This window comes from Autumnicola psychrophila (genome assembly GCF_031846645.1).
GTDB classification, from domain to species: domain Bacteria; phylum Bacteroidota; class Bacteroidia; order Flavobacteriales; family Flavobacteriaceae; genus Autumnicola; species Autumnicola psychrophila.
This window is the reverse complement of the sequence record NZ_JAVRHN010000013.1, coordinates 57,672-113,298: the sequence shown is the minus strand read 5'-3', so window position 1 is coordinate 113,298 and position 55,627 is coordinate 57,672. Positions and strand designations below refer to the sequence as shown.

44 protein-coding genes, 2 tRNA genes and 1 pseudogene are annotated in these 55,627 nt (G+C 39.0%); 24 read left to right on the top strand and 23 right to left on the bottom strand.

The window, feature by feature from the left end:
- Nucleotides 1-69: 69 nt before the first annotated feature.
- From RM541_RS15335 to RM541_RS15325, 4 genes and pseudogenes are all read right to left on the bottom strand, one after another.
- Nucleotides 70-154 (bottom strand) — tRNA-Ser (locus tag RM541_RS15335).
- Nucleotides 155-413: 259 nt separating this feature from the next.
- Nucleotides 414-696, bottom strand: a pseudogene (locus RM541_RS17530) (transposase); the annotation flags it as partial.
- Between the two features lie 294 nt (nt 697-990).
- A complete protein-coding gene (locus tag RM541_RS15330) occupies nt 991-3,150 on the bottom strand; it encodes a hypothetical protein (protein ID WP_311501013.1) in 2,160 nt (719 codons plus the stop codon).
- 404 nt (nt 3,151-3,554) lie between these two features.
- The gene (locus RM541_RS15325) at nt 3,555-4,172 is read right to left on the bottom strand and encodes a class I SAM-dependent methyltransferase (protein WP_311501012.1); all 618 of its coding nucleotides are present in this window, start codon (nt 4,170-4,172) and stop codon (nt 3,555-3,557) included.
- Nucleotides 4,173-4,844: 672 nt separating this feature from the next.
- On the opposite strand from RM541_RS15325, the gene RM541_RS15320 reads away from it, so the two are divergent.
- The 4 genes from RM541_RS15320 (at nt 4,845) to RM541_RS15305 (ending at nt 8,746) form a co-directional block, all read left to right on the top strand.
- Nucleotides 4,845-5,201, top strand: coding sequence for a hypothetical protein (locus RM541_RS15320; protein ID WP_311501011.1), 357 nt, complete (start codon nt 4,845-4,847; stop codon nt 5,199-5,201).
- An 842-nt stretch (nt 5,202-6,043) separates the two neighbouring features.
- The gene (locus RM541_RS15315; RefSeq protein WP_311501010.1) at nt 6,044-6,631 is read left to right on the top strand and encodes a HupE/UreJ family protein; all 588 of its coding nucleotides are present in this window, start codon (nt 6,044-6,046) and stop codon (nt 6,629-6,631) included.
- A 91-nt stretch (nt 6,632-6,722) separates the two neighbouring features.
- Complete coding sequence (locus RM541_RS15310; protein WP_311495243.1) at nt 6,723-7,154, top strand: deoxycytidylate deaminase; 432 nt, start codon at nt 6,723-6,725, stop codon at nt 7,152-7,154.
- A complete protein-coding gene (locus tag RM541_RS15305) occupies nt 7,151-8,746 on the top strand; it encodes a S41 family peptidase (protein ID WP_311501009.1) in 1,596 nt (531 codons plus the stop codon). The genes RM541_RS15310 and RM541_RS15305 overlap by 4 nt, the downstream gene beginning before the upstream one ends.
- A 303-nt stretch (nt 8,747-9,049) precedes the next feature.
- Here the strand turns inward: RM541_RS15305 and RM541_RS15300 are convergent, their stop codons facing one another.
- The 3 genes from RM541_RS15300 to RM541_RS15290 are packed head-to-tail and all read right to left on the bottom strand — an operon-like array spanning nt 9,050 to nt 10,456.
- Entirely contained in the window at nt 9,050-9,658 is a 609-nt protein-coding gene (locus RM541_RS15300; protein ID WP_311501008.1) for an FAD-dependent oxidoreductase, read from the bottom strand.
- 4 nt (nt 9,659-9,662) lie between these two features.
- Nucleotides 9,663-9,857 carry a hypothetical protein gene (locus tag RM541_RS15295; protein WP_311501007.1) on the bottom strand — a complete coding sequence of 65 codons (195 nt, stop codon included), beginning with the start codon at nt 9,855-9,857 and terminating at the stop codon, nt 9,663-9,665.
- Nucleotides 9,854-10,456, bottom strand: a complete 603-nt coding sequence (locus tag RM541_RS15290) for a MarC family protein (protein ID WP_311501006.1) — start codon at nt 10,454-10,456, stop codon at nt 9,854-9,856. Before RM541_RS15290 ends, RM541_RS15295 begins: the two co-directional genes overlap by 4 nt.
- Before the next feature lie 124 nt (nt 10,457-10,580).
- Between RM541_RS15290 and RM541_RS15285 the strand changes: the two genes are divergently transcribed.
- From RM541_RS15285 to dgt, 5 genes are all read left to right on the top strand, one after another.
- Entirely contained in the window at nt 10,581-11,147 is a 567-nt protein-coding gene (locus RM541_RS15285; RefSeq protein WP_311501005.1) for a DUF3109 family protein, read from the top strand.
- Nucleotides 11,148-11,541: 394 nt separating this feature from the next.
- Entirely contained in the window at nt 11,542-12,363 is an 822-nt protein-coding gene (locus tag RM541_RS15280) for a DUF4412 domain-containing protein (protein WP_311501004.1), read from the top strand.
- 488 nt (nt 12,364-12,851) lie between these two features.
- Nucleotides 12,852-13,829: a ribonucleotide-diphosphate reductase subunit beta gene (locus RM541_RS15275; protein WP_311501003.1), complete on the top strand. Its 978-nt coding sequence runs from the start codon at nt 12,852-12,854 to the stop codon at nt 13,827-13,829.
- A gap of 122 nt (nt 13,830-13,951) precedes the next feature.
- Nucleotides 13,952-16,411 (top strand): ribonucleoside-diphosphate reductase subunit alpha, encoded by a 2,460-nt coding sequence (locus tag RM541_RS15270; protein WP_311501002.1) that lies wholly within the window; start codon nt 13,952-13,954, stop codon nt 16,409-16,411.
- A 211-nt stretch (nt 16,412-16,622) separates the two neighbouring features.
- Nucleotides 16,623-17,966 (top strand): dGTP triphosphohydrolase, encoded by a 1,344-nt coding sequence (gene dgt / locus RM541_RS15265; RefSeq protein WP_311501001.1) that lies wholly within the window; start codon nt 16,623-16,625, stop codon nt 17,964-17,966.
- Between the two features lie 31 nt (nt 17,967-17,997).
- On the opposite strand, the gene RM541_RS15260 is transcribed toward dgt, so the two are convergent.
- Together RM541_RS15260 and RM541_RS15255 are read right to left on the bottom strand one after the other, a co-directional pair.
- Nucleotides 17,998-19,002 carry a DUF3078 domain-containing protein gene (locus RM541_RS15260; RefSeq protein ID WP_311501000.1) on the bottom strand — a complete coding sequence of 335 codons (1,005 nt, stop codon included), beginning with the start codon at nt 19,000-19,002 and terminating at the stop codon, nt 17,998-18,000.
- 36 nt (nt 19,003-19,038) lie between these two features.
- On the bottom strand, nt 19,039-20,817 hold the full coding sequence (locus RM541_RS15255; RefSeq protein ID WP_311500999.1) for a 1-deoxy-D-xylulose-5-phosphate synthase: 1,779 nt from the start codon (nt 20,815-20,817) through the stop codon (nt 19,039-19,041).
- A 282-nt stretch (nt 20,818-21,099) separates the two neighbouring features.
- Here RM541_RS15255 and RM541_RS15250 point away from each other — a divergent pair, with 282 nt between their 5' ends.
- From RM541_RS15250 to RM541_RS15230, 5 genes are all read left to right on the top strand, one after another.
- The gene (locus RM541_RS15250; protein WP_311500998.1) at nt 21,100-21,549 is read left to right on the top strand and encodes a nucleoside deaminase; all 450 of its coding nucleotides are present in this window, start codon (nt 21,100-21,102) and stop codon (nt 21,547-21,549) included.
- Nucleotides 21,550-21,647: 98 nt separating this feature from the next.
- Complete coding sequence (locus RM541_RS15245) at nt 21,648-23,804, top strand: thioredoxin domain-containing protein (RefSeq protein ID WP_311500997.1); 2,157 nt, start codon at nt 21,648-21,650, stop codon at nt 23,802-23,804.
- A gap of 58 nt (nt 23,805-23,862) precedes the next feature.
- Nucleotides 23,863-24,738 (top strand): TIM barrel protein, encoded by an 876-nt coding sequence (locus tag RM541_RS15240; protein ID WP_311500996.1) that lies wholly within the window; start codon nt 23,863-23,865, stop codon nt 24,736-24,738.
- A 398-nt stretch (nt 24,739-25,136) separates the two neighbouring features.
- A complete protein-coding gene (locus RM541_RS15235; RefSeq protein ID WP_311500995.1) occupies nt 25,137-28,745 on the top strand; it encodes a metallophosphatase in 3,609 nt (1,202 codons plus the stop codon).
- A gap of 44 nt (nt 28,746-28,789) precedes the next feature.
- Nucleotides 28,790-30,157 (top strand): mercuric reductase, encoded by a 1,368-nt coding sequence (locus RM541_RS15230; protein WP_311500994.1) that lies wholly within the window; start codon nt 28,790-28,792, stop codon nt 30,155-30,157.
- Nucleotides 30,158-30,170: 13 nt separating this feature from the next.
- Here RM541_RS15230 and RM541_RS15225 read toward each other — a convergent pair whose 3' ends face one another.
- The 5 genes from RM541_RS15225 to RM541_RS15205 all read right to left on the bottom strand — a co-directional run bounded on the left by RM541_RS15225 (nt 30,171) and on the right by RM541_RS15205 (nt 34,700).
- Nucleotides 30,171-30,839, bottom strand: coding sequence for a haloacid dehalogenase type II (locus RM541_RS15225; protein ID WP_311500993.1), 669 nt, complete (start codon nt 30,837-30,839; stop codon nt 30,171-30,173).
- 69 nt (nt 30,840-30,908) lie between these two features.
- Nucleotides 30,909-31,451: a lipid-binding SYLF domain-containing protein gene (locus RM541_RS15220; RefSeq protein ID WP_311500992.1), complete on the bottom strand. Its 543-nt coding sequence runs from the start codon at nt 31,449-31,451 to the stop codon at nt 30,909-30,911.
- 241 nt (nt 31,452-31,692) lie between these two features.
- Nucleotides 31,693-31,851 carry a hypothetical protein gene (locus tag RM541_RS15215; protein ID WP_311500991.1) on the bottom strand — a complete coding sequence of 53 codons (159 nt, stop codon included), beginning with the start codon at nt 31,849-31,851 and terminating at the stop codon, nt 31,693-31,695.
- Nucleotides 31,852-33,849: a tetratricopeptide repeat protein gene (locus RM541_RS15210; protein WP_311500990.1), complete on the bottom strand. Its 1,998-nt coding sequence runs from the start codon at nt 33,847-33,849 to the stop codon at nt 31,852-31,854.
- A gap of 86 nt (nt 33,850-33,935) precedes the next feature.
- The gene (locus tag RM541_RS15205) at nt 33,936-34,700 is read right to left on the bottom strand and encodes a LytR/AlgR family response regulator transcription factor (RefSeq protein ID WP_311500989.1); all 765 of its coding nucleotides are present in this window, start codon (nt 34,698-34,700) and stop codon (nt 33,936-33,938) included.
- Nucleotides 34,701-35,025: 325 nt separating this feature from the next.
- Between RM541_RS15205 and RM541_RS15200 the strand changes: the two genes are divergently transcribed.
- From RM541_RS15200 to RM541_RS15190, 3 genes are all read left to right on the top strand, one after another.
- The gene (locus RM541_RS15200; protein ID WP_311500988.1) at nt 35,026-35,535 is read left to right on the top strand and encodes an outer membrane protein; all 510 of its coding nucleotides are present in this window, start codon (nt 35,026-35,028) and stop codon (nt 35,533-35,535) included.
- 162 nt (nt 35,536-35,697) lie between these two features.
- Entirely contained in the window at nt 35,698-36,051 is a 354-nt protein-coding gene (locus RM541_RS15195) for a DUF4870 domain-containing protein (RefSeq protein ID WP_311500987.1), read from the top strand.
- Nucleotides 36,052-36,120: 69 nt separating this feature from the next.
- The gene (locus tag RM541_RS15190; protein WP_311500986.1) at nt 36,121-36,441 is read left to right on the top strand and encodes a hypothetical protein; all 321 of its coding nucleotides are present in this window, start codon (nt 36,121-36,123) and stop codon (nt 36,439-36,441) included.
- A 119-nt stretch (nt 36,442-36,560) separates the two neighbouring features.
- On the opposite strand, the gene RM541_RS15185 is transcribed toward RM541_RS15190, so the two are convergent.
- Complete coding sequence (locus RM541_RS15185; protein ID WP_311500985.1) at nt 36,561-37,583, bottom strand: hypothetical protein; 1,023 nt, start codon at nt 37,581-37,583, stop codon at nt 36,561-36,563.
- 209 nt (nt 37,584-37,792) lie between these two features.
- On the opposite strand from RM541_RS15185, the gene RM541_RS15180 reads away from it, so the two are divergent.
- Together RM541_RS15180 and RM541_RS15175 are read left to right on the top strand one after the other, a co-directional pair.
- Entirely contained in the window at nt 37,793-39,091 is a 1,299-nt protein-coding gene (locus tag RM541_RS15180; protein ID WP_311500984.1) for a paraquat-inducible protein A, read from the top strand.
- Nucleotides 39,092-39,336: 245 nt separating this feature from the next.
- The gene (locus tag RM541_RS15175) at nt 39,337-40,380 is read left to right on the top strand and encodes a chemotaxis protein CheB (protein ID WP_311500983.1); all 1,044 of its coding nucleotides are present in this window, start codon (nt 39,337-39,339) and stop codon (nt 40,378-40,380) included.
- A 287-nt stretch (nt 40,381-40,667) separates the two neighbouring features.
- On the opposite strand, the gene RM541_RS15170 is transcribed toward RM541_RS15175, so the two are convergent.
- Together RM541_RS15170 and RM541_RS15165 are read right to left on the bottom strand one after the other, a co-directional pair.
- Nucleotides 40,668-44,714, bottom strand: coding sequence for a CheR family methyltransferase (locus RM541_RS15170; protein ID WP_311500982.1), 4,047 nt, complete (start codon nt 44,712-44,714; stop codon nt 40,668-40,670).
- 474 nt (nt 44,715-45,188) lie between these two features.
- A tRNA-Arg gene (locus RM541_RS15165) sits at nt 45,189-45,260 on the bottom strand.
- A 107-nt stretch (nt 45,261-45,367) separates the two neighbouring features.
- Between RM541_RS15165 and RM541_RS15160 the strand changes: the two genes are divergently transcribed.
- The 5 genes from RM541_RS15160 to RM541_RS15140 all read left to right on the top strand — a co-directional run bounded on the left by RM541_RS15160 (nt 45,368) and on the right by RM541_RS15140 (nt 49,251).
- Complete coding sequence (locus RM541_RS15160; protein ID WP_311500981.1) at nt 45,368-45,679, top strand: hypothetical protein; 312 nt, start codon at nt 45,368-45,370, stop codon at nt 45,677-45,679.
- A gap of 45 nt (nt 45,680-45,724) precedes the next feature.
- Nucleotides 45,725-46,423: a DUF2490 domain-containing protein gene (locus RM541_RS15155; protein WP_311500980.1), complete on the top strand. Its 699-nt coding sequence runs from the start codon at nt 45,725-45,727 to the stop codon at nt 46,421-46,423.
- A 45-nt stretch (nt 46,424-46,468) separates the two neighbouring features.
- Nucleotides 46,469-47,461, top strand: a complete 993-nt coding sequence (locus RM541_RS15150; protein ID WP_311500979.1) for a DUF1028 domain-containing protein — start codon at nt 46,469-46,471, stop codon at nt 47,459-47,461.
- Between the two features lie 18 nt (nt 47,462-47,479).
- Nucleotides 47,480-47,851: a hypothetical protein gene (locus RM541_RS15145; protein WP_311500978.1), complete on the top strand. Its 372-nt coding sequence runs from the start codon at nt 47,480-47,482 to the stop codon at nt 47,849-47,851.
- A gap of 170 nt (nt 47,852-48,021) precedes the next feature.
- A complete protein-coding gene (locus RM541_RS15140) occupies nt 48,022-49,251 on the top strand; it encodes a cysteine desulfurase-like protein (RefSeq protein ID WP_311500977.1) in 1,230 nt (409 codons plus the stop codon).
- A gap of 263 nt (nt 49,252-49,514) precedes the next feature.
- Here RM541_RS15140 and cysQ read toward each other — a convergent pair whose 3' ends face one another.
- From cysQ to RM541_RS15110, 6 genes are all read right to left on the bottom strand, one after another.
- Nucleotides 49,515-50,312 carry a 3'(2'),5'-bisphosphate nucleotidase CysQ gene (gene cysQ / locus RM541_RS15135; RefSeq protein ID WP_311500976.1) on the bottom strand — a complete coding sequence of 266 codons (798 nt, stop codon included), beginning with the start codon at nt 50,310-50,312 and terminating at the stop codon, nt 49,515-49,517.
- A 20-nt stretch (nt 50,313-50,332) separates the two neighbouring features.
- Entirely contained in the window at nt 50,333-51,361 is a 1,029-nt protein-coding gene (cysC, locus tag RM541_RS15130; RefSeq protein WP_311500975.1) for an adenylyl-sulfate kinase, read from the bottom strand.
- Between the two features lie 343 nt (nt 51,362-51,704).
- Nucleotides 51,705-52,178: a UpxY family transcription antiterminator gene (locus RM541_RS15125; protein WP_311500974.1), complete on the bottom strand. Its 474-nt coding sequence runs from the start codon at nt 52,176-52,178 to the stop codon at nt 51,705-51,707.
- Nucleotides 52,179-52,410: 232 nt separating this feature from the next.
- Nucleotides 52,411-53,010 carry a nucleotidyltransferase family protein gene (locus tag RM541_RS15120; protein WP_311500973.1) on the bottom strand — a complete coding sequence of 200 codons (600 nt, stop codon included), beginning with the start codon at nt 53,008-53,010 and terminating at the stop codon, nt 52,411-52,413.
- A 5-nt stretch (nt 53,011-53,015) separates the two neighbouring features.
- Nucleotides 53,016-54,170, bottom strand: a complete 1,155-nt coding sequence (locus RM541_RS15115; protein WP_311500972.1) for an XdhC family protein — start codon at nt 54,168-54,170, stop codon at nt 53,016-53,018.
- Entirely contained in the window at nt 54,167-55,321 is a 1,155-nt protein-coding gene (locus RM541_RS15110; protein WP_311500971.1) for a cysteine desulfurase family protein, read from the bottom strand. The genes RM541_RS15115 and RM541_RS15110 overlap by 4 nt, the downstream gene beginning before the upstream one ends.
- Nucleotides 55,322-55,627 lie beyond the last annotated feature (306 nt).

Below are 55,627 nucleotides of genomic sequence, written 5' to 3'. Positions count from 1 at the left end.
AACATATGCCCCTAATTCTGCCTCTAAAAATGAAAAGCCCCGTAAACGTAATGTTTACGGAGCTTTCAGCGGAGAAAGAGGGATTCGAACCCCCGGAGGTGTGACCCTCAACAGTTTTCAAGACTGCCGCATTCGACCACTCTGCCATTTCTCCTTAGCGGATGCAAATATAGAAAGCTTTTTTCATTTGAAAAAGGTTTTATTGCTGTTTTTTACAATCCTTTATTTTTCAAATTCGATTAAGAAGCTCTTGGACTCTATTCCATTTCTGCTTTAAGAATTGTCTGTAACAACATGTATTCATTACTATATAAAGAGAATGAAAAACAAAATCTCTAGATGTTTTAACTTCATTTCGATGTAAGGATTAGTAGAAAAGAGCCATTTAATGGGCTGTTTAAATTTCAAATTTAATGTTTAGCCTGGTTGATATATTTGGGCTGATCGTTTATAGTTTCTATGACAGATCCCTTTAGCAATAGTATTTTATCGCGCATGGTCATCAGCAAATTTTTTTCATTATTTCATGTTCCGGTCACTAAATGTAGGCTTTGATCGAATAGTAGTGCAGTCAATTCTTTAGAAAGGTATCCTTTATCTGCATACAGACTGCCGGAAACTTTCTTTAGAAAATTATTTGTTTGAAGAATGTTTATCATCCACATTGGCCTGGGTGATTAGGAAATACAGCAGCTTTTATCGTTTACATACTTAAGTATAACTATATTTCTGTTTTTTTCACGCCAAAAAAGTACTTTTCTTCAATCGAACATAGTTTATGAGATCCGTCCAACTGTCATTATTGATATCATTTACTGCAAGATCTGGGGAATAGCCTTTATTAGCAATCCCTGATGCCTGAGAATATCAGTAAACGGATTTATCACCATTAGTCCTATAAATATCCTGCAATCTAATTAATGCCAAAAATTGGCAATTATCGGCCTCTAGTCTTCAATTGACTCAAAATTCCTTTAGAGAAGATCAATGTTAGTTATTTCCATTAACCGTTGCATTTTTTGCAATTTCAATATCCTGTGCAACTTCAGGTCGTATAAGTTCCCAGTGGAAAAGATTATCTTCATTCCTGTCGTGGCTGCTTCCGTTATAGTGGGTTAACGGCATGTCCTTATAAATTGGGCGGGTGATTTCAATGACCTTATCCCAGTAATTTAGTGCTTTTATCAGATGGTTTACGGCATTTTGCTTGTTTTCTGCTCCGCCTTTAATCCTATAGGTTTGAAGCGCTACAGCTCCTTTCAGTTTTTCTGCAAGATGCAGTCCTAAATACGACCAGGTTTTAACATCTGCAACTTCATACATTAACGAGGCATTATTTTCAGTATTAATATCTTCAACTAAACTTAAAGCTTTTTGGGTGTCTGTCTCCAGCATATCAATCAGAACAGGCGGAGTAACTTCATCTTTTTCAAAAGATCCTCGGGAGGTACGTCTTTGGACAAAATCTTTAACAGATACATAATCTGGGTCTAAAGTAGGCTGGTTTATTAATTGATCTACGGAAATGTACTGCGTGTTATCCCCAATAAGGGCCATAAAACCTTCGCCGTAAAGTGTAAAGTCCCATCTCGAATCATAAAGGGATGCAAGGCGCAATTGTGTAGCGGAGGCAAGGGAGTATGCCTGAAGCAGGTTGTCTCCCTGGTTGCCATAGCGCTCGTTAAATTCGGCCTGGAAAATATCATCGGGAGTTTTGGGATTATACAGCAGCCTTCCCCAAAGTTTATAAAAAAGCCACTGCCGTTGAAAAGCATAATTCCAGTCTACCGGCGCATCTATGGCGGTAAAATAATCTTTCGCAGGAATATAGGTTTCAGAGCCTATAAAATATCCGCCGATATAGCTTTGACTATTTAGGGCGATATGTTCCCGGATAAAATCTGGAACTCCCCAGCGAAGAGCAAAAAAATCTTCATTCCGGGCGGTGTAGGTGACCTTGTATCCTTCGGGTTCGGGATTATAAAAAGTGTCAAACATCTCGCCACCGTGTACTTTTACCAACTGCGGAGTGGAATGTGCATGGGACCAGTTGTACTTTAAATCTGCCCAGATGGGTCCTTTTATAAAATCCAGGCTAGCCTCTCTTTCAATAGCATTCCGAGTTAATTGCTCTAACTCCACACTGGTTTTTCCCAAAGATTCTGAAGTACTTGAAAAAGGAATGCGATGTACAAGCTTTAGGTCCCGACCCACCTGGCGCATACCTTCAATATAAGTTTCATAAATCCAGTCTTCTCGTTGCTGGGGCGTCATTCCTGCCATACCTTCTCCAAGTGTAAGGCCAAGACCGGTAAGCGTAGGATATTCCTGAAACATTTGGGTGATACTTTCCCGCGTATAGCGCTTCACAATTTCTGAAGTATCGCCCGGTATGTAATAATTCGGATACACATTTTCCCGGGCCACATTATGTGCTTCGGAAAATTCCGGACTAACAAAGATGTTAAACGGAATTATATAAGTATCGATCGCACGCTCATCTGCCATCCTGAAGATTTCCCGGTGCAAATGTTTCCATTCTTCCATTTCTTTATCACTAAACGGACTTGCTTCCGGAAAGTTCTTCGGCTTGATCATAAATACAAAGGGATGAAGGTTCCATAACGAAAGCGCATTAAAGCGATTTTTCGCCATCATATCCAGGAAAGCTTCCCAGTATTTCACATCGCGGACAGTCTCATAGTGCTGGTCCAGCGCAGAACTTGGCCGGTAGGTGTACCACGGCGTGTTATGCTTTATTGCCCGCAGCGCATTGTGCGGACTTTCGCTACTCTTTTTAATATTCTGAAGTGAAGTCCCGTTTCGTATACTTTCAGCAACCGAAAGGCTCCCGTAGATCACCCCTCTATGGTCACCTCCATAAATCGTGATAATTTTTCCTTCCGGAATAATGGAATATGCCTCACTGCCAAGATTAACAGCATTTACTGCTATGCTGATTAGATAATCATAACCCGTTTGTTCCTCCAAAATTGAATATTCCTGCTCCAAAAGAGCTTGCTTCAGCATTTTGGCAGCATATTCTTCCTGGGGAACATCCTGGTCGTATAATAAATAGACATTTTGAGAAAATCCGGAATAAATACTTCCGATAAAACATAAAAAAAAGCAGACGAATAGTTTTTGCATAATTTATTAGCTAAGAGGTAAACGTTTCAAAATCTGGTGCATGCTCAAAAATGGCAATTATCGGCATATAGTATGGATGTGCTCAAATGCTGAAGTTGTACCAGAAACATTGTGAAAATTTAGTCGATGCTTAAAAATAGCAATTTTCGGCAGATGAACAGTGGTTTCCTTATCGTTAATTGATCTTAGGCTCTATCTCTTGTATTTCATATTTCAGGGGAATTGTCTGGAATATAAATAGAAATCCAAACTTATTCGGAGCTAAAAAGTTTAGGTACTACATGCCCGCCACATCTAAAATAGTAAAAGGTAAACAACAGCAGCAGCTTACGTTATGGTAAGGCATTCCGGGAGTATCCAATAAACAGCTATTATGCTTATCGTTGTTAGCCAAAGGCTTTTTTTTAGTTTAATTGTCTTTTAAAACTACAAAACAAAAAGTTCTGCTTTGTATTAAAGGGTGTTAAATGGTCTTCTGTTATGCACTTAATTTTGGCAAAACCATTTTTTAATTCTGATGTTAATTCTTCTTCTTTGTATTGTTTTATTTCAAGTCCGCTACACATTTTGGGGGCATTTTGTGAAAAGGTTCCGATTGTCATAAATCCGCTAACAGATTTTCTTGCAGTTTTCATGTATTTTTCTATTTGATCAGTCGTAGTTAGAAAATGAAATGTTGCTCTGTCGTGCCAAACATCAAAAGTTGTATTAGGTTCAAATTCTGTAATGTCACTTACAATCCAATTTACTTTGTTTGCTTTTTTGCCAAGTCGGTTTTTTGCTTTTTCAAGTGATTTAAAAGAAATGTCAAGAACACTAATGTTTTGAAATCCTTCATCAAGTAGATAATCCACAAGTTTACTATCGCCACCACCAACATCTATTATTTTAGCGGTTTTATCAAGTCCGAATGAATGGATTAATTCAAGAGAGGTTTTTGGTATTTCTTGTGTCCAACTTACCTGGTCTGGGTTTTTGGTTTCATAAACTGTTTCCCAATGTTTTTTGATGTCTAATTTCATTATTAGTTTTTTTTCAAGCTCGTGGCTAAGGATTAGTATATGAAAAGTAGGCGATTTCGAAGTACAAAACTTTCTGTCGTGCACAAACTTTGATACGAGCAAAAGCATTGAACTTATTAATGTTTCGTCTATTTTTTAATACATTATTTTGGCGCGTTACCTACTCTATTTTTATTCCATCTAACTCAAAATACTTCATGCTCCTATATAAATAGAGAAAATGACCTAACTCTTGATTATTTTAAATTAATTCTTATACCGTGCCGAAGCAACTGTTCATCTTAATAATTTAAAAGTATTAAAAGTCATTGGATCTCCTCATTGCAGTTATATTTCTCCATAAACTTTAAAAAACGTTTCCTGGCATTTTTTAAAAAATGATCAACAGAAACGTAAAAAATGCACTTCTACTCCTGCTGCTTCATCCAATGATATTATAAATTTTATGTTTTTAAGACGATTTCGTGAAACATTCTAACTTAGGATGTTCAGATATTCCATGATTTCCGGTTGTAAACCCAGTAATATCAAGCATCTTCAAGATCACCAGCCTTAGCTCCTAGTCCCCAGATCATTAAGAAATTTTTCAGAATAAATATTCTCTATATTTATCTCTATAAATGTATATTTGGAAAAAATATATACATTTTTTAACTATTAAATAATTATACTATGAAGAACCTGCTAATTTTTACACTATTCTTATTTTGCGGCTTTCAAATGCAGTCGCAGGAAATGACTCAGGAAAACATTGAAGTCGGCACGATTTTGAAGATAAATGAAGCTGAGGCATATGGCTTTAAGCATATTAATTTTCCGCGTCCAAATTTCATAATTAAAAGTGGTGGTATCGCTAATTATAGCAGTGTTGAAGGCAATCGCGTAAAAATCACCGCGGTGAAGACAAAAAAGGATGGAACACGGCAAGTAGAAATCGAACGCGTGGACGGGCGTAAATTCTTTAGAAACTTCACTACTGTAAAAGCAGATATTGACGAAGCTCTTGCGTCTGGCGAGATGACATTATAATTTTAATTGTCTCTTTGAATAGAAGACGATTCATTGAGGTAGGAGGCTGACTAAAATTGCCAGGATCTATAAAGTTTTTCGGGAGCTGTAAACTAGCGCAACCGAAGATAATCACAAAGTATAGGTCGATAATTGGCAATTTTAGGCATCCTCCTTTTTTATTTAGAAGAACTTTCTTTTTCTTCATCTTATTCAGCCAGATAATGGTTCCCGTAATCGGCAAATTAGTGGCGATAAGACAGGAAATGAGATATAAGACTTTTAAAGATTTCGCCCGTATGCGGAGGTTTTATAAATGATGCTACCTGTATATTATGAGGTTCCTCTTTAAATATCTCCTTTTGAAGCATTTCTCCATTACTATCCAGCACCAATTGATCTGAAACTACCTACGACCAATTACTTTCATTATATTTTCTAATCTGAAACACTCCTTTTTCTGAAGAGGGCAATGCAATATTTGTAATTTCATTATAATTCAGTTCTTTTGATGCTACTTCATAGATTTCTGCTACAGTTAACTCCTCTCAGGGATCAAAATTAAGCTGTAATTCTATTCCGGGACCGCCGCGCTTACCAAAACCAACATGGTTCTGCTAAAACAAACTAGAAAAAGTACAATTCCCCTACTCAGGCCCAGCCATAGATGAACGTCGTTCATAAACTTTCTGAAAGTGTATTTCCTCTTTTTTCTTCATTATAGGGTAATTCAATCTTAAGAGGTGCTGGCGAATCCAAATTACTATAGAATTAGGCACCCTCCTGTCAAAGGCCTCTACGCCTAAAAAACTTTGCATGTTTATGAATATGTCGTACTTTCGAATCTTTGTTAATCAACTCGTATGTCGCAATTTTGGCTTTATTTTAACCTCGGCCTTGAGCATGTTCTTGACTGGCAGGCATACGATCATATGCTTTTCCTAATTGTGCTTGTAGTAGGGTACGGATTTATCAGCTGGAAAAAAATTCTTTGGCTCGTCACCCTTTTCACCATAGGACACACTCTGGCCTTGTTTCTGTCTGTATATGAAATAGTTAAAGTAGATCAGGATTGGGTGGAACTTCTTATCCCCCTTACCATTCTTTTAACAGCTCTTTTTAATATTTTAAATGCAGGAAAGAATGAAAAAAAGAATAACTTAAACCTGCTGCACTTTACTACCCTGTTCTTTGGTCTTATTCACGGCCTGGGTTTTTCCTCTTACTTTAAAATGGTTACAGCCTCTGGGGAAAGTAAATTCCTGCCGCTGTTGGAGTTTGCTTTGGGAATCGAAACAGCACAGGTCATCGTTGTACTTATAGTAATGATAGCAGGTTTCCTTCTTCAAAATGTCCTTCATGTTTCCAGGCGGGACTGGATATTAGTTACATCCTCTATAATACTTGGTATTATTTTACCGATTCTTCGAGACAGTTTTGCAGCTATTTAATATTTTAGCATTCCTGAAAGATATTCAGTTTTATTCGTACTTATTCATCTACAAGGATTTAGCTTCTAACAATTAAATTGCACTTTTACTTATGCAGAAGACAAAACAATTAAAATACGACAAAGCATATTTACGCATCGCAAGGGAATGGGGGAAGCTATCTCATTGTGAAAGAAAACAGGTTGGCGCGCTTATTGTAAAAGACAGAATGATAATCTCTGATGGTTATAATGGTACTCCCAGTGGTTTTGAAAATCCCTGTGAAGACGATGAAGGATATACGAAGTGGTATGTATTGCATGCAGAGGCAAATGCTATTTTAAAAGTGGCTTCCTCTACACAATCCTGCCTTGGGGCAACGCTTTATATAACAATGTCCCCCTGTAAGGAATGTAGCAAACTTATACACCAGGCAGGAATTACGCGATTAGTATATAATATTGATTACAAGGACAATTCCGGACTTGAGTTTTTAAGGAAAGCCGGAGTTAAACTTGAGCAGATAACAGATTTAGATAATTGAAAAACAGTAATAAAATATATATCCCACTACTTTTGGGGATCGCCTGCGCCCTGGGAATTCTCCTTGGTGCCAAGCTTAATTTTACCACCTCAGACACTCTTTTTTCCGGCAATCCTAAAAAGCAGAAACTCAGTCGGCTAATTGATTATATCGATTATGAGTATGTGGACGATGTGAATACTGATAGCATTGTAGATATTACTGTAAATAAAATTCTTGAGAATCTTGATCCCCATTCGGTTTACATCCCCAGTAAGGAATACGACCATGTAAGTGAGAGTATGAAAGGTGACTTTGTGGGAATTGGAGTAAGTTTTCACACAGTTGGCGACACAATTGTTGTTATCCAGCCGCTTGAAGGTGGTCCAAGTGAAAAGACAGGAATTCGCGGTGGAGACCGCATCCTCTACGCTGATGGAACCCGCCTTTTTGGAAAAAATATAAGCACAGACTCTATTATTGGCCAACTAAAAGGCGAAGAAGGCAGCAAAGTAAACCTTAAAGTTTTTCGGAGAGGGGAAGAAAATCTGCTGAACTTTAGAATCAACCGTGGCAAAGTTCCTCTAAAAAGCGTAGACGCAGCTTATATGTTAACAGATAAGCTAGGCTATCTGAAAATTAATCGCTTTTCTGAAACCACTTACGAAGAATTTGATGATGCGCTGGAAGAACTAAAAAAGCAGGGAGCAAAAGAAATTGCTCTTGATCTTCGTAATAATCCAGGTGGATATCTTTCTGAAGCTATTAATATTGCTGATGAATTTTTAAAAGATGACAAGCTCATTCTTTTTACCAAAAATAAGAGTGGTTCTGTTGAAAAAACCTTTGCACAGCGCGAGGGGGATTTTGAAAACGGAAAAGTGTATGTTCTAATAAATGAAGGTTCTGCTTCTGCCAGCGAAGTCGTTGCAGGTGCTTTACAGGACAACGACATAGGTACTATTGTGGGACGGCGCTCTTATGGAAAGGGTCTCGTGCAACGTGAAATGGAACTGGGAGATGGAAGTGCAGTAAGACTTACCATTGCACGGTACTATACACCTACAGGACGCTCCATTCAAAAGCCTTATGGAGAAGATAATAAAACCTATTACAACGACTACATGCGGAGGTACAGAAATGGTGAGTTACAAAGTGCCGACAGTATTCATGTTGAGGACGCTCTTCGTTATAAAACTCCAGGTGGAAAAATTGTGTATGGCGGCGGCGGAATAATTCCAGATGTTTTTGTTCCAAAAGATCTCGAGGCAGAAAAAGAACAGTATATGCTGCTTCTTAACGGAGGATTCATGGGCAGATTTATCTTTGATCTCATGGAGCAGGATCGGGATTACTACAACTCCATTAGCCAGGAAGAGTTTGAGAAGCAGGAGATGATTAATGATCAGGTAATTAAGGAATTTCTTAGATATGGCAGAAATCAAAGTCCAGGAATTAATATTCAGGTGAAGCAATACAAACCTTTACTAAAGCAGTATTTAAGAGCTGTTATGGCACAGCAACTTTTTGGAACTAATGCATTTGAACGAATAAAAAACGAAGGTGATCGAATAATTGAAAAAGTAATTCAATTGTCGAAGGAAAAAACCTAATTTGGAATCGTGAATGCTCCAAATGATTTTTTAGAAGCTTGTCTAACCCTTTCGCCTCTTTTCTTTTTTATTATAGCAGTGAGTTGCCGCTTATTGGACAACAGTGCATTACTTTTTCTTCAAAAGGAAATTTTAGTAACTTCTTCTAATGTATCTGTAAAAATTATTAAAAAACAGATAAATACTAATAAGGATAAAGATTTTAAGCGCCGACTAAAAAGAGCTTTAGTGTTCCGCCAATTGCATCGTACATTTATCATATTGACCTTACTCTCACTATTTATCGTTTTAACCTCTCTCCTCTTAAATTAATTTATCATGCACCTTAGTATGCTCCCCTTCATTCCACTCTGTTAGAATATCTGTTGCAACAGCCGCACCGCTACCGCAGGCTATAGCATATTGGCTCCTCCAGCCCGCCAAAGTACCGGCAACATATAGTCCCGGAAAAACCACATGATCTTCGTTGATAAGCTGAATCCTGTTTTTGGAAGCTTTTGCTTTTTTATGTGGAATTATATACTTTTCAAGTCCCTTTACTTTTACCAGGTTCGAATAACCAATCGCAACCACAACTTTTTGGGAAAAATAGGTATTTTTATTAGAGATGACCTGAAAACCAACTTCAAGAGGACGAATTTCCTTCACTTTTTCTTTTCCAATACCTTTAACACGAGGATATCTTTCAGCAATTTGCTCAAGGCCACTTTTTAGAATAGATTGCCCTGAAGTTCCTGGAGGTATTCCTAGTGCATTATTAAAAAGTGCAGATTGCAGGTCGCTGGCTTTTTGGTGCATAATGATACCTACTCTTTTACTTTCTGCAAAAGGCTTATCGAGCGCAGAACCTAACACCAGCGCACAAGACATACCGGCAGCACCGCCCCCTATTACAAGAACATCAAACTCCATCAATTCAAGAATTCTTTCTGGAAATTTTTCTCGAAACCAGAAGGATAGCCATTAATAGAACTACACAGAAACTGGCAAGAATAGCTGCCGTCGCGTTAGCACTCTCACCTTTCAGAAGATTATCAAAGTCAAGAATTCTTACATGATACCCTATTAGGATAACAGCCAAAATTATGACAGAATAAATAAAAATTTTCATTGAAATAAACTTTGGATATTTGTGGCAAAAAGTTTGACTGCTATTGCCAGCAGAATCACCCCAAATATTTTCCTAATTACATTAATGCCCTGCTGCCCCAGAATTCTCTCGATTTTACCCGAAGATTTCAGAACAGCATATACAAATATAATATTCATAATGATAGCAACAATAATATTTACCGTTTCATATTCAGCCCTTAAGGAGAGAATAGAAGTCATTGTACCCGCACCTGCAATTAATGGAAAGGCAAGTGGAACAATAGAAGCTGTTTCATGAGCATCATCCTTGTACAGAGAAATACCCAATATCATTTCCAGGGCAATAAAAAACAAGATAAAGGCACCAGCCACAGCAAAAGAATTAACATCAATTCCTATAAGATTCAGAATTTCTTTTCCAACAAACAGAAACAGGATCATCAAGATTCCCGCCACGATAGCCGCCTTTTCACTCTCAACATGACCAGCTTTCCTTCTTAAGTCAATAATTATAGGAATACTCCCTATAATATCAATAACTGCAAAAAGCACCATGCCCGCTGTGAAAATCTCTCTAAGATTTATAGTTTCTTTTATTAGAGTGATTATTTCTTTCATATCGCTAATTTCGTGCAAAATTAGTCTTTAATTCAGAGAATTCCCTCGGTTATAAAATGAAACTTTTTATAAAATTTTACCCGAAGTTTGGACTTAAAAAAGCTTATAAATTTATATTTGCACTATGTTTCAATTAGGAAAAACCATAGTATCTGAAGAGATCATTAAAAATGATTTTGTCTGTAACCTTTCAGCTTGTAAAGGAGCCTGTTGCATAGACGGGGATGCCGGCGCACCGGTAGAAGAAGAGGAAGCGAAAATTTTGAAAGAAATCTATCCAAAAATAAAGCCTTTTCTTCGGAAAAAAGGAATAGAAGCCATAGAAAAGCAGGGCACTTCTATTACTACCGAAAATGGTGAAATTGAGACACCCTTAATAGACGGTGCAGACTGTGCTTATGTCACTTTTGACGATAAGGGAACTGCCCTTTGCGGAATTGAAGAAGCCTATAATCAGGGAGAAATCGAATGGAAAAAACCCGTCTCCTGCCATTTATATCCCGTCCGCATTCAGGACTATTCAGAATTTTCCGCAGTAAATTACCACCGATGGCAAATTTGCGATGATGCCTGCAGCCTGGGCGCAGAACTTCAGGTTCCGGTTTATAAATTTGTAAAAGAAGCCCTTATCCGCAAATTTGGTGAAGACTGGTACATGGAACTGGAGAAAGTTGCAGAAAGAATTAAATGATTATCCAGTTAATAGATTGAAAATCAATCACTCCCTTTTTGACTTCTTCTTTTTATTTCCTATATTTATAACTATCTTTTAAAGAGTAGGTTGAGCCTCCTATTTTTTAAAAGTACACTTTTCTGATAAGGTTTAGTATTTCAAATCTGAACCTGATTAAACAGGCAAACCCTCCCTCAGGGCCTTTCCCCACGTCTGTATTTATTTTTGAATTGTAAAACAATAAATACGCAGCAATGGAAAAAAACCAGACATTCATTACCTGAGAAGCCCGTTACCTTTCTTTTGCTAGAAATTAGCAGCCAATTTTCTTTTAACAAATCCCCTGAAAGTTGAGTTTCTTCAACTTATACTAACTTTTTATAAATGATGTATAACCACAAAAGAAATAATTATGAAGAAAATAGTGATTCTATGCCTGTCAGCATTTCTGATTAGCACCAGCGCAGATGCACAATTTTTGAAAAAATTAAAGAACAAAGTGCAGGAAAAAGTAGAAAATGCTGCTATAGATAATGTATCAGACAAAGCAGCAAACGAGACAAACAAGAGCTTAAATTCCATTTGGGAAAAAAAATTGAGTGAAGGTAATTTTACTATGGGAATGCAACACGTTGATCCCGAAGAAGTACCCGCAACTTACGATTTTGATTGGCTCTACAACATGCAAATCACCTCCGGCAGCGGAGAAATGGACATGCTCTACCACCTTAAAGAAGACGCCCCTTATTTTGGAATCAAGATGCAGCAGCAGGGAGAGATGTTTATGGTAATAGACAATGAGAACGATCTAAGCGTAATGTTTATAACTTCCGGTGAAAATAAATACCTGATGGCCTCCAGGTTCGACATAGAAGAAACTCCCGAAGATAGTGAGGACTTTTACGATGATATGGAAATAAAAGCGATTGGCAATAAAACAATTTTAGGCTTTGACTGCCAGGGCTATGAGGGGGAAAACGATGATTACCTCATCCGGTTTTATGTGACCGATGAAGCCGGAATAGGTTTTAAGGGAATGTTTCAGGACCGGCAAAATACCTTACCTGAGAATTTTAATCCGGAATGGCTGCAGGATGGCGATGTACTCCTTATGGAAATGGAGATGCAGGACAAGAGAAAAGAAAAAAACAATATTAGCATGACCTGTACAAGGATAGAAAAGGAATCCGTAATTCTTAAGAAATCTAATTACAACAGCATGGGAGGCCAATAATTGCCATTTTTAGCAACCGTCCACAACATTAATTCTGAAGCAATCATGCAAATATCTGCAATCTTGTTTCAGAATTTTTTATGCAGCAAACTTCCCGGCCTTTTTGAAGAACAATACATCGTGCACTTATTATTTCTAAAAATTCTCTTAAAACCGGATCCATCACGAGACCAAATAGTTCGCAGAAAAATTCAAAATTCATCTTAAAAACTAAAGCGGAATTGCATCCTGTAGCAGCCGCCAATTCTACCATCTCACTACATAAAGCCCCTTATTTATACAATGGACACCCCACTATGAATTAATCTTAAATAGTTGAATAACAATCTATTAAAATCCACATCTTTTGCCAAATCAGTAAACCTTCCTTTCTATCATGTTCAAAACTTTGTTGAAAAGCTTTCCCCTTACATCTTCCAAAATCATTTACATTTCTCCATATTTGTTATACTCAGTTATGTTAACAAACACTAAAAACTCTACTCCCCATGGCGCAGCTTGAACCCATTCTACAAGAAAACAAAGATCGATTTGTAATTTTCCCAATTAAACATCATGATATTTGGGATTGGTACAAAAAAATGGAGGCTAGTTTCTGGACAGCCGAGGAGATTGATCTACATCAGGATCTGGATGATTGGAACAACAAGCTAAATTCAGACGAGCGCTATTTTATAAAGCATATTCTTGCATTTTTTGCAGCTTCCGACGGAATTGTAAATGAAAATCTTGCTGAAAATTTCGTGAACGAGGTACAGTATGCTGAAGCCAAGTTCTTCTACGGATTTCAGATTATGATGGAAAATATCCATTCTGAAACCTATTCGCTCCTTATTGACACTTACGTAAAGGATGAGAAAGAAAAAGATCAGCTTTTTAAAGCAATTGAAGTATTTCCTGCTATTCAGAAGAAAGCACAGTGGGCACTTAAATGGATAGAATCTGATTCTTTCGCTGAACGCCTAATCGCTTTTGCTGCTGTAGAAGGAATTTTCTTTTCAGGATCCTTCTGCTCTATCTTTTGGCTTAAGAAACGTGGACTTATGCCCGGTCTTACTTTCTCTAATGAATTAATTTCCCGGGATGAAGGTGTGCACTGTGACTTTGCGGTTCACCTGCATAATAACCATCTTATAAACCAGGTGCCTAAAGAACGCATCAGGGCAATTCTTATCGATGCGCTTAATATTGAACGTGAATTTATTACGGAGTCATTACCGGCAAGTCTTATTGGCATGAATGCAAAATTAATGACGCAATACCTGGAATTTGTAACGGACAGGCTTCTTGTAGAGCTGGAATGTGAGAAAGAATATGGCTCATCCAATCCATTCGATTTTATGGATATGATCAACCTGCAGGGAAAAACCAATTTCTTCGAAAAAAGGGTTGGAGAATACCAGAAAGCCGGGGTAATGAACAAAGACAAAGATTCAGATAAAATCAGTTTCGACGCTGATTTTTAAGCTCCAGAACTCCCGAATAAAACCATTTCCCCGGCTCTATCAAAAGGGGAAGCACATTAAAAAATAAACGCCTACAATCCCTCCCTCTCGGGAGGCCGGTAGGGCACCAAAATATTGGCAATATGTATGTAGTAAAAAGAGACGGACACAGAGAACCCGTAATGTTCGACAAAATCACCGCCCGGGTTAAAAAGCTTTGTTACGGACTTAACGAATTGGTAGATCCTGTTAAAGTTGCCATGCGGGTAATAGAAGGCCTATACGACAATGTAACGACGAGTGAACTCGACAACCTTGCTGCAGAAATTGCCGCTACGATGACCACGTCTCATCCCGACTACGCCAAACTTGCTGCACGTATTTCAGTTTCCAACCTTCATAAAAATACGAAGAAGACTTTTTCTGAAGTGATGACAGATCTTTATGAGTACATCAATCCAAGAACCGGTGAAAAAGCACCACTTCTGGCAGATGATGTTCATGAAGTTATTCAGAAAAACAAAGAGTTACTGGATTCAACAATAATTTATAACCGTGATTTTGGCTATGATTATTTCGGCTTTAAAACCCTGGAGCGATCCTATTTATTGAAATTGAACGGCAAAATTGCTGAACGGCCGCAACACATGCTAATGCGTGTCTCTATTGGTATTCATTTAAACGATATAGAAGCCGCGATAGAGACTTATGAGTTGATGTCCAAGAAATATTTTACTCACGCTACCCCAACACTTTTTAATTCGGGAACTCCAAAACCTCAAATGTCGTCCTGCTTTCTGCTTACCATGAAAGACGACAGCATCGACGGTATTTACGACACGCTTAAGCAAACCGCAAAGATTTCCCAGTCTGCAGGCGGGATAGGTCTGTCAATTCACAACGTTCGTGCAACAGGCTCTTATATTTCCGGCACCAACGGTACTTCTAACGGAATTGTTCCCATGCTAAGGGTATTCAACGATACTGCCCGTTATGTAGACCAGGGCGGCGGTAAACGTAAAGGTTCTTTTGCTATGTATGTGGAGCCATGGCATGCCGATATTTTCGATTTTCTTGATCTTAAAAAGAACCACGGAAAAGAAGAAATGCGTGCGCGCGATTTATTCTACGCCATGTGGATGCCGGATCTTTTTATGCAGCGTGTAGAAGAAAATGCTGAATGGACTTTAATGTGCCCTCATGAATGCCCGGGATTATTTGATATTCACGGAGAAGAATTTGAAAAGCTTTATTCACAATATGAAGCTGAAGGAAAAGGCAGAAGAAGCATAAAAGCCCGAGAACTTTGGGAGAAAATCCTGGAGTCTCAAATAGAAACTGGTACGCCTTATATGTTATATAAAGATTCGGCGAATAGAAAGTCGAATCAGAAAAACCTGGGAACCATCCGCTCTTCGAACTTGTGTACCGAAATTATGGAATACACCAGTCCAGATGAAGTGGCGGTTTGCAACCTCGCTTCAATTGCTTTGCCAATGTTCGTGAAAAACGGAGAATTCGACCATAAAGAGCTTTATAAAATCACGAAACGCGTTACCAAAAACCTGAACAAGGTAATAGATCGCAATTATTATCCGGTAAAAGAAGCTGAAAATTCCAACATGCGCCACCGTCCGGTAGGACTTGGAGTTCAGGGATTGGCAGATACTTTTATTAAACTCAGGCTTCCGTTTACAAGCGACGCAGCAAAAGCGCTAAATCAGGATATTTTTGAAACGCTTTATTTCGCTGCAGTCACAGCTTCTATGGAATTAGCCAAAGAAGAAGGACCATATTCCACTTTTGAAGGTTCCCCAATCAGCCAGGGAGAATTTCAGTATAACCTTTGGGGAATAAAAGATGAAGACCTTAGCGGGAGATGGGATTGGGCAAAACTGCGCAAGCAGGTAGTGAAAAATGGAGTGCGGAATTCACTTCTTGTAGCACCTATGCCAACGGCTTCCACTTCCCAGATTTTGGGCAATAATGAGGCTTTTGAGCCTTACACTTCCAACATATACACCCGCCGGGTACTTTCCGGGGAATTTATTGTAGTTAATAAACACCTGCTGGAAGATCTCGTAGAGCAGAATCTTTGGACAGATGATGTAAAAAACGCCATTATGAGAAATAACGGGTCGGTTCAGGATATTGATGTAATTCCGCAGGAGCTTAAAGAGCTTTACAAGACCGTTTGGGAACTCAGTATGAAGGATATTATTGATATGTCGCGCCAGCGTGGCTATTTTATTGACCAGTCACAGTCGCTTAACCTATTTATGGAAAATGCAAACTACGGAAAACTGACTTCCATGCACTTCTATGCCTGGAAAAGCGGCTTAAAGACCGGAATGTACTACTTAAGGACCAAAAGTGCGGTAGATGCTATAAAATTTACCCTTGAAAAAGAGAAAAAAGCGCAACCAATAGCTGAAACCACTCAAAAAGCCCCTGAAAGTGCCGCGGAAATTGTGCAAAACCAGAACCCGGCTCCTGCCAACGTGGTTACAGACGAAAGTTCCCTTTCTCCGGAAGAAATACGTGCGATCATCGCACAATCCAAAGAAGGCGAAGGTGACGACTGTTTAATGTGTGGCTCTTAAATTGGCAATTATCGGCATATAGAAAATAGTCCCGCAGATCGCGCAGATAATCGCAGAGTACTTTCTCTAAAACTTTTGAGATCTGCGTAAATCAGCGGTATCTGCGGGAGAAATTGAAGGGAATGTTCAGAGTTAATTCAGAATCCATACGTCTCAGGAGAAGTTTCTCGTGAAAGTGAACTAAATTTGCCGCAGAAGCAAACAAATTAAAATGAACTGGGAACAACTCCTTTCACTTAAACGCTACGGCGACACGCATAAAAGGCTTAGAAAAGAACAAAATGAAACCCGCTTAGGTTTTGAAGTGGATTATGACCGGATTATTTTTTCTTCTGCCTTTCGTAGTCTTCAGGATAAAACCCAGGTCATTCCGCTTTCTAAAACCGATTTTGTCCATACGCGGTTAACGCATAGCCTGGAAGTTTCTGTAGTTGGTCGTTCTTTGGGAAGACTGGCAGGTCAAAAAATCCTGGAAAAACATCCGCACCTTTCCACGATTCACGGTTACCAGATGAACGATTTTGGGGCTATTGTTGCTGCGGCTGCACTTGCCCATGATATCGGCAATCCGCCTTTTGGCCATTCCGGAGAAAAAGCAATAGGAGAATACTTCAGTCATGGCAACGGACAACGTTTTAAAAAGCAACTTACTGCCACCCAATATCAGGATTTGGCAAAATTTGAAGGTAACGCGAACGGATTCAAAATTCTAACCGAAAACAGGCCGGGAATTGATGGCGGAATTCGGTTATCTTACGCTACTTTAGGAGCTTTCACGAAATACCCCAAAGAATCCCTTCCGCATAAACCCACTCAAAATATCGGCGACAAAAAATTCGGATTTTTTCAATCAGAAAAAGAAACTTTTCTCGAGGTTGCTGAAGAACTGGGACTAACCCAAACAAGAAACGGCGATAATGTGAGTTTTTCGAGGCACCCTTTAGCCTTCCTCGTAGAAGCCGCAGATGATATTTGCTATACCATCATCGATTTTGAAGACGGCATCAACCTCGGATTAATTGATGAGGAATATGCGCTGGAATACTTGATAAAACTGGTAAAAAACAGCATTAATACCTCTAAATACAACAGCCTGACCAATACCGCTGACAGGTTGAGTTACCTGCGCGCCCTTGCTATAAACACCCTTATTACCGAAGCTGTGGAAATTTTTCTAAAAAATGAAGAAGCCATTCTTGCAGGAGAATTTCACGAATCCCTGTTCGATAATAGCAGTTTTGAGGCACAGATCAAGGACATCATTAAAATTAGCGTGGAACGCATTTACCAAAGCGAAGAAGTAATTGGTAAAGAAATTGCCGGGTATAAAATGCTCACGCATTTGCTTGATACCTACACCCACGCATTTTTGCCCGAAGATCCTACTTCCGAATCTAATTTTCACAAGCTGGTAAAACGGTCAGTGCCTAAACTTAAAATTTCTGAAGAGCAATCAGTTTATCAAAGTCTGTTACAGATTTGTTCATATACTGCTTCCCTTACAGATGGATTTACGGTGGCTTCCTTTGAAAAATACAAAGGTTTTAGAATATAAAGCAGACTTCAGCAGGTTCTTTAAAAAATAATTAAAATTCATAGACCACACCAACTCCCAGCGTTTGCTTAAATTGAATCCTTGGCCCGGTGGTTTCCAGTTCGCCGTCGCCATCAATATCTTCCTTATACTTCACATCATCGTCATAACGTACTTGGGAACCGACGTTGGCTTTTATAAAATCATTTACTTTTAAGTTGACATTAATCTGCCAGTCTACATCTATGTTTCCAAATTTATTAAGATAATCTGAATACAAGCTAAGCCTGTTTTTAAGGTTTACATTTTCAAAAACTTCCTTGGAGAATTTACTCGTGAGCAGTAATCCAATTTCCGTACGCACGCTTTCCCCTTCTTCAATTAGATTTCCTTCCTCATCCCTAATTGCCGGAGTAACCCCAAACATTCCTTCATTGGCCAGGCGCTGATCCAGCACGAAAGTTGATTTTTGAGTAATAGGAGAAAAATAAGCCGTTAAATCCTCATTGGGATGTGAAAATTCTGCACCAACCCCCAGGAATAAATAACCGGGTGCCATAAATTTTGAAATAGGCTTATCTGTTTCAGGATAGCGGTAACCATTAGTAAACTGCGTGTTAAAATCCATTTTTGCAGAGTAATAAAAATTAGAAGTGGAATCCCTTCTATAACCAAAAGAGGAACTAAACACCAGCTCATCTTCTGTCTTTCTCACTTCCCTCCCCTCCTGAGCGTTTATCCCATACCTGATAACTGCTGAATTTCTCCAGTTGGTAAGTTTCTTTTTATAATTTCTTTCGAAGTCTCCATGTAGTAAAGCAGAAATGGAATTGTTACCCCCACTACTCCAGTTTACAAAGGCCACTTCATTAAAATCCAGCCCCACAGCATTTTTTTCGTCCCAGTAATTGGTAACATCTGTCTCTGTAGAGTCCTTTAAAGCATTATTTTCACCGGCTTCTGTTGTATCAATAATAACAGAGGTCTGGTGGTAATTTGAAGCAAAAGATTTGATAGAAAAAAGGCATAGAATTAAGCTTAATAGTCTGATTTTCATTTTAGATGGATTCTCGGAATTGCAAAAATAGAAATTTTAAACCAGCGTTTTTAATTGCGCCAGTATATTTTCAACGCTAATTCCGGAGATTTCTTGTAATTCTGCTATATTTCCCTGTTCAATAAACTTATCTGGTACTCCAAGACATCTAATTTTACCTTCAAAATCCTGTTCTGAAGCAAATTCAAGAACGGCGCTACCAAAACCACCTGTAACTGCTCCATCTTCTACAGTTATCACCGTTTTATATCTTCTGAAGATATGCTGAAGCAATTTCTTATCCAGTGGTTTTACGAAAATCATATCATAATGACCAATCATCTCTTTTTCTGAAGCCTCTAAATTTTGAATTGATTCAGAAACATTGGCTGCCATAGGTCCTATGCTTAAAATGGCAATTTTCGACCCTTCAGTTAAACATAAGCCTTTTCCCATTTCCATTTCTTTAAACGGAAGGTCCCATTCGGTTTTTACTCCGCGGCCCCGGGGATATCGTATTGCAAGAGGGCTATTTAAATTCAGTTGAGCGGTATAAAGTAAATTCCGAAGCTGTATTTCGTTGGAAGGAGCAGCAATAACCAGGTTTGGAATACATCTTAAATACGCAATGTCAAATATTCCGTGGTGGGTAGCACCATCCTCCCCTACCAAACCTGCGCGATCCAGACAAAAAATTACCGGAAGATTTTGTATCGCCACATCGTGAATCAATTGATCATAAGCTCTTTGTAAAAACGTGGAATAAATCGCACAAAAAACAGTATAACCCTGTGTGGCCATGCCCGCAGCAAGTGTTACCGCATGTTGTTCTGCAATTCCCACATCAAAAGCTCTTTCCGGAAAGGTTTCCATCATATACTTCAGGGAGCTTCCGGTAGGCATTGCAGGGGTAATCCCTATGATTTTTTCGTTGGTTTTTGCGAGCTCCACCAGGGTTAACCCAAAAACATCCTGGTATTTTAGTGCGAGACCTTCAGTATCATAAGGTAAAAGTTCTCCGGTATCGGGTTGAAATTTTCCCGGTGCGTGGTATTTTACCTGGTCTTCTTCAGCTTTTTTTAATCCTTTGCCTTTTGTGGTAATTACATGAAGAAACTTTGGCCCCGGAATTTTCTTTAATTCCTCGAAAGTTTTTAATAGCGAATCCAGATCGTGACCGTCTACCGGACCGAAATATTTAAAATTCAGTGCTTCGATAATATTGTACTGGGAAGGTTTATACCCCACTTTTGCTTTAGTAAGATATTGCTTTAGCGCACCCACACTAGGGTCTATACCTATAGCATTATCGTTTAGCACAACAAGCAGGTTGGCTTTGGAAACCCCGGCATGGTTAAGCCCCTCGAAAGCCATTCCGCTGGCAATAGAAGCGTCTCCTATAACAGCAATATGATGTTTTTGCGTTTCCCCCTTTAAATTCGAAGCAATCGCCATTCCCAAAGCCGCAGAAATTGAGGTTGAAGAATGTCCCGTTCCGAAAGTATCATACACACTTTCATCACGTTTTGGAAAACCGCTGATTCCATTTAAGCGGCGGTTCGTTTCAAAAACTTCCCTGCGGCCTGTTAAAATTTTATGTCCATAAGCCTGATGTCCCACGTCCCAAACTAAGAGATCTTCAGGCGTATTAAAAGTATAATGCAACGCAATAGTTAGCTCCACCACGCCCAGGCTGGCGCCAAGGTGACCTTCCTTGGTGGCAACAATATCAATAATAAATTTCCGAAGTTCTCCCGCCAGAAGTTTTAATTCCTCCGTAGCCAATTCTCTCAAATCCTTTGGGGAATCGATATTATTTAAAAACTTTCCTGCCATTATAGAAATTAGAAATTTTAATCAATTTGTCATTGATGATGAAAATATGTCTGTGTTAAAAATTTCGATGCATTATTTTGTGTAAAGATAGAAGCAGAAATGAAAGCCATGAAATATCAGGCAAAAGAATATTAACAAATCTGTTCTTTAGGTTTATTTTTAATTTTTACCTTTCCGAAGAAAACCAGCCCGGAGCACCTTAATGAAATTATTATTTAAAGTACTTTATTTTGCGGGAAGCTCTGTGAACATATAAATCCCGGTTACCGGTAAAAACAGGATATGATTGAACCTTTTGATGATGCCTACTTTATGAAAAAAGCTATGGATGAGGCTCATTCTGCTTATCAGAAAGGGGAAATTCCTGTTGGTGTTGTAGTGGTAATTAATGACAAGATCATAGCCAGAGGACATAATTTGACCGAAACCCTGCACGATGTTACTGCCCACGCAGAAATGCAGTCGATAACAGCAGCCGCAAACTTTTTAGGGGGAAAATATCTTAGGGGTTGTACAATGTATGTAACTTTGGAGCCTTGCCAGATGTGCGCCGGAGCTTTATACTGGAGTCAGCTCTCAAAACTGGTATATGCCGCAAACGACCTGCAGCGGGGCTACAGGACAATGGGCGTTCAACTACACCCCAAGACAGAAGTAAAATCAGGAATCATGGAACGTGAAGCTTCAGATTTGCTGAAACGATTTTTTGTTGAAAGAAGAAACCTTAATTAAAGATAGTTTTACTTTTAGAAAGAAGAAGCCTACTTAATTTCTTACCGGCTTCAAATTCATTTATATTTATCTTTTACAATTTTGAATTAAAAGGAATTATGGTCTCTGGAACAAAATCTAAGCTACCAAATATATTAGGTGTACTTTTTCTTTTCATTTGCGGCTTTACAGGCTGCAAGGAAGAACAAAAGGAAGAGAACGTTAATAAAAACCGACTCGCCGAGGCCAGTAGTCCCTACCTCAGGGAGCACGCAGATAATCCTGTGGACTGGTACGAATGGAGTGACGAAGCGATTGAAAAAGCGAAAGAAGAGGACAAGCCTATTATTATTAGTGTGGGCTATGCAGCCTGCCACTGGTGCCATGTGATGGAAAGAGAGAGTTTTATGGATTCCAGCGTGGCTGCCATCATGAACCGGGATTTTGTTTCTATAAAAATTGACCGCGAAGAACGCCCCGATATTGATAAGATTTACATGAATGCTGCCCAGCTGCTAAACGGCAGTGGCGGCTGGCCGCTAAACGCTGTGGCCCTTCCTGATGGAAAGCCATTTTTTGCAGGAACGTATTTTCCACCTGAAGAATGGAAGAATATTTTAAACAAAATTGCAAAAGCATATAAAGAGAATAAAGAACCTTTAGTAGAAACTGCCAAGGCTTTAACTGAAGGTATAAAAAGCACCAACAGCCTGGGAGACCTTGGTGTTCAGAAAAATGAAATTTCAGAAGCTGAATATCTTTCTGTTATGGATGCCTGGAAACCGAGGTTTGACAAAGACAAAGGAGGATACCAGGTAGAGCAGAAGTTTCCGTTACCCGTTAGCTGGGATGCGCTTTTGCAGTATTATTATTTAACCGAAGATGAAGAAGTACTGCAAATGGTAAAGACCACGCTGAACAATATGGCGCGGGGAGGAATATATGACCAGTTAGGCGGTGGCTTTTCGAGATATACCACAGATCCCGAATGGCTGATTCCGCATTTTGAGAAAATGCTTTATGATAATGCGCAGTTAATAAGTTTGTATTCCAAAGCTTACAAAGTTTCCCCTTCAGAAGAATACAAGATCGTTATTGAGGAAAGCCTGGAGTTTGTTGAACGGGAATTGTCTAATAACGAAGGAGGCTTTTATTCTTCATTAAATGCAGATTCAGAGGGGGAAGAAGGTAAATATTACGTCTGGACCATTACGGAACTCCGCAATACTTTAGATGCTTCTGAACTTGAGCTTATCACAAATTATTACAATATTGAACCTTATGGAAACTGGGAAAAAGGAAAAAATATTCTTTACCGCCAATCTTCTCCGGAAGAATTTGTTCGTGAAGAAGGCATATCCTATGAGAATTTTAAGGCTTCTATGACTGGTGCAGAGAAAAAACTTCTGGAGGAAAGACAAAACAGAATTTCACCAAGTGTTGATGACAAATCCCTTACAGCCTGGAATGCCATGATGGTCGATGCTTACCTAAATGCTTTTTTGGCCCTGGGAAATGAAGAATATTTAAAAAGTGCCATAAACAACGCTAATTTTTTAACCGATAAAATGCTGAACCCTGATTACAGTTTATGGAGAAGCTATAAAGACGGAGAAAGCCAAATAAACGCATTTCTTGACGATTATGCTTTACTAAGTCAGGCATATATCAATCTCTACCAGGTAACCCTGGACATCTCCTGGTTGCGGAAAGCCGAGAAAGTAATAGGTTATGCTATTAAAAACTTCAGAGATGACAAAACAGGAATGTTCTATTATACTTCCGGCAGTCACAACAACCTTGTTGCGCGAAAAATGGAACTCGATGATAATGTAATTCCTTCTTCCAATTCTATTATGGCTCAAAATCTCTATACCCTGGGTACGCTCCTGGAAAATGGGCAATATTTAGAAATGAGTGAGCAGATGGTTGGGCAGATGTATGACCAGGTAATGGACGACCCCTCTTATTATGCAAACTGGACAAAACTGATTGGCACCAAAGCCTTTGGAGCCTTTGAAATTGCAATTGTGGGCAAAGAGGCTCAACAGAAGAATTTTGATCTTCAGAAGGAATACTTACCCACTTCAATCTTTATGGGTGGGGAGAAAGAAAATCTTCCACTGCTAAAAGGCAAACTTTCACAAGGAGAGACTCTTATTTACGTATGCCAGAATAAAACCTGCAAATATCCTGTTCCCGAAGTGAAAGAAGCAGTTGATATTATAGAAAATTATCGCACAGGCAGAGAAGAGAACAGCAACATCTGGAATTAAATATTTCTTTTACACAGAGTTTTTCGTTTTAATAATTAACCATTTAGAACCTATAAATATGATACATAGAAGAACCTTTCTTAAACAATCTGGTCTTGCTCTGGCGGCAACAACGCTTCTACCCAGCACGATATTTGCCAATTCTGCAAACCAGCCTTTAGGATTACAGCTGTATTCTTTGCGCGAAACCATTGGAGGTGACGTAAAAGGAACTATTCAGAAATTAGCAGCAATAGGCTTTAAGGAGGTCGAAACCTACGGCTATTCTCAGGAAAACGGATTCTGGGGATTAAGTGTAGCCGAATTTAGAGATATCCTTTCCCAAAATGGCATAAAATCTCCCGGTGGCCACTACGGAATGGATCCTTTTCTGGATGAAAATGGCACAAAAGACGATGTTAATTATATTTTGGAGGTAGCCAACCAGCTGGATCAGGATTATGTTATTATTCCGCATATTTCCGGAAACCTCCGGAATTCTATTGATGATTACAAAAGGATTGCTGAAAAAATGAACACTGCGGGGCAAATGTGCAAAGAAGTCGGACTAAAATTGGTTTATCACAACCATGCCTTTGAATTTGATGATTATAAGGGTCAAAATGGCTACGAAATATTTTTAGAAAAAACAGATAAGGATCTTGTCGCTTTTGAAATGGATATTTATTGGGTGGTAAGAGCGGGCATAGACCCAATAGCCTTATTTGAGGAGTACCCGGGGAGATTCCCGTTGTGGCACGTAAAAGATATGGACCAACAAAAACCGGAGCTAAATACTGAAGTTGGAAGCGGTACTGTCGATTACAAAGAAATCTTTAAATATACTGAAGAAGCCGGAGTAAAACATTTTATCATTGAGCAGGAAAATTTTGAGATGGATCCCTACAAGAGCCTGGAACAAAGTTTCGATTACCTTCAGAACAACCTGATATAAACCAGTATTTTCAGCTATTCCAAACAGCATCCATGGGACAGTTAAAGTCTATGGCTCTTCATTGGCAGGTTACGCCAGGAGCGTAATTAATAACCGGAGGCAGCTCCTGGGAAATTAAAAGTTGACAGAAAAGAAATAGAAGAAAAGAAAGATTGCGCAAAAGATTTGTTTTGAGCTAAAATAAGTTATAATACACTAAAGCGCAACAGGTTTAATCTGGGAAAATCCTTAAATAGAGTTTAGCATGGACTCCTGTAATCACTTTTCCGTATGTTATAAAAAGCGTGTTATGCACAAATGAAATGTTATAAATCGTTAAAATTCATTATTCTGTAGAATTTTTTTTCAATCTTGAAAGATTATAAAAATGCCTACACGGCCCTACTTAAGTATATTCTATGCTCTCCATACCTAAAAGTTCATTTTGCAGCTTTCTCAAACTCCAGATTACTGCACTACTATATTTTATCATCTTATCCCCTGCATCTGCTCAGCAAGATGAAATACCTGAAGGAAAAGAAATATCCCATTCTGTTTATTTTACCGCAAATACAGGTCTTAACAAAGGCTCTGAAGCCCAACGAATCTTCCGTCAAATCGTGGAAGCATCTAAAGAAGACGAAGATGCCAGTGTTGTACTTCTTGGTAATATAACTGAAAATGGCTATCCGGAAGACGAGAAGGAAAGGAAAGCAACTGAAGCTTTTTTACGACAAAAACTACTACAACCGCTAAAGGATTTTAACGGCAATGTAATCCTAAACCCGGGAGTTAATGAATGGCGCAAAGGTGGCGGACAGGAAAATCTGGACTACATGGAATCTTTTCTTCAGGATAATAGTGAAGCAGAGTTCTGGCCGAACGACGGGTGCGCCAGGGAACCGGAAACTTTGAGTGACGAAGTGGAGCTTATAATGATAGATTCGCAGTGGTTTTTGGAAGATTGGGATGATCACCCCTATATTAACAACAAATGTGAGCTGAAAACACGAGAACAATTCTTCGTGAAATTTAAGGACGATCTTAAAGATGAGCAAAATAAAACAATAATTGTAGCAGTACACCATCCTGTGATGTCCAATACAAAGCGAGGATTCTTCGACAAAGTCGGAGGTTTTTCCAGACAGTCCTATTATAATGATGCAATGCAGGAACTACGTGGCAGGCTTGAAACCCTGGCAAGTCAATTTGACGATGTAATATTCGTATCAGGAAACGACAGGAATATGCAGTACCTGGAGGATGACGGAATCCCTCAGATTATAAGTGGTGCAGCAGCAGCAACCGAAGAGGCCAAAATCCATGAGGAAGGCCATTTCGCTTCAGATAAAAACGGTTTTACAAAGCTTACAGTTTTTAAGGACAGGAGCTCGATAGTCCGGTTCTATGAGGCTACTCCGGAAGGTCCTGAATTGCTATTCAGCAAATTTATAAAAAGAGAGCGCACCAGGGTTGAAGATGTCAATTACCCACCCAATACGAATTTTACTGACACCTACAATGCTTCAGTATATACTGATGAAGAGACCGATAAAAGCGGATTTTACAAATGGTTATGGGGAGAACATTACCGGGATATTTACAGCCGGGACATAGAAGTTCCGGTACTTTTTTTAAGTGATCTGCCGGGGAATCCGAAACCAATTTCAGAAGGAGGCGGAAACCAATCCAGATCACTTAGAATAATAGACGACGAAGAACATGAGTATACGCTCCGAGAGATAAGAAAGAGTGCTCTTCGGTTTATTCAGACCAAAGTCAAGACCCATTATGTACAGGATCGTATAGATAATACCCTTGCTGAAAGCATTGTGCAGGATTATTATACCACATCCCATCCATACGCTCCCTTTGCCGTTAATGATCTTTCCACCGCTGTCGACATTTATCACGCAAACCCGCAGCTATTTTATCTTCCAAAACAGAAAGAACTGGGTATCTTTAATGATGGTTACGGCAATAAACTTTATATGCTGGAGGAGCATGTAGGTGATGAAAATAAGGATTTCGAAACCTTTGGTTCACCCGATGATATTATAAGCACGGCAGATCTCCTTCTGGAACTTAGAGAAAGCAAAGATTCTTATGTGCACGAAGGTTCTTATATAAAAGCACGGCTCTTTGACATGTTAATTGGTGATTGGGACCGGCATGAAGACCAATGGCGTTGGGCACAATTTGAGCAGGCAGACGGAAGGTTAATGTACAAACCTATAGCCAGGGACAGAGATCAGGCCTTTTCAAAATACGACGGACCACTTATCAATCTATTAAAAATGGGTGTTCCTAATGTGCGTGCAATGCAGACTTTTTCGGGAGAAAAGCTTGAAGATGTGAAGTGGTTCAATGTTGCAGCCTATCCACTGGACAAAACTTTAATAAAAACTGCTAGCTGGGAAGACTGGAAGGAGCAGGCAAACTTTATTCAGAATGAACTATCAGACGAAAAGATTGACGCCGCTTTTGAAGCACTTCCTGAAGACACCAAGGATCAAAGTATAGAACGAATTCGGCAGGATCTTAAAGAGCGCCGTGATAACCTCCTGGAAATAGCCCGGGATTATTATAAATATCTTCTTGAGTTTGAAGTTATTATTGGAACAGAAGAGGATGATAAATTTGAAATCACCCGAAAAGATAGCGGAATAACAGAAATTGTAATAAGAAATGATGAAGAACTAATTTTTGAAAACACCTATAATTCTGATATGACTGATGAAATCTGGATATACGGGTTAGACGGAGATGACGAATTTAACTTAGAAGGTGAAGGAAATGATTTAATTAAACTGAAAGTTATAGGTGGAGAGGAGAATGATATTTACAACTTCAGCAATACCAGGAATGCGAAACTGTATGATTATAAGAGTAAAAAAAACACCATTAAGACACCGGGTGCCAATAAATGGCTCGTGGATAGCTACGACATTAATAATTATGATCCTGACAAACGCAAAACTACAACTAATGTCCTGTTTCCAAGCGTAGGCTTTGATCCCGATGCTGGTTTCAGAATTGGACTGGCAGATACTTATTCTACTTATGGACTGGCAAGAAACCCTTTTACAACACAACACAATTTAAGTGCTTTCTATTACTTTGCAACTTCAGGTTTTGAGGTAAACTATTCGGGTGAATTTGCCCATATTTTCTATAACTGGAATTTTGGTATTGATGCAAGGTATACCAGCCCTAACTATACGCTTAACTATTTTGGAACAGGGAATGAGACCATTTATAATGAAGATGCTGTAAGTATGGATTATAATCGTGTGCGTATCAGCCAATGGAGCATTGCTCCCTCACTTATCTGGCGTAATAATAACGGTGCTCAGTTCCATTTTAAACCTATAATAGAATCCCTTGAGGTTGAAGGTAATAATTCCGAATATGTAGGGCAGGTTTTTGATGCAGAAGATGATCTTTTTGATAATCAGATCTACGGCGGGGCAGAAATAGCCTTCCAGTACACAAATAAGCCTATGAAACTTGCTTTCCCCAGGCGGGGAATCGAATTTGATGTTTCCACTGGATATAAAAAAAATATTGACGAACATGACAACGAATTTGCTTATTTAAAGCCATCGGTTTCTGTTGTATATCCACTACATGAAAGCGGAATTGTTGTTTTAGCCACTAAGCTTGGCAGTGAGTTTATTTTTGGGGAGAACTATGAATTTTATCATGGCGCCACTCTGGGAGGAAATCATAGCCTGCGTGGTTTCAGAAATGAACGTTTTAACGGAAAATCTGCTTTCTACCAGAGTACAGATTTAAGAGCTGGCCTTTTAAGGGTGGAAACAGGTTTTGTACCTCTAAGGGCAGGGATAAGTTTGGGATATGATTATGGACGGGTATGGACAGAAAATGACAATTCTGAAAAATGGCACAATAACTATGGCGGTTCTGTCTGGATTAATGCCTTTAGTGCTATTACCGGAAATATTGGCTACTATACAAGTGATGAAGACAACCGTTTTATGTTTACACTAGGCTTTAACTTTTAACTATCTAACTAAGGGCATCAACAGTCCTCCTTAAAAAAATTTTTATGAAGTTTGATGCGATAATTATTGGAACAGGACAGGCGGGAACTCCGCTTGCTGCAAGTCTTGCCGAAAATGGGCAAAAAGTAGCCATCATTGAAAAAGGCGATTTTGGAGGCACGTGTGTAAATACCGGCTGCACTCCTACCAAGGCTTATGTGGCAAGTGCCAGGCGCGCCTTTGTTACAAAGAACAGTCAGGAGCATGGAATATCCTTAGATGGTGATGTTAAGATCAACCTGAGGGCGATTAAAAGAAGAAAAGACAAACTTGTAGAGAAATCCAGCAAGGGAATTGAAAAAATGCTGAATGATAATGAGAATATTCAGGTTTTTCGCGGAGAAGCAAAATTTAAGGATGGTCATAGTGTAGTGGTAAATGATGAAGTTCTTTATGGAGAAAAAATCTTTATTAATACAGGTTCAAGACCAAACATCCCGGCACCTTATAAAAACCTCAACCATTACACCAACGAGACCATGCTAGAACTGGAAGAAATTCCGGAGCACCTCGTGATTATTGGTGGTGGGTATGTTGGACTGGAATTTGCCCAGATGTTCAGTCGTTTTGGAAGCCGGGTGACCGTTCTGGACCGTGGCGAGCGCCTTATGCAACAGGAAGATGAAGATATTTCTGAAGCAATCCTTCAGATTTTAAAAGATGAAGATATTAAAGTCTATCTGAATTCTAAAGATATTAAAGGTACCCAGGCAGAAAAAGGTATTCAATTCAGTTTTAATCTAAACGGTGCGGAAAAAAGAATTGATGGGACGCATTTATTGCTCGCTACAGGTCGTGTGGCAAATACGGCAAATATCGGTTTTGAGAATACAGGTGTGCACCTGGATAAGAAAGGCTATATAAAAGTAAACGAATATCTGCAGACTTCGGTACCCCACATTTTCGCGCTGGGTGACTGCAATGGCGAAGGTGCTTTTACACATACCTCTTACAACGACTTCGAGATTGTAGAGTCCAATCTTATTCAGAATAAAAAAAGAAGTTTATCTCAACGTTACCTTTGTTATGCCGCCTTTATTGATCCACCACTCGCCCGGGTGGGAATGAATGAAGCTGAAATAAAGGAAAAAGGTATAAAGGCAAAGTTGGCTTCCAGACCAATGACTAAAGTAGCCAGGGCGCAGGAAATGGGAGAGACCAGCGGAATGATGAAAATCTATATTGAAGCTGAAACTGATAAAATACTTGGTGCATCTTTCCTTGGGACAGGGGCTGATGAAGTTATTCACTCCATTATTGATGCGATGTATGCGGAAACATCCTATACCACGATCAGGGATGCTGTACATATACATCCTACTGTAAGCGAATTGATCCCCACCATGCTGGAATCACCTGAAGATTTGGAGTAATAACGGAAGAATTCTAATCGGCTAATTTCTGGGCGAGATCCAGCATATCTACTGCTTCCAACTCTGGTTTTTCAGCAAGAGGATATAAGAATTTGCCTTTTCTCTTTATAAATGCTGCTTTTAGTCCGCTACTTTTTGCACCGGCGATGTCCCATCCATGAGCCGCTACTAACATCGCGTTCTCTGCAGAAACTCCGGATTTTTGAAGAACGTGCTCATAAGTTTCTTTGTGCGGTTTGTACTTTTTCACTACGTCCACACTCACGACTGACTCGAAAAAAGTATCGATATTTGCAAATTTCAGCTGCTCTTCTGCGACAGTTGGTTTTCCGTTAGTAAGAGCTATCATTCTGAATTTTTGATTTTGAAGTTTTTGAAGTGCTTCAATAACTTCCGGATGAGGAGGTAACTTTCTAATATGACCCAGGATTTCCCTGATTTCTTTTTCAGAAAACGAAAGATTCATTTTCCCGGCCAACATTTTAAATGTAGCCACTCCTACTTCAGTAAAATCATGATATTGATGGGTTATAGTTTCCACCAGGGAATACTGAAGCAGCATCGGAAACCATGATTCAAATACCAGGTCGTTTTGCAGTGCATTATTCACAGCTTTCTTTAAAGGATTTAGATCCAACAGTGTTTCATTTACATCGAAAATGAGCAAATTTGGCTTTTTCATAATTTTATTTATTTGAAACAAAAAAAGTCGGCTTTTAAACCGACTTTTCTTTGTTCTATGTTGAGGATATTATCTCGCTCTGTATTCAAACTTCTGTCCTCCAACAGAAATTCCTGCCATTGCACCAGCCTTAGGCATAATTACTACACCAACACCATCCTGAAAATCTACAGATTTAGACCTTCCTTCTTCAAGTATTACAGCAGATGCACTTGCTGTCAATTCGTAATCTCCACTCTTAAAGTCTTCTAAAGCAGACTCGGACTGGAAGAAAAGAACTTCAGTATATGCTTTCCCACCTATCTGGAACCCGACGTCCAGTTGTTTCATTTCTGCAAAGCCCTGAACAGTTCCGTTTTCGTATAGAACACCGTTACCTGAAGCTCCTCCAAGAATATAAGCACCTTTTCCTACATTAGGAAAAATTACATATCCTGCAGAATTCTGAAATAATTCACTCATATTATTACTGGCATCAGCAACATTTTCCTGGGCTTTCTCTGCGTCCGAAATTAATTTATCCGGGCTCGTACTCATGGAACCGCAACTCGCTAACCCCAATAAAAGCACTGTTAAAAGGGGTATGTAGAATTTACTTGTAATAGATTTCATAAAATTTAACTTTTTTGGTTTCATTCAAAAATAGAAAGAGTGGTCCACGAAGCCTGTTAAGCATTTGTTATTTCACGAAAGATTAGCTGAAACCTGAATATTTTATAAAATTTTTTAGATAAATTCTTATACCTTTCTCTTTTGTATCTTACGTTAAATAAGCACTTCAGAAGTCATATTCCCCTCAGAAAATTACTTTAGAAGTATATTGATAATACAATTTCCCCAGGGGAAGACTGGTTCAACCATGTAATAAAAATTGAGGCCCCATTAACAAACCTGTAGTGATCGCTATTAATGGTTCGGTTAGTAATAGTTCCTGCATTTTCTTGTAAACTTCAAGAACGCTAACGGTAAAATTATCAGCATTAAATCCGTAATAAGTGATTTTTCCACTCAACTAATCGAACTTTTCAAAAGCTTCTTTCTGTGTTAAATAGAACACAATTCTGGTACCCTGTGGTTCTCCTTCTGCGTTTTTTTTATCAATTATCTCATATCTGATGTGTCCTGAGTAACTTTTATTGTAAAGATCGATCCTCTCCTGTATAATCTGTGTACCCATACTTTTATGAGATTTTCTGGTTGCTTTGGAATTATTTCTGCCCACCCCATTATCTTCAATATTTATTGTGATGGTGTTTCCTTCGGGAATTACCTCTATGAGAAGCTTCTTTTCTTCTTTTTTACTTGGCAAAAGCCCATGCCAAATTGCATTTTCTATAAACGGCTGCAGCAATAATGGAGGAATGAGCGTTTCTTCAATTCCTGAAGAATCATCACCTATAAATTTGTAGGTAAAATTTTTTTCGAAGCGGTTTCCTTCGAGAGTTAAGTAATAACGGGTTAATTTTAATTCTTCAGTTAGTGGCACCACATGCTGTTGTGAGGTCTCGAGCACCATTCTCGTATAGCGACTAAAAACCACAAGGTATTTTATGGCTTTAGCGTTTTGGTTACTCTGTATAAGATAAGTTATGGCATTAAGGCTGTTAAACAAGAAATGAGGATTAACCCTTAGACGGGTAACAAGAATTTCTGCCCTGGCAAGATTACGCTCGTATATTGCCTTCATTTTTTCTTTTTCTTCCTGTAAAATTCTGGCGTTTGTTTTCTTTTTTGTCTGGTAATTCCGGTACTGAAGTAAAAAAATAATGAGGATAAAAAAGAGCCCGGTGGCGAGAAGTAACATAAAGATCCTGCGCCTTTCCAGCTGTTGTTCCTGATTGTCCAGCAGCGTTTGCTGCAACGCTCTGTCTTTCTCTAATAACTGAATTTGATTTTCTTTCTTTTCTATGTCATACTCGCGGATAAGGGCCGCTATTTCCACATTTTGTTCTGAAAGTTTTATACTGTCTTCATAGAATTTGGCCTCTTTAAAATATTGTAAAGCTTCGGAAGGATTATTTTGTTCTTCATGTATTTCTGCCAGTTTATACGAGTTTTGCATAATCAGCCCAAACTGATTTAAATCACTTGCCAGTTGAAGCGAATTCTCATAATATTCCCGTGCCAGGTCGGGTTCTTCCTGATTTAACCGTACATCTCCCAGACTAACCAATATCTGCGCCTGTCGGTGTTTATCTCCTAATTTTTTAAACCGGCTAAGGGCATCCTCAAAATATTGACCAGCTTTTTCAAAGTTTTTCCCCTCGTCCAGATAGGATTTTCCGAAGAACTCATAAGTGATTGCCAGCCCGTATATATCATTGCGTTCCCGATTTATTCTAAGCAATTCATCCAGGTATTCCCGACCTTTATTAAATTGACCTTCATTCACGTAATAATCGGCAATAGAAAGATAATTCATGGCCACACCAAGACTGTTGTCACGTTTTTCCTCAGCCTCCAGAGATCGTTCAAAATAAGCTAAAGCCTCCTCCTCCCTTCCCTGAATATTTCCCAACGCATTACCAATTCCGTTACTGGAAATCGCAATATTTCTCAGGTCGTTTTCTCTTTCTGCAATTTTTAAGGCCTTCATGTAATAGGAGATAGAGGAATCATATTTCTGATTATAACGGCCTGCTACCCCTGCATTGTTAGCAAATATCATCTTGTTAACAGGATTAACATTTTTTTCCTCCACCAGATTGTATGCTTTTATATGCAGTGGCATTGCTTCATCATAGTCCTGATGATACCTGTAAAGCAGCCCAAGATTGTCCAGACTGCGGGCATACAATAAAGTATCACCCAATTTTAATGCCCACTGTATGGCATCCTGGGCATAGTTATATTCTTCTTCTTCGTTGTGATCTCTTTTATGAATCTCGCGGCTTAAACTTATGGCATAATCAACTTTCAGGGAATCCTCCATTTCCTGCTCCAACGCTATTCTAAGACTATCGAGGGCTGATTGTGAAAATCCAAAAGTTACATTTAAGAAGAGAAACAAACAAATCATTTTCTGCAGGGAGCTGTAGAAAAAGTTTATAGTAATATATTTAGAGGAAGTCTCGACCAAAATATTTTATCCTAAGCTTAAGCTGTGTTGGTTATGGCATCAAAAAGATTTGTGATAAGATCCTTTTTACTTTTACTTACTGGAATCGACTTTCCATCCTGCATCACAAGGTAACCTCCATCATTACGGTAATATTTTTTCATGTAATTGGGGTTGATTAGATAGGATTTGTGAATACGGATAAAAAAATATTTATCGAGGAGTTTTTCAAACTCCAGCAAAGTCTTACTTAAAACCAGTTTGCGGTTGTCTACCGTAAACAGCAACGTATAATTGTTCTGGCTCTGGCAATAGAGAATTTCGTTGGTTTCTATGAATTCATAACCATCAGAAACAGGGACTGCAATTTTATTTTTCAGGATCCCTTCCCGCTTCATATAGGTCAACAGATCATTAATTCTTTCTGAAGAAAGATTTTTCTTCTGCTCCCTCTCCTCTTTCCATTGTAGAACAGCTGTTTCAAATTCTGAATCGTCTATAGGTTTTAGTAAGTAATTTACGGCTTTGGCTTTAAAAGCCTGTGCGGCATACTGGCTGTATGCAGTTGTAAATATTACATCAAAGGCATCCTTTGGAAGTTGATCCAGCAATTCAAAACCATTCATGCCCGGCATTTCAACATCCAGAAATACGAGATCTGGCCTCGCCTTTGGTAAAGCTAAAAGTGCATCTTCCGGTTTTGTACCTTTATAAACAATTTCCGCTTCCGGAAATTTGCTTTTTAGATGCAAAACCAGTCCTTCCACACAATGCACTTCATCATCTATAATGGCTACTTTCATGATCAGGTATAACTTTAATGCTCATTCCTAAGGAGATTATAATAAATGTAGCTTTTCTCAATGAACTTATAAAAAAATTACATCTAAAATGCTGTTTTCCATTAGTATAAGCGCCGTTTGACTTAGGGAAAGCTTTTCTCTGCCAATGGGGCTCAAAATCCATCTGAATAAAGCAGTTATATATTTCGCTCATTCATAACCAGCTTATACTCAGTTCCTATTGATAGAAACATAGCTGCATAAGATATTTACACCATTGAATAAATAACCCACGACACTTTTTGCACTAAATGACAAACGAATTTTTAAACTAAAATCTTTTGACATGAAAACGAGATTACTTTTTACCGGAGCTTTATTATTTCTCGCAGGAATCTTTAACAGTTCTGCACAAACCGAAACCCGATTAGGTGCCATGGTTGCTTATGGTACCGAGATTGAAAATCCGGGAATTGGCGTAACCGCAGAATTTCCAATTATCGAAGATCTTACCATTGCACCGGGCTTCATTTACTACCTTCCTAAAGACGAATCTGGGGTTAGCCTTAACTGGTGGGAAATAAACGGAAATGCCAATTATTACTTCGTTAACACAGAGAGCCTTGGCTTTTACGGACTCGCAGGATTAAATTATTCCCACGTAGGTGTGGATTATGATGGCAGCGGATTTGGCGGTGCTTCTATGTCTGTAAGTGACGGCAGGTTCGGATTAAATCTTGGTGCCGGTGCTAATTTTGACATTGGGAGCAGTATAATTCCTTTTGCTGAGGCGAAATATGTAATTATAGATGGCGGACAGCTTGTGATTGGCGCAGGAGTGAAATTTGATTTATAATTCCAATGTCCAGGGTTTTAAACCGGCAATTTTGCAAAATGCAGAAGCAGCAAAGCGTACAATTGAAAATTACACTAATAAAGCAGGGGCTGTAAAATTCACTTTTTCACTAAAAGCCGCCGGAATTGAATCTTTGATGCTCAACTTCTAAATATTCTGATTATGGAATCCGGAAATACACATGCAGAAAATAAAAATACTGCCACAGATGACAAAACAATGGCTATCGTTGCCTATTTGACCATCATAGGGCTTATTGTTGCCTTTGTAATGAACAACGAAAAGAAAGATCCCTTTGCTGCATACCATATCAAGCAGTCCTTAGGTCTCTCTTTGTGCGGAATTGCACTTTTCATTGTAGGATTGGTGCCTATTTTAGGATGGATTGCCAGTTTCTTCGGTTCTATCTTCCTGTTGTATCTATGGATAATGGGACTTATAAATGCCATTAACGGAAAAACACAGCCGGTACCCTTACTGGGAGATAAATTTGAAGAGTGGTTTCGGAATATTTAAAAAATTGGACGTCTATCTAAAAACAACAATTATCGTCCTTCAGAAAACACTAACTATAAAAATTAAATTATGAAAATTTATTCTAAAATTTTTCCACTTATTTTATGTATAACGCTTTTCAGCTTATCCTCCTGTTCCGGAGATGACGACGCCGGTACTGATGATAACATAGGCGGATGTAATGATTTCCAGTCAGAATGGGAAGATGTTGTAAATGCTTTAAATGCTTATTCCCAGGCTCCAAGTTCTCAGACCTGTGAAGTTTATAAAGAAGCAATGACCGATTTCTACCAGGAATTTGAAGATTGCCAGTATTGGGGAAGTCAATATGAGGAAGCTATTAATCAAGTACAGGCGATGGACTGTAGCGAAGTCTCATCTGACACCTAAAAATCTTCCTGAAAGAATAACAAAGATTAGATTTAAAATCGTGTGGGGACCGGTTTTAATTCTAAAAGGAATGGACGTGTAATAGCGTCCATTCCTTATTTATGCTTCAGCAAAACCTGTTAAAGCTCTCTTACAGCAATAATACTTATCAGTGAAGAAAGGTCGTCTGCATTCTGTAATTTTATTAATTCCTGATCACCTGTTGAAGGATTGTACTTTAAAAGATTTATGGAATTATTTGCTCCTACAAGTTCTACAAACTCTTTCCCCTCTCCATTGTAAAAGGTTTTATGAGCAAAATTTAAAGAAGATATTCGTGGAACTTCAGATACTTCTGTTACCGTTCCTGTCTCTATGTTGTAAATTACCGGTCTCACTTCTGCCATATAAGAAGAGTTAGCTACAGGTGAAAATCCGAACAAAGTTGTTGTACCACCGCTGTTCCCAATATTCGTAAAACCAGTCGCAATACCCTGTCGCGGAAGAACCTCAACAGAATTTTGGTCAAGTTCAATTTCTAATAAATCAGCTTCTGTAACTCTTTCTGTTTTTGAAGCTACCACGTATAGTTTTTGTCTTATTAGGCTTGTGGAATATATATTTTCATAACCTTTTGTACTCAGGTCGATTTCACCGGTAGTTATTTCAAAATTTTCCGGGTTTATACTTACCACCATAATTGGTTTCTGATGGTTACTCTGCTCCATATTTTCTCTAGTGATCCCTACCAGGTTTTGATTTTCTTCATCCCAGTCCAAAGACAATAATGCTGTATTGTCTCCAAATTGCTCCGGATAATCAAGTATGGCAGAACGGGTTTCACCAGATCGTTTCTCCCATGCATATATAATCCCCCTGGGAGGATCAAAACGGTGTTCATATATAAAATTTTCAGAACCTGAAGAGGTCACCGCATTAAACATAGTATTGAATTCAATACCGGGAATGTTACCCATTTCTACTACTTTTCCACTATTATTGCCAATGGTGAATAAGGTTCCGTCGTTTCTTAAAGCAAGATAACTATAGGTGTCCACAATTTCAGAACCCTCTGTTTCTTCAGGAGATTCATCTTCTGAACATGAGAAAAAGGAGGCTAATAGGACCATTATCAGCAATGGTCTGAGAGATTTTAATAACATACTACTACTTTTTTGAGCGGATGAAAGTAAATATCTCCCGGTTATTTTACTAAGAAATAAAGAATAAAAAATATTTTCTTAGAACAATGTTTTGAATCCTGGACAATGATGCTTTCTGCTAAAAAAAAATGGAGTGAATTTACTACTATAAATAGACATGATTTTATCAGAATTAAAGGATTACATTTATAAGATTAATCTCGTGCGTGATGTCAAAATTTTTACAGCGTGTCCTTCTGATATGTTTTACAGGTAGCCTTCTCGCCTTAGCGGGATGGAGCAGCTTTCAGGTCTATAGATATTCTTCGGAAGCTGCCGAAATCAAAAAGGACTACAGCGAACTTAACAGCATTACCCACGGAATTTTATCTGTAAATATCTGGAGGGATCATTTAACCAATATGGTCCTGAACCGTATTGACGAATTTGAGTTCACCGCCGAACAGGAAGATACTTTGGTTCTTCAGGTGGAAAATATTCTTACCGCCGGGATCGACAAAGGAGACAGCTTAATGAACCTGAAGCAAAAGACCTTAAAAGGAAAACTACGCAAATTTGCGGTAAGAACATTGGTTCCCGAGGAAAAGATAAGGGCATTAGTACCTATGTTTGCCCAAACCATTGTTGATGAAATTCAGAAACCGGAGAACAAGGAAGCGCTAAAGTTTGTTATTAAAAGTAAGCTACAGGAGTATAGTGATCTTACTCATGACAATTCTGAAGCTGCCGTCCAACGATTAGAAGCCCTTTTTAATAAATACGAAGTAGCTGACCTGAAAGGTTTTAACGAAAAAACTTCAGGAGAACTTATAATGCTGGAAGAGCAAACCTACTTTCATACCTATATCCTGCTTGGCGTAATTATGGCTTTCCTCTTGCTCTGGTGGCTACTCAGAAATCAGAAACCGCTACATACCCCACTTTTCATAGTCTCGGTACTGGTATCACTGGTGGTGCTTTTTTCGGGTATTACAGCTCCTATGATAGAAATAGATGCTCGTTTTCAACAAGTGAATTTCCAGCTGATAGGCGAACATATCGTTTTTAATGATCAGGTGATTTTCTTTCAAAGTAAAAGTATCCTGCAGGTTATCGATATTTTATTTGCTAATGGAAAAGTGGATTCATTTCTCGTAGGAATCCTAATTCTTATTTTTAGCATTGTTTTTCCTGTTGCCAAACTCCTTTCCACTCAAATCTACCTCGCCGGAAATGAAAAATTAAGGAAGAATAATATTCTCAAATTCTTCGCTTTTAAATCGGGAAAATGGAGCATGGCAGACGTTTATGTGATCGCTATATTTATGGCTTATATCGGTTTCCAGGGAATCCTGGATCACCAGCTTTCCAACGTGAATAGGGACACAGAATCGCTCGTAAGCATTTCGACCAATAAAACATCCCTGCAACCGGGATTTATCATTTTTATTGGCTTTGTGCTTTTTAGTTTAATCCTGTCTACTATTTTAAAAAAAATAACTGCTTTGCATAACAACAAAAAGCTCTAATAGGTAAGTCCCTATCACCAAGTTCTATCCATTGAAAAATGATCAAATTTTAAAAAGAGAAAAGCTTAGACATGGCTTTTAGAAAACATACTTTGCACGCTCTCCTTAAATCATAAACCTGCTGCTCATTACTCTATAAAGGAATTAACAAGATTGGCAAAATTTTACGATTCATTAAAAATCCTTTTAAAACCTAAATAGTAACTTGTAAGGATAACCTCAACAGTTTATCAGGATTGGAAAAAATGGTTGCAAACAGCAAAGAAAACGTGAGCGGAATCAGAAATATTATCGTTATTGGTGCATCGGCAGGTGGCTTGCCCGCAATAAATGAAGTAATATCAGGACTTTCAGCAGATATGGATGTGGCAGTTATGGTAGTTATCCATGTGTCGAAAAAATCCAATAGCCAACATATTGCGAACAGTTTTCAGAAAAATACAGGGTTAAATTGCGGAGTTGCCATAAACGGAATGTCTTTAAAAAAAGGCCATTTATATGTTGCCCCGCCAGAGCATCAATTATTGGTAAAGAATGATAGGTTGCTTTTAACCTCAGGTCCACATGAAAATAAGTACCGCCCTTCTATTGATGTGCTTTTTAGATCTGCCGCTGTAAATTACGGTCACAGGACAATCGGCATTATCCTTACAGGTTTGTTTGAAGATGGTACCTCGGGAATGTCTGCAATAAAACGCTGCGGCGGACTTTGTATTATCCAGGATCCTATGGAAGCACAATTTTCGGATATGCCCCGCAGTGTGCTCAATAAAATAAAAGTAGATTTTCAGGCAAAGCTGAAAGAAATTCCGGCTATTATAAACAATATTCTAACCCAGCCGCTTCCTTCGGAAAAACCTGTTCCGCATGAAATTCGCATCGAAGCAAATTTAACCGAACAAATGATGAGTGATATTAATGAAATCAAGAAGATTGCAGATCACAGCGATTTTGTCTGTCCCGACTGCGGAGGTGGATTATGGGCTCTAAAAAATGATCCTCTAAACCGCTACAGATGCCACACAGGACATGTGTTTACTGAAAAGATCCTGCATGACCTGCAGGATAAGAAAATCGAAGAATCTATTTGGGTTTCCATACGTATGCTGGAAGAAAAAGAAAATCTTCTCCTGTTAATGGCAAAGCGTGAAAATACAGATGGAGATTTTAAACTTTCTGAATTTCATGAAAACCGACTGAATGAAGTAAGGAAGCATATAGACCGTTTCAAATCTCTTCTCAAGCTTTTAAATGAAGACCTCCACAAATCCCCTCCTACTGAAGAGTAAATACTTTTTATTTCCGAAGAAATTAGGAGGACCTCAAAAATGGCAATTATCGACATTAAATGAAACGAGACGCATTTGATTTTATTAAAAAGCATCTCGACAGGCTCAATGTGGCCCATTTGCTCTTCACTTTTCACTATTCACTCCTTCACGGAATCACTGCATCACTGCAAATTTAACCCCTCCGGCCTACGGCCACCTCCCCTTGAAAAAATGGGAGCTACTTAATTTTAAGTTTTTAAACCAATTTCAACGTGAATTTACTTTTCACTACTCACTCCACATAATCAGGAACAATTTTCAGCATCATAAGGAAGGGTAAAAGTAAATATTGAGCCCTGTCCCAGTTCACTTTCTACAGTTAAACTGCCGCCATGCCGTTCCAAAATTTCTTGTGCCAGGAATAATCCTATACCAAGTCCCGCATATGTATCTTCATTTTTGCCTTCCACGCGGTGAAATCTTTTAAATATTTCCTTTTGATCCCTTTTAGAAATACCAATTCCTTTATCTGAAATACTTATGGCTGCTTTATGATCTTCTGATTCAAAAAGCAGTATTTCAATTTCCTTATTATCAGGCGAATACTTTACTGCATTAGTAATCAGGTTAATCAAAACCTGGCCTATCCTGTCCTTATCTGCCTTAATTTTGCATTTGAACTCGTGCTGAATATTAATTTGATGGTCAATTTCTGTACGTAGTATATCCTGTACCGTTTCTTCAACAAACTCATTAATATCAAAAGTCTCCTTCCTTAGGTCCAGCTTATTTTCCTCTATTCTTGAAATGTCAAGCATTTCTGAGATAAGCCTGGTAAGCCGTATAATCTGTTCATCAATACGCTTTAAGGAAGGTTCAAGAGGCAACGATTCCAGCGTTTTATTTTCCTGTTGCAGCATATTGAGCAATAATTGGACATATCCTTTTATAGAGGTAACCGGTGTTTTAAGTTCATGACTCACCAGCTGGAGAAAACCTTCTTTTCGTCGTTCTTCTTCTTTAAACTTCTCAATCTCTGTGGTTGCTCCAATCCACTGTTTTACGTTTCCTTCTTCATCTTTAATAGCAATTGCCCGGGTCATGTGCCACCTGTATTCCCCTTGTCGATCCCGCAATCTCATTTCCAGTTCCAGTTCTTCTCCTGTCGATACACTTTTATTCCACTTTTCAATACTATTCTTAACATCATCGGGATGCACAAGATTTGCCCATCCTTTTTCAACCAGTTCTTCCCTGGTCCATCCCGAGTAATTCTCCCAGCTCTTATTAAAATAAATAACTTTTCCTGATGGATCTGCATTTGAAACCTTCTCTGGCATGAACTCAGTAAACTGACGGAATTGAGAGCTACTCCTTATTAAGGCATTTTCGGCCTCTTTATGGATTTGGATATTCGTATTGGAGCCAAACCATTTCATAATCTCCCCATCTGTGCTAAACAGCGGCAGGGCCTTTGCCAGAAACCAATTATAATTGCCCTCTTTATCTTTCAGGTTATATTCGATAGAAAAAGGTTCCCCTGTTTTTACGCACTTGCTCCAATGTTCAGAAACCCTCTGCCGATCGTTAGGGTGCACAAAATCTTGCCACCGGTCACCCTCGATGTCTGCATCTGTTGCCCCTGTAAACTCTTTCCATTTAGCATTAAAAAATTCCGGTTGTCCTGTTGCATCCGCTATCCAGATGAGCTGCGGCAGTGTTTCTACCAGGAGCTTGAATTTAATTTCGCTCTTCTCAAGGGATTTTTCCACCAGTTTTTTATCTGTAATATCCCCAAATACCAGCAGGATCAATTTTTCTCCACCTTCTTCTCTTACTATTTCGCGGGCATTAATCAGCATAGTACGCTCACCAATTACAGGGAATTCCCGGGTAATCTCGTAATTAGAAATAACAGATTTCTCGGTCAGGACCTTCTTCAGCAATCCCTCCATTTCAAACAGGCTTCCTTCTTTCCTGCCCAGGTTTAAAACAGATTTGTTCTCAATTTCTGCCTCAGAGGTTCTAAAGGTTTTGTAAAACACATTATTAGCAGATTTAATCCTAAGATTACTGTCAAGTACAAGCCATGGCTCTCTAACTGTTTGAAAAATATCTACTGCAAAATTACGGGCGGTGGTGAGATTTTTATTCATGCTCAGCAATTCCTGGTTAAGGCTGGTAAGTTCCTCGTTGGTGCTTTGTAGCTCCTCTTTGCTCGTTTCCAGTTCTTCATTCAGGGTTTGAAGTTCTTCGCTTCCGCTCTGCAATTCCTCATTTGCACTTTGCAATTCTTCATTCGTGGCCTCCTGGTCTTCAGTAATACTGCGCATATCTTCCCGGGCCTGTGCCAGTTCTTTTTCAAGCTGGTATATGAGCAGGTCCTTTTCATCTTCTTTGGGTTCTTCAGAAGAAATCTTTTCCACAACCTTTCTGTATCCTGAAACTACGGGTTGGGCTAAGGGATCATGAAAGAGGACCAGATAATAAGGTTCTGCCAGGTTGGGCAAAGGAATAGCTTCAATAGAAATGATGCGTTGGCCATTTCCTTCAGGTATAGGGATATTTTCTCTTATAACCGATTCATTCTCTTTTTTGGCGTGGTGAATAATACTTCGCAGTTCAAAAGAGAGGCCCGGTTTAGCCATTCTCAATAGGTTTAGATTAGGCTTGCCCGACTGTGGTTCCAGATATATTCCGGTACGACCGCGAAAGTGAACTATGTCCATAGCCTCATCTATTACGACGCCCGCAGGAGTGTACCGGCTTAGAATAACTTCATCTGCAGTCCGCTGGAAATCTGTTTGGGCATTTTCTGCTTTTCTATTTCTGCTGAATTCACGAAAATTTTCTTCTTTGCGCTGGGAAGCTACCTGCATAAATTTTCCCGGCCGCTCCCTGGGCTTAAATATTTTATGATTTTTTTCTGACGGAATAAAAAGATCGGGGGCATTCCCGGTAGTTTCAGATTTCCCCAACAAGAGGTAACCATTTATATTTAGTGCATAATGAAACGTAGTGAGTGCTTTCTTCTGAAGGTAGGGCTGTAAATAAATAAGTACATTACGGCAGGCGATAATATCCATTTTTCCAAAAGGTGGATCTTTAAGAAAATTATGGAGGGAGAAAATGCACATTTCACGCACCTCTTTTTTAATCTGGTATTTGCTGTCCACTTTGTTAAAAAAGCGGTCCACCCTTTGCGGACTCAGGTTCTCCATTTCAGATTTTTTATAGATTCCGTTCCGGGCTTTGCCTATTGCGGGATCACTAATATCTGTACCAAAAATCTGTACCTTCGCACTACTTTTATTCTCCTCCATAAACTCATGCAGGCATATTGCGATACTATATACTTCCTGTCCTGTACTACAGCCTGCCACCCAAATTCGCACAGCCTCTTCTCTACTTTTGTCCTTCAAAATTTTTGGAAAGACAGTGCTGGACAACCTGTTAAAGATCTCCTCATCCCTGAAAAATTCAGTCACCGGGATCAGGAGATCCTGTTGCAATACACCTTGTTCATGTTTATGCTCCCGTAAAAATTTCAGGTAATCTGCCGGTTCCTTTTTGCCGCTTAGTGCCATTCTGCGTAAAATCCTCCGGCGTATGGTGGTTTGCTTGTAATAAGTAAAATCGATTCCCTTTCTTATGCGCAGTAAGGCGAGTATTTGTTTATAAACATCTACATCTTCGTTCTCCAGCTGTTTTTCATTACCGTTAATTCCGTAGAAATTTTCAACAACCTCCAGGATCTTAGCCGGCATCTCCCGCGGGGAAAGAATAAAATCAACAACACCTTCCTCAATTGCGCAACGGGGCATAGATGGATATTCGGCAGTGTCTTCACTTTGGGCAAAGGTTATCCCGCCATTATTTTTTATCGCTCTGAACCCCGCTGTCCCATCGGCTCCGTTTCCTGTAAGGATTACGCCAATTGATTGTTCCTGATGTACTTCTGCCAGGGATTTAAAAAAAAGATCAATGGGCAAATTCTTTACAGCGCCAGCTTTCTGAGGTCTCGGGCTAAGCTCCAGTTTCCCGTCATTGGACATCAGCATTTTATTGGTGGGAATGATATAAATATGATCTGATTTTACCGTGAGATCATTGGAAATCTCAAGGATGGGCAGCTCAGAACATTTCTGGAGTAATTCCGGCAGCAGACTTTCATGATTCGGGTCCAGATGTTGCACCAGCACATAAGCCATTCCCGAATCCTTCGGGATCGCCTGGATAAATTCCTTAAATGCAGCTAAACCCCCGGCAGATGCACCTATGCCAACCACAGGAAAATTATTTTCAGACCTTTTTAAGCTTTCAATACTTGATTTTTTATTTTCCTGAGACATGTAGTAGTCAATGTTTTATAACAATTGAAATAGAACCATTTAAGTATTTCTAAAATAACCTTATATAAAGAAATACCATACGGTAATGAATTTTATTTTTTTGTTTTTTTATCTTTTAAGAACTTTATTAATTTTTATGAACTTCAAGAGGTGAGAGCAATGGAAGAAGGCTCTATAAATAATAAATTTTGCCTCCCTGCCTGATATAAAAGCCGTTAAATCTACATTTCAATTAATGCAAATATATACCAAAACGCACATTCAGCTGACTAGTTTATTTGCTCGAGTTTAAAAGAATTAAAGTTCACCTGATGATAAAAGGCTACTGAAAATGATGAGCTATTGGGATATCCACAAAGTCAAAATTGTTGACGATTTGTGAACTCTTTAAGTGATATCAACTAAAGCCGAAAAACAAAAAAAACCCTGAAAATGTTAAAATTAACAGGGTCGTATTTATTTAAATGTTACAAGTAGCCTCGCCAAGAATCGAACTTGGATCTAAAGTTTAGGAAACTTCTATTCTATCCATTGAACTACGAGGCCTAAATGGAGCACAAAAATAATAATGTTTTCAGAAATACATCCATTCAAGACTTAAATCTTACACATTTTTAAAAATCTTAGTTATTTTAGATCAAACGAAATAAGCAATGAAAGTATTAACCATAATTACAGCAGGTGTGTTATTCTTTTTTACTTCCGCATGTAGCAGCACTACCGGCAATGGTTCCACGCTTCTGCGAATTACCGGTGTAGTTCAGGCTTCAGGAATAACTTCCTACCAATATGGAACGCATACTTTGACTTCCGAAGAAAAAAGTTATGCCCTTAAAAGCACCAATATCGATCTTTCTAAATACGAAGGTGAAACTGTGAAAATTTCCGCAGAAAAAATAAAAGGATATCCTGTAGAAAACGGGCCGGAATTTCTCAATGTTCAAAAGATTGAAAGGAACAAATAACTTTTTTTTCGATAAACCCTTATATATTTGCAGGAAAAGCTGAAAATGTTCAAAAAGCACACTTTAATTTTAATTCCGTTTCTATTTTTACTTAATCTTAATGCTTCTGCCCAGGTTGATGGAGATAAAACCGGCGCATGGTACATGTATTTCTGGAACACTACTTTTGGTGATAGCCAATGGGGAATTCAGGGCGATGTACAGTACCGTAACTGGAACCTGGGAGGTGATTTGGAACAATTACTTATTCGTGGCGGACTCACCTATGCTCCTGAAAATGCAGATGTAAAATTTACCCTGGGTTACGGGAATATCACCTCGGGGGAATTTGGCGACAGCAACGAAACTTCAGGTGAAAGCAGAATTTACCAGGAAGCCATGCTTCCACATCAAGTAGGCAGCCGTCTCTACCTGGCTCACCGTTTTAGGTACGAGCAACGCTGGGTAGAAAACCAGGATTTTAGAACACGTTACCGCTACAATATATTTTTAAATGTTCCTTTAAACCAGAATAATCTCAGTAAAAATGCGATTTATCTTGCTCTTTATAATGAGATATTTATTAACGGGGAACGCGAGATAGGAGATGGCCGCAATGTAGAACTTTTTGATCGCAACCGGTTTTATTCTGCGCTGGGTTATGCTATAAAAGACAACCTTAGATTACAGGCCGGTTATATGACCCAGACTACAGATGCGATTAGCAAAGGGCAGATTCAGCTTAGCCTGCATCATACTTTCTGAAAATTCAGCAGAGTTTAGTTATATTTAGCTTTAAAAAATTGTTGAATGATAAAAAAAGTCTTTCTCCTTACCGCTGTGGCAATTATTTCAACTTTAAATAGCAAAGCCCAATCTCCTGAAATCAGCGGGGATGCTTTTGCACACACCTATTCTATTGTTGCCCGCGATTCGGTTACCGGTCAGATGGCGGTCGGTGTGCAAAGCCATTGGTTTTCTGTAGGTCCTTTGGTTTCCTGGGGAAGATCTGGAGTGGGTGTGGTCGCGACACAATCTTTCGTAAACCCTGCTTACGGTCCAAAAGGCCTGGAGCTCATGGAACAGGGAATAACGGCAGATGAAGCACTGGAACTGCTTGTAAACAATGATGAAGGAAGGGAATTCCGCCAGGTTGCTTTTCTAGATATGGAAGGAAACACAGCAGCTTTCACAGGTGAAAATTGTGTAGAAGCTGCAAGTCATATCAACCGAAAAAATTTTTCTGTACAGGCAAATATGATGCTGAATGACAAAGTTGTTCCCGCAATGGCTGAAGCTTTTCACCTTAATGCAGATCTTCCTTTAGCTGAAAGAGTTTTAAAAGTACTTAAAGCAGCTCAAAATGCCGGGGGGGATATTCGCGGAAAACAATCTGCTGCCCTGATTGTCGTGGGACCTGAAAAAGCACAGAATTCCTGGGAAGACAAAAAAGTAGACCTGAGGGTGGACGATCATCAAAATCCGGTAGAGGAACTGGAAAGACTGCTTAAAACTGCCCGCGCCTACGAACATATGAACCGCGGAGATCTTGCTGTGGAGGAGGGAAATATTAATAAAGCATTAAAAGAATATGGAACTGCCGAAAAAATGTTTCCGAAGAATCTGGAAATGAAGTTTTGGAAAGCAATTGCCCTCGCTAACAGCGGTCGTTTAGAAGAAGCCAAACCTGTTTTTGAGTCGATTTTTGCCGAAGATGAGAACTGGAAGACTATGCTAACAAGGCTTCCAAAAGCCGGCCTTTTGAACCTTTCTGAAGAAGAAGTAGAAGAGATTATTAATTAAGTTTTAAAAAAGACTATTATGAAGAAGATATTCAGAAACGCAATTTTCAGCCTGCTAAGTATAAGCTTATTTAGCGTCGTTTCCTGTAAAGATGCTGAAGAGCAGGAACAACAAATACAGCCGGAAACCTCTGTGGAATCCAGTTATCTTAATAAAGAAAAATCAACTGATTCTGAAGTAGCGTACAATCCTGCGCATGGACAACCAAATCACAGGTGCGATTTACCTGTGGGCGCACCGCTTAACCAGGCAGGACAGCAAAATACGGCAACAAATGCTTCTGGTAACCAATCTCCGGTAAGACTAAAGTCTGCCACGCCAAAGATCAATCCACCGCATGGGCAACCGGGTCATGACTGCTCTGTAGCTGTTGGTGCTGAACTGAGATAAGACAATCCGGGAAGAAACAATTAGTTTCCTGCCGTTTTCTTAGCTATATAAAACCCGGCGTTTATAGCATTTCAGTATGAGGAAATGAACGCTACAGATTTATCATTTATTTAATTTCGACATAACTTAATAAAAATGATCCTCAAATCATTTGACCAAAGCCTTCTTTAATGATGGATATAGACTATGTACGCAGGCAATTCCCCGCCCTGCAGCGTGATTTTGTTTTTATGGATAATGCCGGCGGCTCCCAGGTCCTGGGAAAAGTAATAGAACGCATTTCTGGTTATCTCACCCATCATAACGTCCAGTTGGGAGCATCCTATAAAGTTTCTCGTGAGGCCGGTGAAAAGCTGGCTTACGCTACCAAACAGATTTCCAAATTTGTAAATGCATCCCGTCCCGAAGAAGTGGTTATTGGCCCTTCAGCTTCTATGTTATTGCGTATTTTAAGTATTTGCATTAGCAAACAATGGAAAAAAGGGGACGAAGTAATTGTTACTAATACAGATCATGAAGCTAATGTTTCTTGCTGGACAGATCTTAAAGAAAGAGGCATTAACGTTAAGATCTGGAAAGTTAATCCCGAAACCCTTGAGTTAGATGTCAAGGATCTAAAAGCACTACTGAGCAGAAATACAAAACTTGTAGCCTTTACCCATTGTTCCAATATTCTGGGGACAATTAATCCAGTAAAGGAGATTACCAACCTTGTTCATAAAGCCGGAGCCTTGGTGTGCGTAGATGGTGTTGCTTATGCACCACATAGAAAAATTGATGTCCAGGAGCTGGATGTCGATTTCTACGTTTTTAGCTGGTATAAAGCCTACGGCCCTCACCTGGCCATGATGTACGGAAAATACAATCAGCTCTTAAAGATGGATGGTATTAATCATTATTTTTTCAAAAAAAAGGATGTTCCTTATAAGTTCCAGCCCGGAAATTTCAATTTTGAACTTACCTACAGCCTTTTAGGTTTAACTGAATATTTTGAAGAAATGTACAGGCAGCATACGCCAAGATCTGCCGCTGTTCCTTTTCAGAAAAAAGTTGAAACAGGATATAATTTAATTGCCAGCCACGAAGAGAAGCTGAGTGAAATTTTGCTTCAGTATTTAAATACAAACCCTAAGGTGCGCGTTATTGGCGCTACCAGTTTTCGGAAAGAAACACGTGTTCCCACAATCTCTTTTGTACATGCTGAATTAAAAAGTAATGCGATTGTAGAAAAAGTGGATGACTTTAGAATCGGAATCCGTTTCGGAGATTTTTATGCGAAAAAACTAATCAACGATCTGAATCTGGAAGAAAAAAATGGTGTGGTACGGGTGAGTTTAGTTCATTATAACACTGCGGAAGAAGTAAAGCGCCTTGTGGAGGTATTTCAAAAAATTCTGTAAAAGGTGAACCTCTGAAAATGACAGTTTTCGATCTTTAACAATTCTGATTTTTAGTGAAATTGCCCCGGGGCAAAATCATTCTGTCATTTTGATATTTGGATTCCTCCATTTCTGTCTGGCCCGGGATCTGGTTTGCGGTATTTGAATATCCAATCCTTTCTACAAAGTAGCAGCAAATCATACTGGAATAAATGATAATATGGTTAATACATGAAATGTAGTTTCTGCTCTTATCACCTCTCCTAAAAAAGGGAGGAGTTTATTCAATGCTCGTTAGTTACAAGGAACCAATTATTCAGCAGGTTCTCACGGTTGTACTGCATTTCTTCTTTGGTTTTATAATCAATTACTTTTTTTCCGGCGAAGGTGCAGATCGCCTGTCCTGCCGCGGTGTCCCATTCCATTGTGGGTGCAAATCGCGGGTAACAATCCGCCTTACCTTCTGCCACCATGCACAACTTCAGCGAACTACCTACAGAGATGGTGTTTACTTCTCCATGTTTTTGTTCGAGGGAACTTATATATTCTTTTGTTTCCGAAGAAAGGTGAGATTTACTCGCAACAACAGTATACTTTTTTTCTTCAGAAGGTAAAGGCAGTTTTTTGGCAGTTTTCAGTATTTCCTGCATTCCTGGAAATTCTGTTATTCCTATTAATTTATATGAGCCGATTCCTTCAGCAGCAAAATACAGTTCCTTTAAAGCCGGCACGTAAATTACTCCCAATATCGGCTTCTGATCTTCTATTAAAGCAATATTTACGGTAAACTCGCCATTCTTTTTAATAAACTCCTTTGTGCCATCTATTGGATCTACAATCCACAGCTTTAACCATTTTTGACGATCCTTATAAGCAAGATCTTTGCCTTCTTCTGAAAGTATTGGGATGTCCAGCTTCTCCAGGTAACTCATGATGATATTATGTGAAGCTATATCTGCCTTTGTAAGCGGAGATTCATCTTCTTTTGCCTCTACCTCAAAATCTTCATTATCATAAATTTCCATAATGCGTTTTCCTGCCGCAAGGGAGGCCCGGATTGCTGTTTCTAAAAGTGAGGTCATTATTTCCATATCATTAAATCTTATTTCCTGCTTACAATTCTTCTCTCGACGATATTTAAAATTTGAGCTACTGCTTCTTCGGTACCACAGGCTGCAGTGTCTATAGTAATATCAAAATCCACAGGTTCTTCATAAGGCGCATCCACTCCTGTGAAGTTTTTTATTTCTCCGGAACGCGCTTTTTTGTAAAGGCCTTTAACATCTCTTCTTTCACACTCTTCAAGAGAAGTATTAACAAATACCCCAACAAAGTTATTTTCTCCAACTATTGCTTTAATCGTTGCCCTATCTGTTTTTAATGGAGTAATAAAAGCAGCAATTACCACCGTGCCGGAGTCGATAAAAAGCCTGGCAACCTCTGCTATCCTGCGAATGTTTTCAGATCTATCTTCTGAAGTAAAATTAAGATCATTGTTTAGCCCTGTGCGTACATTGTCGCCATCCAGCAAATAAGTATGAATCTTTTTTTCGTACAGCTTCTTTTCCACCATATTGGCTAGTGTAGATTTTCCGGAACCCGAAAGACCACTAAACCATACCAAAAGCGGCTTGTGACCTTTGAGACTCAACCTGTGCTGTTGAGATACAGCAAATTCCTGCGGACTCAGGTTATTTTCAGCCAAAATGTTCTCATTGGTGGTTCTGTTTTTAATTCCGTAGTCTATTTTATACCAGGCTCTTTCATGCAGATAGTAAAGAAGCATTTTCGTCACCACTTCAGCCATGCCCACTTTTAGCCCCACCACAGGACTACCAGAAATAACCCAGGCCAGCAACATTGTGTCTAATGTACCTACAACCCTCCAGCTGATTGTTTTAAGAATATGCCGCCATTGGCTAATAGTATGTTTTCCCAGGTTTATCCTAATCCATACCCGCTCATGTAGGTAGTAAAGCAGCATTTTCGTAAGCACTTCGGCCAGGCCTATTTGCAATCCCACATAAGGATCGCCTGTGATAAACCATGAGAGAAAAATCGTGTCGAGCGTGCCAATACACCTCCAGGTTATGGCTTTGGCGATATGCCGCTTATGCGATACTTCCTTCACTTTTTACTATCAAATTTTTCTTTTAGACAGAGTTGTGTTTTTCTCTCCCGACGAATCATGTCAATACAATTTCCATGTGCAGCCAAAAATAATTATTATAAGGAAATCTCGTGCTTTTAATGCGGAATAGTTTCACGTGGGCAAGATGAGAATCTTAAGCGTCTCTAAAAAAAGAGCGCTATAATAAAGTGTGCTTGTAAGGTAGAGCACCTAATAAAGAAACTTGTAGTAAAAATGCGAAGTCGAACTCAGTGGAGTCTTTTTTATTAACCTTCTGACTCCGCTCAAGTGACAAGAAATATTTTTTTTCATTTTGGCTGAAACAGAACAACTAAGTACATTTTCAGACCACATCTGAAATTTTAGCGGTTACAATACAGCCCATAGAAGGGAGAAACAGCCGCATCCGCTTTTTACCAATTTCCTGTATAAGGGCCTCCTGATCTTTTAAGGCGCCCTGAGAGATTTTCACATTGTCGCCAACAGAAAATCCTTCTACCTTTAATTCATCGATATTATCATCATCCAGCCAGTTCTTTATCGTTTGGATTTCCACATCACGAACAATAGCAGGTTTTCCCAGCCAGAATAAATAACGTACCACTCCCGGAACCTCAAAAACTTTATTGCGGTCCTTTTCAGCAATATGAACAAAAAGATAAGACCTGAAAAGCGGCACTGTCACTTTCTTCTTCCGGTCGCTCCATTGCTTTACTTCTGTGGTTGTGGGGCAATAGACCCTGATATTATTCTTCTGAAGATTCTCACTAACTTTTATTTCCCATTTAGGTTTTGTATACAAAACATACCACTGCATAACCAAGTAATGATTTATCCTTCAGTAGTAGGGTTAAGAAGGGTTAGTAACAAATCTAATATAATTTCAGTTAAAAGCACAAGGATTTTTACACGACAATATATTTTTATGATTGGTTTGTTATAAGACCTTCTTCTTAAGAAAAGGAATTAACAGAAGATTTTTTATTTTAAAACCTATTTGCTGAAGGGAGGAAACTGGTAGTCACGCTGAATTTAAAATATAATTTCTTTTACTTCTTCTCCATCTGCTTTAACAGTTCGACATCTGCTGAAGTGTCCACGTCAAAATTCCCTCTTTCAAACTTGAAGGTTTCAAACTCCAGATTTTTATTGAAGAGGAGCTTTTTTGCTCCGTGGTTGCCTTTCAGTTCTTTCAAATCTGAAAAAAGTTGTCGTGAAAAGATTGCAGGAACTCCAACATCTCCTGCATATTCCGAAAATGTTGCCGGCATATTGTTGTTTAAATGCACTGTGACTAATTCCTGGAGTGTTCCTTTAGTTACAAAAGGCTGGTCTGAGACCAAAATTAGAATATGCTCCAGATCTTTCTCGCTTTCCAGTGCTTCAGAAATTCCTTTACTAATACTTGTACCCATTCCTTCTTCCCAGCTTTTATGAATCACTGTCTTAAATTTGCTGAGATTAATCCTCTCCAAAATTTCTTCTGCCCTGGCTCCCAGAACCAGAATCTGAGTGCTGAATTCCAATGATTCCGCCACCTCAACGATGTGCTGAAGCAGTTTTTTACCTCGAAATTCTACCAACTGCTTTGGATAACCAAGCCGGCTGGAAGATCCCGCTGCAAGAATTACAACACCTAGTTTTATCATGTTATTCAAATCTGAACCTGCTCAAGATGACCATCTTTTTTGTTGTGGATTGGAGAAGACTTTTCCCTTAAGTTCCTGGCACTAGTCCCGGTTAAAACCGACTGAATTTCGGCCAGAATGGAAATACTAATTTCCGCCGGTGTTTCTGCACCAATTTCCAGGCCTACCGGAGCATAGATTTTATTCAGGACTTTCGTATTCAGCTTAAATCCTTCTATCGCCAGTTCGTCCAACATTCTCACGTATTTTTTCTTTGGACCAAGAATTCCGATATAGGGAATCTCTTCATGAGCAACCAAGAGTTTTAAGACTGCAAGATCGTAATGGTAATTGTGGCTCATCAATACAAAACAGCTACGATGGTTTATTTCAATATTTTCCAGAGTACTTTCCGGTTTTGAGACAATAACCTGGCAGGAGGTGGTGAAGCGGCATTTATTTGCATGAGTAGGGCGACCATCTGTTACTATCGTGTCCCACCCCAACAATTCCGCTTGCTGCACGAGTACCCGGGCGTCATTTCCCGCTCCCACAATAATAAGTTTTACCGGAGGCTGATAATTCTGAATAAAAATGTGCTGGGTTTCCCCGTCAATTAAATATTCAGCAAAGTCATTTTGTTCTTTTTTTAAGCTTAGCTGAGCCTTACCAAGAATATGATCAAACAACGTCTTTTTCGGAATTTCCCCTGTAACCTCTGAATTCTCAGAAATTATAAATTTTGTTCCCTTCTGAAGTTTTATTTTATTCAGATTAAACTGAACCACAATTGCCAAGGGCTTCTTTTGACTAATTACATTCTTAAGTAATTCACAGGGATTGCCTTCATCTACATAATCTAAAGGTTCGAATAACACCTGAATGATTCCATTGCAGCCGAGTTGTGCGCCAATGACGGCATCATCTTCATCACTGGTGTCATAGGAAACGAGTTTATTCTTTTGTTGATGCATTGCGTGTAGTGCTTTTCGCAAAGCATCTCCTTCCAGGCAGCCGCCACTTATAGCTCCTGTAATATTGCCAAATTCATCCACCAGCATCCTCGCTCCCGCTTTTCTATAAGAGGAGCCCTCGACGTGCACTACGGTGACTAACACACATCCCGTTTTCGCCTTTTTTAAATGCTCATATTCAGCTAAAATAGCATCCAGTTCTCTCATACCATCGCTTTTTTAAGTTCTCCTACAGCTCTTTTTATCTCCATTACCGCAAAATCTATATCTTCCATATTAGATTTTCTTCCCAGACTGATACGAATGGAGGAAGATGCCAGATCATCGCTTAATCCCATGGCCTTTAAAACATGGGAAGGCTTAACTGTATTAGAGTTACAGGCTGAACCACGAGAAATTGCAAGACTATTTAGTTTCCGAAGCAATAATTCGCCCTCTATATCCTTAAAGGAGATATTGGTGGTATTCGGAAGTCGATCAGAATTTTCAGAATTAATTACTGCACCGCTGATTTTTCTTAGTTCGCTTTCGATTTTCTGCCTCATTTTCATAATTCTCATTGATTCATTTTCTATCCCGGATGAAATTATTTCTGCTGCTTTCCCAAATCCAACGATTCCAGGAACATTTAAAGTTCCCGGGCGCATCCCTTTTTCCTGTCCGCCACCAAAGTATTGAGGCTCAATCTCCACCTGATTTTTTTTATTGATATATAAAGCCCCGACTCCTTTGGGTCCGTAGATCTTGTGAGAAGAGAAGATTGCCAGGTCCAGATTCAGCTCACTTAGATCTACAGGAATCTTACCCACGGCCTGGGTGATGTCACTCATTAGTTTCACACCCTTCGCATGCACTATCTTCTCAATTTCCTTCAAAGAATGCACAAGACCGGTTTCATTATTCGAGAGCATAAGACAAACCAGTATTGTTTTGGAAGTAATTGAATTCTTTAATTCCTGAAGGTCTAAATTTCCTGTTTTGTCCACATCCAGATAAGTAATTTTAAAACCTTTCTTTTCTAGGGCAGACATGATATCCAAAACAGCTTTATGCTCAGTTTTACAGGTAATTATGTGATTGCCTTTAGATTTATTTCTTTCGCAAAATCCAAAAAGGGCAAGGTTAGCAGCTTCAGTAGCCCCAGAAGTAAAAATGAGTTCAGTTGGTTTACAGGTTATCAATCTGCCAATTTGCTCCCTTGCGGTTTCAACGGCTTCCCCGGCATCCCAACCAAATATGTGATCACTGCTTGCATTCCCGAATTTCTCAGTAAAATAGGGGATCATGGCATCAATCACCCTGGCATCTACGGGAGTGGTTGCATTATAATCGAGGTAAATTTTCCTTTTTACCGCCATCCGTAATGTTTGTTGTATATATCGATTTTCAATTAATGGAAATTTTCCCGATACTCGTCTTCTGCTTAAATAGCCTTTATTAAGTCTTCCTACTGCTCCAGCAGGTGCACCCTCTCTTGTTTTTCATATTCATGGGTTGCTTTGATGGCATGCGGAATAACCTGAGTCCCCCCCACAATGTTGCCCACCCTTTTTTCATAATCACCCACGACTCATTAGAATTGGAGTTTAATTTTTGCACCAGATTCCAGGCTTTTTTACAAGACAACTTCATTTGCCTGGCAGCTTTTGAGAGAGAACCTTCTT

Bases quoted from the DNA above. Each gene is read 5' to 3' on its own strand.
- RM541_RS15330 (WP_311501013.1), bottom strand. From the start codon at position 3,150: ATGCAAAAACTATTCGTCTGCTTTTTTTTATGTTTTATCGGAAGTATT.
- RM541_RS15325 (WP_311501012.1), bottom strand. From the start codon at position 4,172: ATGAAATTAGACATCAAAAAACATTGGGAAACAGTTTATGAAACCAAA.
- RM541_RS15320 (WP_311501011.1), top strand. From the start codon at position 4,845: ATGAAGAACCTGCTAATTTTTACACTATTCTTATTTTGCGGCTTTCAA.
- RM541_RS15315 (WP_311501010.1), top strand. From the start codon at position 6,044: ATGTCGCAATTTTGGCTTTATTTTAACCTCGGCCTTGAGCATGTTCTT.
- RM541_RS15310 (WP_311495243.1), top strand. From the start codon at position 6,723: ATGCAGAAGACAAAACAATTAAAATACGACAAAGCATATTTACGCATC.
- RM541_RS15300 (WP_311501008.1), bottom strand. From the start codon at position 9,658: ATGGAGTTTGATGTTCTTGTAATAGGGGGCGGTGCTGCCGGTATGTCT.
- RM541_RS15295 (WP_311501007.1), bottom strand. From the start codon at position 9,857: ATGAAAATTTTTATTTATTCTGTCATAATTTTGGCTGTTATCCTAATA.
- RM541_RS15290 (WP_311501006.1), bottom strand. From the start codon at position 10,456: ATGAAAGAAATAATCACTCTAATAAAAGAAACTATAAATCTTAGAGAG.
- RM541_RS15285 (WP_311501005.1), top strand. From the start codon at position 10,581: ATGTTTCAATTAGGAAAAACCATAGTATCTGAAGAGATCATTAAAAAT.
- RM541_RS15280 (WP_311501004.1), top strand. From the start codon at position 11,542: ATGAAGAAAATAGTGATTCTATGCCTGTCAGCATTTCTGATTAGCACC.
- RM541_RS15275 (WP_311501003.1), top strand. From the start codon at position 12,852: ATGGCGCAGCTTGAACCCATTCTACAAGAAAACAAAGATCGATTTGTA.
- RM541_RS15270 (WP_311501002.1), top strand. From the start codon at position 13,952: ATGTATGTAGTAAAAAGAGACGGACACAGAGAACCCGTAATGTTCGAC.
- dgt (WP_311501001.1), top strand. From the start codon at position 16,623: ATGAACTGGGAACAACTCCTTTCACTTAAACGCTACGGCGACACGCAT.
- RM541_RS15260 (WP_311501000.1), bottom strand. From the start codon at position 19,002: ATGAAAATCAGACTATTAAGCTTAATTCTATGCCTTTTTTCTATCAAA.
- RM541_RS15255 (WP_311500999.1), bottom strand. From the start codon at position 20,817: ATGGCAGGAAAGTTTTTAAATAATATCGATTCCCCAAAGGATTTGAGA.
- RM541_RS15250 (WP_311500998.1), top strand. From the start codon at position 21,100: ATGATTGAACCTTTTGATGATGCCTACTTTATGAAAAAAGCTATGGAT.
- RM541_RS15245 (WP_311500997.1), top strand. From the start codon at position 21,648: ATGGTCTCTGGAACAAAATCTAAGCTACCAAATATATTAGGTGTACTT.
- RM541_RS15240 (WP_311500996.1), top strand. From the start codon at position 23,863: ATGATACATAGAAGAACCTTTCTTAAACAATCTGGTCTTGCTCTGGCG.
- RM541_RS15235 (WP_311500995.1), top strand. From the start codon at position 25,137: ATGCTCTCCATACCTAAAAGTTCATTTTGCAGCTTTCTCAAACTCCAG.
- RM541_RS15230 (WP_311500994.1), top strand. From the start codon at position 28,790: ATGAAGTTTGATGCGATAATTATTGGAACAGGACAGGCGGGAACTCCG.
- RM541_RS15225 (WP_311500993.1), bottom strand. From the start codon at position 30,839: ATGAAAAAGCCAAATTTGCTCATTTTCGATGTAAATGAAACACTGTTG.
- RM541_RS15220 (WP_311500992.1), bottom strand. From the start codon at position 31,451: ATGAAATCTATTACAAGTAAATTCTACATACCCCTTTTAACAGTGCTT.
- RM541_RS15205 (WP_311500989.1), bottom strand. From the start codon at position 34,700: ATGAAAGTAGCCATTATAGATGATGAAGTGCATTGTGTGGAAGGACTG.
- RM541_RS15200 (WP_311500988.1), top strand. From the start codon at position 35,026: ATGAAAACGAGATTACTTTTTACCGGAGCTTTATTATTTCTCGCAGGA.
- RM541_RS15195 (WP_311500987.1), top strand. From the start codon at position 35,698: ATGGAATCCGGAAATACACATGCAGAAAATAAAAATACTGCCACAGAT.
- RM541_RS15190 (WP_311500986.1), top strand. From the start codon at position 36,121: ATGAAAATTTATTCTAAAATTTTTCCACTTATTTTATGTATAACGCTT.
- RM541_RS15185 (WP_311500985.1), bottom strand. From the start codon at position 37,583: ATGTTATTAAAATCTCTCAGACCATTGCTGATAATGGTCCTATTAGCC.
- RM541_RS15180 (WP_311500984.1), top strand. From the start codon at position 37,793: ATGTCAAAATTTTTACAGCGTGTCCTTCTGATATGTTTTACAGGTAGC.
- RM541_RS15175 (WP_311500983.1), top strand. From the start codon at position 39,337: ATGGTTGCAAACAGCAAAGAAAACGTGAGCGGAATCAGAAATATTATC.
- RM541_RS15170 (WP_311500982.1), bottom strand. From the start codon at position 44,714: ATGTCTCAGGAAAATAAAAAATCAAGTATTGAAAGCTTAAAAAGGTCT.
- RM541_RS15160 (WP_311500981.1), top strand. From the start codon at position 45,368: ATGAAAGTATTAACCATAATTACAGCAGGTGTGTTATTCTTTTTTACT.
- RM541_RS15155 (WP_311500980.1), top strand. From the start codon at position 45,725: ATGTTCAAAAAGCACACTTTAATTTTAATTCCGTTTCTATTTTTACTT.
- RM541_RS15150 (WP_311500979.1), top strand. From the start codon at position 46,469: ATGATAAAAAAAGTCTTTCTCCTTACCGCTGTGGCAATTATTTCAACT.
- RM541_RS15145 (WP_311500978.1), top strand. From the start codon at position 47,480: ATGAAGAAGATATTCAGAAACGCAATTTTCAGCCTGCTAAGTATAAGC.
- RM541_RS15140 (WP_311500977.1), top strand. From the start codon at position 48,022: ATGATGGATATAGACTATGTACGCAGGCAATTCCCCGCCCTGCAGCGT.
- cysQ (WP_311500976.1), bottom strand. From the start codon at position 50,312: ATGACCTCACTTTTAGAAACAGCAATCCGGGCCTCCCTTGCGGCAGGA.
- RM541_RS15125 (WP_311500974.1), bottom strand. From the start codon at position 52,178: ATGCAGTGGTATGTTTTGTATACAAAACCTAAATGGGAAATAAAAGTT.
- RM541_RS15120 (WP_311500973.1), bottom strand. From the start codon at position 53,010: ATGATAAAACTAGGTGTTGTAATTCTTGCAGCGGGATCTTCCAGCCGG.
- RM541_RS15115 (WP_311500972.1), bottom strand. From the start codon at position 54,170: ATGAGAGAACTGGATGCTATTTTAGCTGAATATGAGCATTTAAAAAAG.
- RM541_RS15110 (WP_311500971.1), bottom strand. From the start codon at position 55,321: ATGGCGGTAAAAAGGAAAATTTACCTCGATTATAATGCAACCACTCCC.